Origin of the sequence: Pelomonas sp. CA6 (assembly GCF_022549225.1) — a bacterium.
GTDB lineage: Bacteria > Pseudomonadota > Gammaproteobacteria > Burkholderiales > Burkholderiaceae_C > Roseateles.
Genome location: NZ_JAKZFD010000008.1, coordinates 1 through 54,152 on the forward strand (window position 1 = coordinate 1; position 54,152 = coordinate 54,152).

The following is a 54,152-nucleotide window of genomic DNA, read 5'->3' on the forward strand; positions in this document are numbered from 1 at the left end:
CAGCGGAGTCAGCGGCGCCAGCGCTGCAACGCGATGGCGTGTTCGAGGTGCCGCAGTTCGTGCTCGCCCAGGCGGCACGCCGCGGCATGGATGGCCGCGGTCAGCTCGGCCAGCGTGCGCGCGGGCTCGGTGTTCAGCTCAGGCGATGGCGCGCCGTCGTCGGTCAGCAGGCGAACCGACGCGGCATCGGTGGTGTAGCGGTACCAGGCAGGCAAGGGGCATGGACGCATGCCCCTTGTAGCGACGAGCTATAGCTTATCCAGCGATGCGCTGGTAGAGCTCCGGCGCGTTGGCATCACGTTGCAGCTTGCCCCTCGCGTAGAGCCCAATCAGCAAGTCCTCACCTTGGCTCTTTGCAAGGAATGCTTCCCCGGGGAACATGAGTTCTTCGCGCCGCGCTTGCACCTCGTTTCTGACCGTGGCGAACTCATCGTCACCAACGAATACGGCCACAGCGTCATGGAAGGCGACAAGATGCCCGCCTTCCTTGAGGCGCACGACCTTGAAGTCGGTCAAGTACTTGGCCTCGGTCATCGCCTGCATGGCATCTGCCGCTGGGTCGTCGCTGCCCTTAATGAACAGCAGCGTGCCATTGCGCAAGATGGACACGCCACCCTTTCCCTTGGCGTACTGCCCGAACTGGGCCGCAAGCCGCTCCAGTGGGATACCGTTAACCGGCTCCCACGCAAGCCTCACTTCGGTCATCTGCTGCCTTTCACTGGAACTTGCTGGTAGATGTAGCGTGGGTTGATTGCTGGTCCGAACAGGAACTCAGCTTCAGGCAATCCAATGGCCGGATTGGGCTCGAAGAAGGACATCGGGTTCTCGGTGTTCTGCACCAACCGGCCTTGGTCCATTAGAGCAGCCGCCTCACGTGCTTCCACCCGGAAGGTCGTTAGCACCCCGTCTTGCGTTTGCGAAGGCCCTCTTGCGAAGTATTCGGCAACCCGCGGGTTTCGCGAAGTGCTGACGAACGGAGAGGTTGAGCTCGACACACCGTGCTCGGCCAAGATGTCACCAAACGCGCCGGTGCTGCGTGTACTGAGGAAGCTCTCTGCTGCGTGAACCCCATTCGATTGCGCCATGGATGAGAGGAATTCCGTACGCAGCGCGGAGTCGCCCCGATAGAAGTACTCCCATTGCACCGGCCCCACGAAGTCAGGCGAGTAGACATCGCCCACGGCCACGGTTCGGCGAAGCCCACTGAGCGACGCGCCTTGCAATCGACCCAGCACAACACCACCACCGACGCCCATCGCAATGCCGGTGCCTTGCGCCGTGGCTTGCCGGATAGCCACGGGGTCATCGCCAGTCAGGTGTCAGGCGACATCCAATACTGCCCCCCTGACGACATCCAGAACTGACCCCCTTCACTACAAGGAGGTCCGCATGACGGACGTTGTGACCGATCCTTCCCGCGTCATAGACGATGGAGGAAGGCAGACGATGTTGGCGCCGCAGGAGGTGCAAAGGATGCTGGCGCTACAGGCGCAGGGATGGGGAGCCAAGCGCATCTGCAAGGAGTTGGGCTGCAGCCGCAACACGGTGCGGGAGTACCTGCGCAGTGGCGGCTGGAAGCCGATGGACGTGTCAGGTCGGGTAAGCATGCTCGCGCCGCACCTGGCGTGGCTGGAGCAGCGCCTGCGCCATCACAAGGGCAATGCCGACGTGGTGCGCCAGGAACTGCAACGCGAGTTCGGCATCACTGTGAGCTTGCGCACCGTGCAGCGCGCCGTGGCGCCGATGCGAGTGGCACTGCGCGCCCAGGCGCTGGCCCACGTGCGCTTCGAGACCGCGCCCGGCCTGCAGTTGCAGGTGGACTTCGGCAGCACCCATGTGCAGATCGGGGAGGAGCTCACGCGCATCTTCCTGTTCGTCGCGACGCTGGGCTACAGCCGTCGCACCTACGTGCTGCTGAGCCTGCACGAGCGCCAGTCGGCCTGGCTGCTCGGCCTGGAGGGCGCATTCCGGCACTTCGGCGGCGTGACGCACGAGGTGCTTATCGACAATGCCAAGGCGCTCGTCGAGCAGCACAACCGCCAGACGTGCGAGGTCAAGCTCAATGACCGTTTCCGCGCCTTCTGCAGCTACTGGGGCGTGACGCCGCGGGCCTGCGCGCCGTACCGGGCACAAACCAAGGGCAAGGACGAGCGCGGGGTCGGCTACGTCAAGCGCAACGCCATCGCCGGGCACACCTTCCCCAGCCTGGACGCGCTGCAGGCCCATCTGGACCGCTGGATGCGCGAGGTGGCCGATGTGCGCGTGCACGGCACGACCGGCGAGTCACCCATCGCGCGGTTCGAGCGCGACGAACGCCAGGCCCTGCGCCCACTGCCGTCCAAGGCGCCGTTCCTGCAGGTGCGCGAGCTCGTGCGCCGCGTGCACACGGATGCCTGCATCGAACTCGACACCAACCGCTACTCCGTGCCCTGGAAGCTCATCGGCGAGCAGGTCAGCGTCGTCGTGGCCGACCGCGAGGTGCAGGTGCTGTACGCCGGTCAGGAAGTAGCCCGTCACGCCCAGAGCCCCTTGCGCCGCAGCAGCGTCATTGAGCGCAGCCACCTGGCCGGCATCGTGGGAAGCCAGTTCGTCGGCTCGACCCGGTTGGCGCCGCCGCCCGCTGCGGCACCGGCCGAGTTGCAACGCGACCTCGTCGAGTACGAGGCGCTGGTTGGGGGAGCTTGGTGATGGCCCGCGCCAAGAAGACCGAACAAGCCATGCCGGTGGACGAGCTTGAGGGCATGCTCACGCGGCTGAAGCTGACCGCCATCCGCGACCAACTCGACACGCTGCTGGACCAGGCCGCACGCGCAGACATGACGCTGCGTGAGGCGCTCACCATGCTGTGCGCCGCCGAGGTGGCCCGCAAGGACGAGCGCCGCATCCAGATGGGCATGTCCATCGCCAAGTTCCCCTGCGTGCGCATGCTGGAGGGCTTCGAGTTCGAGGCCCAGCCGTCCATCGATCCGAAGCTGGTACGCGAGCTGGCAACCTCACGCTGGGTGGCCAACGGCGACACCGTGTTGCTGCTGGGGCCCCCGGGCGTCGGCAAGACGCATCTGGCGGTCGCTCTCGGCCGTGAAGCCATCCTGCGTGGCTACTCGACCCTGTTGCGCGCTCACGCCGAAGGGCGCCTGGAGGAGAAGCTGACGCACCTGGCCAAGCCCAAGCTGCTGGTCATCGACGAGCTCGGCTACCTGCCGTTCGAGGCCAACGCAGCGCATCTGTTCTTCCAGCTCGTGAGCCGTCGCTATGAGCGCGGCGCCACGCTGCTGACGAGCAACCGATCCGTGGCGGAGTGGGGTGGCGTGTTCGGCGACGCCGTGGTCGCCACCGCCATCCTAGACCGGCTGCTGCACCACAGCCACGTCGTCACCATCCGCGGCGATAGCTACCGGCTCAAGGCCAAACGCAAGTCCGGTCTTGTGAGAGACAACACCGCGCTCGCCGCGGCAACCTGATCATCAACCCAGGGGGTCAATTCTGAATGTCGTCAGGGGGGCAGTTCTCGATGTCGCTTGACATCAGGTTGTCCCACCAGCCCGAGACAGTACCGCCAGGGTCGTTGATGAAGCGCCTGATGCCTTCCACACCGGCTTGGGCCGTCTGCACTGCCCAGGCCGCGCGGCTTTCCGGCGTGCCGACCACGCCGAAGCTGTAGCCAGCGCCTTCGACCGCCCCAGCGCCTGCGTCATAGACGCCCAGCGCATGCGCTTGCGCGCGCTGCATCCCGCTCAGCGACGTGGGAGCACCCAGCGACGGCGAACCACCACCAAGCGCTGCCAGTTCCGCGAAGCTCGTGCCATCACCACCGAACGACAGACCTTCACCCCATGCGAGCGACGGTGCCTGTGAACGCGCAGCCAGTGCCACCTGGTACTGCCGGTCCGCACTGCGAGCCAGCGTCAGGTTCTCGGGCGTGCTCGCATCAGGCACGTAGTAGCGCTGCCCCCTCTGCACACCATCGGCCAGCTCGGGGTTCAACGCCAGCAACTGGTTCTTGATGCGGTTCACATCGGCGTTGCTCGCGCCTTCTCCAGCCAACGATTGCGCAATGCCCCAGGCACCGCGAGCGCCATCCTTTCCGACCACGCCGACCTGGCGCGGAGTGCCCATCAAGTCGTAGTTGTCGGAGTCCACGAACGGCTCGCCTGCGGGCACAACGCTGCCCGTTCCAAGGCGCACCGAGCCGCCACTGGCCAAGCTGTAGTCGGTCGGTCCCATGTCCCAGTTGCCCGACGCGCCGCCACCGCTCGCCGAAGCGCTCGGCTGCGTCTGGCTCGGGCTGCTCGCGGCCTCTGCGATGCTGCTGCCCAACGCATTGCCAACAGTTACCGAACACCACCGAACAGGACCGAACACCAGGCCGGTGCGAGCGGCGATGCCAGGTGCCGATGGAGCCGAACCGCATGGAACACAAGCCCACCTCTGACGAGTCCGCAGCGCCGCGCCAGCGCTCCGTGGCCGAGCGCCGCATGCGCCTGGAGCAGGCCCTGGCCAGCACACGCATCGAGGGCCATCTGCCCAGTGCGGAGTTCCTGGCGGACATGCAGGCCATGGTCACCGGGCAGCTCGGCGCGAAGGAGGTGCGGCGGCGGATCATCGAGCGGGCGCAGGAGGCGGACCGGCTGGCGACAGCAAGTCATGCCGGGGGTCTCGGGGCGCAGCCCTGAGCATCTGCGACGGGCGCGCAGCGACCCAGCAGACCAGGTCCAGGTGGGTATCGAAGATACATACCTGGCATCCTGCCCTGAACGATTCCCTCGGCCCTGCGATGAATCGGCAGCGATCCTGAGGCAAGCGGGCAGCGTTCCCCTGCCGCTCTGGTTCCCCGGCAGCAGCACCCTACAGACGAGCAGAGGGCCACACGGCAACTCGTGCAGTTCCTGTGCACGGGATCTCGGCCTCGCTGCCGCCTGCCAGCGTCCGATCCACGCGCCAGCTATCTCAGCTTCTCTACCTTCAGGTTGTAGATGGCCAGGGCAGCCTTTCGGCCTTTTTCCTTCTCTCCAGCGTCGAAGGCCGCGAACATCTCCTGTAGCTTGGTGTCAATAAATTCAGCCTGCTCAAGATCGCGCGTGATTTGGGGACGAACCTCCGCCCATAGTTCCTTGATGTCGGCCATGTGCGTCTCATAAGTCCAATGACCCCATTCTGGATATTCGTCCGGCGCTCTAGTGGCTGCTGCAACAACAGAGCCAGCGAAGTCAGACAGTTGCTCCTTGACTGACATCAGATTCCCCTTCCAATCGGCTTGAACTGCGGAATTGCACCTCGCGGAATCGCATATGACCCGCCCATCTCTGTCGGACGGATGATCAGGAAGTTGCCGGGACGAATCTCGTTCCACTTCATGATCTGCGGCGTGTAGGCATTCTTCCGAGCCAGCGTGGTATCGGCATACAGGTTGTAGCCCAGACGGTTGTCCGGGATGCCGATCTCAAACTCGTTCTTGATGCGCCGGTTGATCGCCCACACGTTGGACATCGAGCTGTCATTAATGCCTTCCGCGCGAGCAAAGCCTCGAAGATCGAAGCGAACTTCCTTGTCAATGAAGTTGCCGAGTTCCTTTGCGTACTGCCCCGGTTGCACGTCGATTTCCTTCCTTGCGATCAAGTCGACGCCAACGGCATAGGCTCTGTCCGTAGCCGATTGATGGATATCCAGCACCCGCTTCTCAAACTCCATCACCGTCATCTGCGACTTGCCAATGCGCACGGTCTGGTAGTCATCCCCCCAGGTCTCACGCAAGCGCTGGTCCCGCACGTAGCTCTCATACGCACCCTGCAGCCGGTTGGCTGTAGCGCCATAGTCGCGCACGTTGCGACTCGTACCGTCAGCGCCCGTCACCCACGATTCCGTGTAGCCGCTCGGCACGTCCTTGACGCCCAGGTCGGTCATCGCCCGGCGCATGCCCTCGATGCGCTGCTCAGCCTGGCTTCGGTTGATGTGAGCCAGATCTGCTTGCAGGCCCACCACCTCGCCCAGCAGCCCAACGGGATCGGCCGCAATGTTCAGCGCCGCATCCCAGTTGCCATTGCGCACCATCTCAAAGTTGCCGATGCCACCGCGCGGGATGTTGCGCAGCGGCCCGCCCATGGCGAACATCTGAGCACCGCTTAGCGAAGCCTCCCGCGCCTCCTGGCCGCGAACATCCAGCCAGACCTGCTCCTCCACATCGCGGCGACGTGCAAGCAGCTCATCGGACGGCAGCGCATCAGCTGCCTTGGCAATGCCTTGGTCGACTTGCGTCGACCAGCTAGCGGCGATGTCGCCGCCTGCTTGACCCAGGCGAGCACCCATCCCGCCCAGGCCATACGTCTGCTGTCGCTCCATGACAGCATCGCTTTCGATGTCTGAGCCGTTGCGGTGGTCGGCCGCCGACCAAGGCCCTTGTCCCTGCGACGGGGTGACCAAGCTGTCGCCGATGGCATTGCCAATCCCCCCCGCCAATCCACTGATAAAGGCCTGCCCCATCCTGGCCCGCGTCTGCTCCCCGCTGTACCCCAGGATCTGGCTGCTCGCCCACCCGCCCGCGGCAGCGCCCAGCGCTTGCCCGGCGATCTTGCCCAGCGTCTCGTGTCCACCCGCGGCAAACGCGCTGCCAATGGCCTCCCCCGCCGCATGCCCCGCCGCTCCCGCCACCGTGGAGGCGGCCACTTCGCGCCAGCTCCAGCGCCCCTGCATCGCCTGCGAGACCGCCGACCCCAGCCCCGCCCGGATCGCCGCGCCGGCCCATCCCTTTTGATTGACAGCGCCTCCCAGCGTGCCGGCTGTGCTGCCTAAACTGTTAAGAACGTTCCCCATTCCCGCGGTAATGCCTCCGCTCAGGGCCGCTTGCCCCACATCCTTCCAGCTGAATTGATCGATAACACCCGTCGCCAGACCGGTAAGCTGGCTCGCAATGGAGCCCGCAGCAGCGCCAATGGCTGCCGACCCGATCGTAGCGCCCAGCACGGAGGCTCCGCTGGCTCCCACCAGTCCTCCGGACAAGGTCGCAAGCCCCGTGGAAAACGTAGAGGCCGAGCCCACAGTGGCCACGCCCGCAGAGGTTGAGAATGTCGCACCGCTCGCGAGGCTCGACGCCGCTGCCCCCGCCGTATAGATGGTCACCACCACAGCCACCACGATCATCAAGGCGGTGCCAATGCCTCCGCACCCGTCCCCCTTGGGCGGCGGCGGCGGGTCCGGCAGCATGGGGTCCACCCGCCCCATGGCCTCGCCAGGGTTGTAGGGTCGGAACGTGCTGGCGTTGTTATGGATGTTGGTGACCTTGTTGGGAATGGTCAGAACCAACTTTTCTTCCAGCAAGGTCGTGCCGTCGACCGTGAGCCCGTTCGTCTCGGCGATCAGGTAGCGATGACGCCTCTGCTGAGGCGTCTGAGCTGGCAGATGCTCGTGGCAGACGCCACCAGCACCCGCCAACTCCGGGCGGGCGACCCATCTGGCGATGCGTCTGGAGCCCCGGCACGCTCGCAGCAGACGCTGCCAGCTCAAGGCCGGAACTCCGGGCGGCTGAACGTGTGCTTTTCGGCGGCTAGGGCCGCACGCACACTCGCGCTGCTGGACGCAGCTTGTCCTCCGTCATCAATACAGCTGCGCTTTCGCTTCGTCAGCGGCGGGCTTCGTTCGCGCGGCTCTCTGCACCCCAACCCCATGCGTTCACGTAGGCGTGAACCCGGCGCTTGGACCGCGCCTTCAAGGGGTCGGCTCCCGCGAGCACTCCGGCAACCCGCTGGGGCGGGTGCGCCTGCGTGTCAGCCCCGGCGCCGGCCGGGACTGACCGCTGTCCTGCGGCAGCGGCTCCGAACAGCCGGACGGCTCAGCGCCGCCAGCGCTGCAGCGCGATGCACTGCTCCAGCGCCCGCAGCTCGGGCTCGCCCAGCCGCCAGGCCGTCGCATGGATGCCTGCCCTGCGCACCTCCTGCGTCGGCGCTCCACGCAGGAAGCCACCCCGGCTGTCGGGCGCCTGTGCAACGTGCCGTTGCGCTGGCTCTGCGCTGGACGCTTCGCCGCCATCCAGGGTGGCTTCCTGCGCTGCGCGCCGGCAGCGGCGGACCTCACGCCTGCGGCTGCGGTCCCGGCTCAAGTCGTGCGGCTGGGGCCGCACCGGCGCTTGGACCGCGCCTCGACTTGCCCGGCTCCCACGGCCCTGCGGCGGCCACGTTGGGACGTGGCGCACCTTCGGGTCAGCACCGGCGTCGGCCGGTGCTGACCGCTGTCCTGCGGCAGCGGCTCCCAACCCATCCCCCCGCCCTTCTCAGAAGGGAGCGAGTCGCCCTCTGCCGTCAGCGGTGCCAGCCACTTCGTCTGCAGGCACCGCACACGGCGAGCGTCGAGGGCGTGATGCCGCGTCAAGGCCGAGCCTTGCTAGGTGGCCTGCCGGCCAGCCTTGACCCGGATGCACGCCGCAAGCAACGCTAGGAGATAGGGCCGTCGGCGACGAGCTCTAGCACCCTCTGCTTCTCGACCTCCGCCAGGGCCTGCAACTCGCGCTCGTATGCCGTCTTTGCAACATCGGTTTGAAGCCAAGCCAACGTGGCAACAGAGAGAATTCTTTGGTTGACCGACCCCATCAATCTCACGTCGGAGTGCGCCGGAGCATGAGCAGCCTCTGCGACGGCCTTTGCAATTCGCTCCCCGTTCTGTGATGGGCGATTGACCAGCGCCATCAGAACGTTGGCACGAACCAGCGCCCGCGCATCAGTGAGCAGCTCAAGCAGTTCCTCATCACTCACCGACTTGGAGCGAATCCGGTCTATCGTCGATTGAACATCAGTAGCCAAGGATTTCCCCCCTTCGAGTGCGCATCTCGCCCACAATTTTCCGTCCCGCATCGAAGTTCCGTGTCTCGCGCGCCAACCTGATTTCCTCCATGTAACCACGGTATTCGAGCCGCCAGAAGGCGTCCGAGTCAGCCATAAGCCGGAACCCTGGGTGACCGAGGTCCGCGTTATCAACAGCGTGCTTCCATTCATGCCTCAGCGCTCCAATGGAGGCATCCGGGTCAAGAATCAGGGTGCCAGGGGTTCCGCTACGCAGTGCAGGCTCATATGCAAGACGACCAGCTTCATACCTGACCCCAATGCCCATCTCTTCGGCTCGGCTCAGTATGGAAGCCACCTCTTCGGGATGCGAGAGCGTAGCCGGTCCAAGTACTGGCCTTAGATGGTCACCATAGTTGTAGAGCGTACTCGCGGGACGATACGACAGCCCCGCAGCTACGAGCAGCGTCCCTGGACCCGACTCGCCCAATGCACCCCAGTCACGGCGGTTGATTGCATCAATCTGTGCGATGCCAGGCAGTGAGAGCACCGCCCCCTTCGTTGCCAGGCCGATGGTGCCCAGTACGCCGTTGGTTTCGAGCGACCGCCCCAGAGCGCTGTCATTTTGATAGCTCTGGTTGCCGCCGAAGGCCCAGTTCATCGCGGCATAGGTGCCATTGCCCACCGCGTCGCCGACCATGAACACGGCTTCCCTGCCCAGGGTGTACGGCGACTTCAGAATCTCCGTCGCCGAGTGGCCCCAGCCCTTCATGAAGCGGCCCACCGGGTTGAAGGTGAAGAAGCCCTCGGTGGCCGACATGGCACGAATCTCACCGATGCTGCCCGACGAGCCGCCATAGCTGAAGCTCGACGCTGCGCCCAGGTCGCTCAACTCCCGCGAGACGCGCGACTGGTAGCCGAAGCTCAGCCGAATGTCGCGTGCATCGCGCCCATCGCTGAAGTTGAACCGCTCGCGCGCCAGCGCGGCCAGACGGCGGTTGTCGCCGTTGAGCACCGCTTGGCCAAGCGCCGCAGCATCGCCGTAGGCACCTACGTCATCGGGGATGAAGTAGTTGCGCCCAGCTTCGATGCTGCTGCTGGTCAGGCCGTTGGCGCGCATGAAGTTGCCGATAGCCTGCGGGCTGCTCGTTCCCAGCATCCTCGAGATGTTGTCGCCGCTTCGCGCCACGTAGCCACTGCCGGCCACGCTGCGCTCGGTGGCACTGCGGTAGTCGCGTTCAGACTGACGGAAGGCCGCCTGCAGTTGCTCAGGCGTCGGACTGCTGTAGTACGCCGGGTCGGCCGCCACGTTCGCCGCGTTCAGCGCCGTGCGGTTGTTCGCGAGCATCTGCTGCTCGGCCTGGCGAGCAGCGGTGTAGTTGTCGCTCTCGATGTTCGAGCCGTTGCGGTAGTCGGCTGCCGAGTACGGCCCCACACCTTGAGTTTCAGGTCGCGAGGACTGCGCAATGCTGTCCCCCATGGCATTGCCAATCCCCCCCGCCAATCCACTGATAAAGGCCTGCCCCATCCTGGCCCGCGTCTGCTCCCCGCTGTACCCCAGGATCTGGCTGCTCGCCCACCCGCCCGCGGCAGCGCCCAGCGCTTGCCCGGCGATCTTGCCCAGCGTCTCGTGTCCACCCGCGGCAAACGCGCTGCCAATGGCCTCCCCCGCCGCATGCCCCGCTGCTCCCGCCACCGTGGAGGCGGCCACTTCGCGCCAGCTCCAGCGACCCTGCATCGCCTGCGAGACCGCCGCCCCCAGCCCCGCCCGGATCGCCGCGCCGGCCCATCCCTTTTGATTGACAGCGCCTCCCAGCGTGCCGGCTGTGCTGCCCAAACTGTTAAGAACGTTCCCCATTCCCGCGGTAATGCCTCCGCTCAGGGCCGCTTGCCCCACAGCCTTCCAGCTGAATTGATCGATAACACCCGTCGCCAGACCGGTAAGCTGGCTCGCAATGGAGCCCGCAGCAGCGCCAATGGCTGCCGACCCGATCGTAGCGCCCAGCACGGAGGCTCCGCCGGCTCCCACCAGTCCTCCGGACAAGGTCGCAAGCCCCGTGGAAAACGTAGAGGCCGAGCCCACAGTGGCCACGCCCGCAGAGGTTGAGAATGTCGCACCGCTCGCGAGGCTCGATGCCGCTGCCCCCGCCGTATAGATGGTCACCACCACAGCCACCACGATCATCAAGGCGGTGCCAATGCCTCCGCACCCGTCCCCCTTGGGCGGCGGCGGCGGGTCCGGCAGCATGGGGTCCACCCGCCCCATGGCCTCGCCGGGGTTGTAGGGTCGGAACGTGCTGGCGTTGTTATGGATCCACCGAGGCTAGGCGAGCAACGCTTCGCACGCCAAACGCACACGACAACCGGACCCCACTTAACTCCGCCCAGTCGGCGGTGAGTTCCTAATCTGATCTGATTGGTAGGCCGTGCAGGACTTGAACCTGCGACCAAAGGATTATGAGTCCTCTGCTCTAACCAACTGAGCTAACGGCCCGGGGGTGCGGTGCGCGGCCGGCGGGAGCCGCCGGCGCGGATGCGGGTTCCGGCAAGGACCGGAAGCCGCGCATTCTAGCCGCGGATCGGCGGCGCGCCGAAGGGCCGCTATTTCTGGCTCAGCGCGTTGGAGACCATGCGCGAGGTGATGTCGACGATCTGGATCATGCGCTCGTAGGCCATGCGCGTGGGGCCGATCACGCCCAGCGTGCCCACCACCTCGCCATCGACCTCGTAGGGGGCGGAGACGATGGAGAGTTCTTCGTAGGGCACGACCTGGCTTTCGCCGCCGATGTAGATGCGCACGCCCTCGGCGCGGGTGGAGACGTCCAGCAGGCGCATCAGCTGGGTCTTCTGTTCGAAGAGGTCGAACAGTCGGCGCAGGCTGCCCATGTCGTGGCTGAAGTCCTGCACAGTGAGCAGGTTGCGCTCGCCGGAGATCACCACATGTTCCTGCTGGCTCTGCATGGCCTCGGTGCCCACCTCGACGGCGGCGCTCATCAGCTGGGCGATCTCGCCGCGCAGCGCGTCCACTTCATGGCGCAGGCGGTCGCGCACCACATCCAGGCTCATGCCGGTGTAGTGGGCGTTGAGGCGGTTGCTGGCCTCGGCCAGTTCAGACTGGCTCAGGTCCTGCGCGGTGAATACCAGCCGGTTCTGCACGTCGCCATCCGGCGACACCATGATGACCAGCACACGCCGTTCGCCCAGGCGCAGGAATTCGATGTGGTGGAAAACGCTGCTCTTGCGCGGCGCGGTCACCACGCCGACGAAGCTGGACAGGCTGGACAGCAGCTGGGCCGCGTTGGCGATCACGCGCTGGGGCTGGTCGGGCTGCAGCTGGCCCTCCAGCGGGGACACGTCGCCACCCAGTTGCAGGGGCTTGGCAGTCAGCAGGGTGTCGACGAACAGTCGATAGCCGCGCGCGGTGGGCACGCGGCCGGCACTGGTGTGCGGGCTGGCGATCAGGCCCAGCTCTTCCAGGTCGGCCATCACATTGCGGATGGTGGCCGGGCTCAGCTCCAGCCCCGAAGCACGCGACAGCGTGCGCGAGCCCACCGGCTGACCGTCCGCGATATAGCGTTCGACCAGGGTTTTCAGCAGGGTTTTGGCGCGCTCGTCCAGCATGGTTGCCATTGTAGGGAAGCCCGGGAACTGCCCCGGATCGGTCATTCCCCTGTGGTGTAATTCTGCGCATGACCAAGCGCTTCCGTCACGTGGCGATCGTTGGAAAGCATCAGGCAGACGGAATACGCCCGGTGCTGGAGGAGATTGCCCAATTTGTCGCCGGCCAGGGATTGGATGTTTCCCTGGAACGCGACACGGCCATGAGCACCGGCATCACCGGGTTCGACGCCGTGTCCATCGAGGAACTGGGCCGGCATTGCGACCTGGGCATCGTCGTCGGCGGCGACGGCACCATGCTGGGCTTCGCCCGCGAGGTGGCGCGCTACGGCACGCCGCTGGTGGGCATCAACAAGGGCCGGCTGGGCTTCATCACCGACATCTCCATCGACCAGTACCGCGAGGCCCTGGCCCCCATCCTGGCCGGCGACTTCGAGATGGAGCAGCGCTCCATGCTGGAAGGCGGCGTGCAGCGCGACGGCCACCAGATCTTCGCCGGCGTGGCGCTGAACGACGTGGTGGTGAGCCGCGGGGCCACCGCCGCCATGGTGGAGCTGCGCGTGGACGTGGGCGAGCAGTTCGTCGCCAACATGCGCGCCGACGGCGTGATCGTCTCCACCCCCACCGGCTCCACGGCGTATGCGCTGTCGGCGGGCGGGCCCATCATGCACCCGGGCATCGCCGGCTGGCTGGTGCTGCCGATCGCGTCGCACACGCTGTCCAACCGGCCCATCGTGCTGCCGGACGACGCGGAGGTGCGCCTGACCATCGTCGCCGGCCGCGACGCCAGCGTGAACTTCGACATGCAAAGCCTGGCCAGCCTGCTGCACGGCGACTGCATCACGGTGCGCCGCTCCGCGCACAAGGTCTGCTTTCTGCATCCGCGCGGCTGGAGCTATTACGCCACGCTGCGGCGCAAGCTGCGCTGGTACGAAGGTTGAAGAACAACGCGAACGACGACAGCACACCGGAGGGACACGCATGCTGAAGGCTTTGAGCCTGCGCGATTTCGTCATCGTGCCGGCGCTGGAACTGGATTTCGCGCCGGGCTTCACCGCGCTGACCGGCGAGACCGGCGCGGGCAAGTCCATCCTGATCGACGCGCTGCAGCTGGCCCTGGGCAGCCGCGGCGACGCTGCAGTGGTGCGCGAGGGCGCGGCGCGCGCCGAGATCACCGCCCTGTTCGACTGCCCCGCCGCGCTGCAGGGCTGGCTGGACGAGGCCGGCTTCGACACCGAGACCGAGGCCGGCAGCAACACCCTGCTGCTGCGCCGCGTGATCGACGCGCAAGGCAAGAGCCGCGCCTGGATCAACGGCAGCGCCGCCACCGTCGCGCAGCTGCGCGAGATCGCCGAACATCTGCTGGACATTCACGGCCAGCACGCCTGGCAAGGCCTCACCCGCCCCGCCAGCGTGCGCGCGCTGCTGGACGAGTTCGGTCAGATCGACACCCGCGCGCTGGCCCAGGCCCATGGCCAGTGGCGCGCCGCCCATGAGGCGCTCGAAACCGCCCGCGGCCGCCAGGCCGAGCTGGCGCGCGAACACGAGCGCCTGGCCTGGCAGATCGGCGAGCTGGAGCGGCTGGCGCCCGGCGCCGACGAATGGGAGACGCTGAACGCCGAGCACCAGCGCCTGTCGCATGCGCAATCGCTGATGGACGCGGTGCGCGGCGCGCTGGAACGCATCAGCGAGGCCGACCTCAACGCCGAATCGCTGACCGACGAGGCGCTATCCAGCGTGCAGGAGGTGCTGGGCTATGACGCTCGGCTGCAGGACGCGGTCAGCGCGCTGCAGGGCGCGCAGGCGCAGCTGCAGGACGCCGCGCACAGCCTGGCCGGCTATCTGCACGGCGCGGAGCTGGACCCGCACCGCCTGGCCGAGCTGGACGAGCGCCTGTCGGCCTGGCTGACGCTGGCGCGCCGCTACCGTCGCCAGCCGGCCGAGCTGCCGGCGCTGCTGCAGGAGTGGCAGGACGAACGCGCGCGGCTGGACGCCGCCACCGACCTGGACACGCTGCAGAAGACGCTGGACCAGGCGCTGAAGAGCTACCAGCGCGAAGCCCGGTCCGTGAGCGCCGCGCGCGCCAAGGCGGCGCCGGCGCTGTCGCAGGCCGTGACCGCCGCGATGCAGCAGCTGGGCATGGCCGGCGGCGCCTTCGAGGTGGCGCTGCTGGCGCAGGAGCAGCCGCAGAGCTTCGGGCTGGAGTCCGCCGAATTTCTGGTCGCCGGCCATGCCGGCAGCACGCCGCGGCCGCTGTCCAAGGTCGCGTCGGGCGGCGAGCTGTCGCGCATCGCGCTGGCCATCGCCGTCACCACCAGCCAGCGCAGCGCGGGTGCCGGCACGCTGATCTTCGACGAGATTGATGCCGGGGTCGGCGGCGCGGTAGCCGAGACCGTGGGACGTCTAATGAAGCAGCTGGGGCAGAGCGTCCAGGTGCTGGCCGTGACCCATCTGCCGCAGGTCGCCGCCTGCGCCGACCAGCATTTCCTGGTGGCCAAGGCACTGCGCGACGGCGCCACCTGCTCCGACGTGCGCGCCATCACCGGCGAGGCCCGCGTGGCCGAGGTGGCGCGCATGCTGGGCGGCGAACGCCTCTCCTCCACCAGCCTGGCCCATGCCCAGGAGATGCTGGACCTCTCGTCCCGCGCGCCGGCCACCAGCCGGCCCGGCCGCAAGGTGAAGCCATGACGCAGGAGCCCGGCCCCATGCCCGCCGCCACCCCTTCCGCCGCCCCCGCGGCCACCGGCGCCGCCACGCCCTCGGACCTGGTGCTGGTCACCGGCATGTCCGGCGGCGGCAAGTCCATCGCCATGCATGCGTTGGAAGACGCCGGCTTCTTCTGCGTGGACAACCTGCCGCCCGAGCTGCTGCCCGAGTTCCTGCGCCTGGAGCGCGCGCGCGGCTCGCGCCGCGTGGCGATCGCGATGGACGTGCGCAGCCGCGGCGCGCTGCCGGAGATGATGGACCAGCTCAAGGCGCTGCGCGCCTCGGGCCTGCCGCTGCGTTCGATCTTCCTGGATGCCGACAACGACACGCTGCTGCGCCGCTTCTCCGAGACCCGCCGCCCGCATCCGCTGCGCGCCGGCGACGACGAGACCGACACCCATCGCGCGCTGCAGGACGCGATCCAGCTGGAGCGCGAGCTGCTGACGCCGCTGCGCATGGAATCCACCGTGATCGACAGCAGCCAGCTGCGCCCGGCCCAGCTGCGCGCCTGGGTGCGCGACCTGGTCATGGTCAGCGGGCACTCGCTGACGCTGGTGTTCGAGTCCTTCGCGTTCAAGCACGGCGTGCCCAGCGACGCCGACTTCGTCTTCGACGTGCGCGTGCTGCCCAACCCCTATTACGACCGCGAGCTGCGGCCGCTGACCGGCCGCGACGCCCCGGTGGCCGAATATCTGGAGCGCCAACCCGAGGTGCGGCTGATGCTGAGCCAGATCGGCGCCTTCATCGCGCAATGGCTGCCCAATTTCAGTGCCGACCAGCGCAGCTACCTGACGGTGGGCATCGGCTGCACCGGCGGGCAGCACCGCTCGGTCTATCTGGTGGAGACGCTGGTGCGCCAGTTCGCCTACCACGGCCAGGTGCTGAAGCGGCACCGCGAACTGGACGCGCGCTGACGGCGCAGCGCTCGAGGCTGCGGCCGGGGCGTCCCGGCCGACGACGAACGATCAGAGCCGCTGCGCGGGCGCGGCGGCCTGACGCTCGCCGTCCTGCTGCAGCACCACCCAGGCGGCGACGGAGCCCAGCGGCAGCAGCAGGAGCAGCGGCACCCAGCGCCACAGCGAGCGCCCGGCCTTGCGCAGCGCCAGGCACATATAGGCCCAGTGCGCGATCAGCCCCATGGCCAGCCCCAGCGCCAGCAGCACCACCTTGGCCGTGCTGGGTGCAAGCTCGGCGTCGCTGGTCGCCGAGACCAGCAGCCAGAAGCTGCCGACCGCCACCAGCGCGGCCACCAGAGAGGATTCCAGGGCGTTCTTGACGACGGCTTGCATGGTTTGTTGGGGGGAGCTCCTTGACGGACCGCAAGCATAGCTCGCGCCTCGCCCATGTCCATAGGCAATGCCCGGAGCGGCGGCGCGGGGAAGGCTCAGCCGATGAGTTTTTTCAGCGGCGCGGGCAGCGCGTAATCCGCCAGGCGCTCGCGCGCCACCCATTGGCCCGGCCCCGGAGGGGCCAGGTCGTGCGCGGCGGCCAACGCCAGGCGGCGCGGATGCAGCACCCAGTCCAGATGGGTCAGCGCGTGCTGGACCCGTGGCAGCGCCTCGGGCTCGCCGCCGCCCAGGCGGCGGGCCTGCGCCAGCAGCGCCGCCTCGTCATCGAACAGCGGCAGGGTCCACAGCCCGCCCCAGACGCCCTCGGAGGGGCGCTGCTGCAGCCAGATGCGGCCGCCCTGCTCCAGCCACAGCCACCAGTTCTCGCGCCGGCCGCGCTTGAGCTTGCGCGTCTTGATCGGGAAGCGCGTCGGGTCGCCCTGGGCGCGGCCGGCGCACAGCGCGGACACGGGGCACAGCAGGCATTGAGGCGAGCGCGGCGTGCACAGGCCGGCGCCCAGGTCCATCAGGCCCTGGGTGTAGGACGGCATGTCGGCGCCGGCGGGCGGCAGCAGCGCCTCGGCGGCGCGCCACAGCCGCTTCTCCTGCGCCGACGAGGCCAGGTCGCCCTCGAAGGCCAGCAGGCGGGAGAGCACCCGCTTGACGTTGCCATCCAGGATGGCGGTGCGTTCACCGAAGCAGAAGGACGCGATCGCCGCGGCGGTGGAGCGGCCGATGCCGGGCAGGGTCTGCAGCAGTTCGGCGCTGCGCGGGAACTCGCCGCCATGCTGCTCACAGACCTGCTGCGCGCAGCGATGGAGGTTGCGCGCGCGGCTGTAGTAGCCCAACCCGGCCCACAGCGCCATCACCTCGTCCGCCGGGGCCGCCCCCAGTTCTCGCACCGTGGGGAAGCGCGCCAGGAAACGCTGGTAGTAGCCCAGCACGGTGCTCACCTGGGTCTGCTGCAGCATGATCTCGGACAGCCACACGCGGTAGGGATCGCGCGTGTTCTGCCAGGGCAGGTGGTGGCGCCCCTCGGCCCGCTGCCAGGCCAGCAGCAGCGGCGCGAAATCGCCGCGCAGCGCGTCCAGGCGCGGCGACAGCTCGTCGGAATCGGTCATTTCTTCTGGCAACGGGGACAGTGGTAGGTGGCGCGCTGGCCCTGGACCAGGCGCCGTATCGGCGTGGCGCAGACCCGGCAGGGCTCGCCCGCACGGCCGTAGACCATGGCCTGCATCTGGAAGCTGCCGGCGATGCCATGCGCGTCCTTGAAGTCGCGCAACGTGCTGCCTCCCAGGCGCAGCGCATCGCCCAGCACGCGCCGCACGGCCTGGGCCAGGCGTTCGCTGCGCGGCCGGCTCAGGCGGCCGGCGGGCAGGCGCGGGTCGATGCCGGCCTGGAACAGGGCCTCGCAGGCGTAGATGTTGCCGGCGCCGACCACCACATCGCCAGCCATCAGCGCCGGCTTGATCGCGACCCGGCGGCCGCGCAGGCGTTCATGCAGATAGGCGCCGTCGAAGCGCGGATCAAAGGGCTCCAGCCCCAGGCCGGCCAGCAGCTTGGCGGCCGGGTCCAGGTCCAGCGCCGGCGACCACAGCACGGCGCCGAAGCGGCGCGGATCGGTCAGGCGCAGCACGCCCTGGTCGGTGCGCAGCTCGAAATGGTCGTGCGGCCCGAGCGGCGGCGGTTCGGGCTGAAAGCCCAGCGAGCCCGACATGCCCAGGTGCAGCAGCAGCCCGCCGGGTTCCAGCGGCAGCCACAGGTATTTGCCGCGCCTCTGCACCGCGCCGACGCGCCGCCCCACCAGGGACTGCGGCGCCACGCCCAGCGGCCAGCGCAGCGGCTTGCCCAGGCTCAGGCCCAGCACGCGCGCGCCGGCGATGGCATCGGCAAAGGACTGTCGCGTGACCTCGACTTCGGGCAATTCAGGCATGGCGCGCATGATACGGAAGCCGCTCCGGCCCTGCTGGCGGCGGCCTTGCCAGGCCTTCAGCCCCGCCTCAGTCAGGGAGGTGGACGCATTCCCTAGAATGGCCCGTCGACCCTGAACGGGGTCCGGGAGTTTGCATGCCTCAGTTTCTTCGCGGGCGCCACGCCCTTGCCGCGTCCGCCACCGCCGCGGCCGCCCTGTTCGCGCCTCTGGCCTGGTCCCAGACCGACAGCGCCGCCGCAGCCGCCGCGGCTCCCGCGCCGGCCGCCAGCGAGCCCGTGGCCAATTCCACGCTGGACGCGCCCATGTTCTATCAGCTGCTGATCGGCGAGCTGGAACTGCAGAGCGGCCAGCCCGGCGTGGCCTTCCAGGTGCTGCTGGACGCCGCGCGGCGCAGTGGCGACGAGCTGCTGTTCAAGCGCGTGGTGCAGATCGCGCTGCAGAACCGCGCCGGAGAACAGGCGCTGACCGCCGCCAAGGCCTGGCGCGACACCCGGCCCGAATCGCTGGAGGCGCAGCGCACCGTGATCCAGCTGCTGGGCCTGCTTAACCGCCCCGGCGAGGTGGCCGCGCCGCTGCGCTCGATGCTGGCGCTGACGCCGCTGGAGCAGCGTGGCGCACTGCTGATGTCGCTGCCTGGGTTGTTCCAGCGCAGCCCGGATGCGCGCCAGGTGCTGACCAGCCTGCAGCCGGTGCTGCAGGACGCCGCCGACAAGCCCGAGACCCGCCTGGCCGCGCTGCTGACCCAGGCCCAGCTGGCGCTGCGCGCGAACGTGCTGGACCAGGCCATGGCGCTGACGCGCAGCGCCGCGACCGAGTACCCCCAGCGCGACGAACCGCTGCAACTGGCGCTGGAGCTGCTGGCGCAGCGCGCCGAGGCCGAGCCACTGATCCAGCAGGCGCTGAAGACCGAACCCGAGCGCCCCGGACTGCGCATGGCCTATGCCCGCGCGCTGGCGCGCGCTCAGCGCAGCGCCGACGCGGCGCGCGAGTTCCGCCTGCTCACCGAACGCGAGCCCGAACAGCCTGGCGCCTGGCTGGGCCTGGGCACGCTGGAGCTGGAGCTGCGCCATGTGGATGCCGCCGAGGCCGCGCTGCAGCGCTTCCTCGGCGTGCTGGCCCAGCCCGCCGCCACGCAGAAGCTGGACGAGGCCGCGGTCCAGGACTCGCGCCGCCAGGCCCAGTTGCTGCTGGCCCAGGCCGCCGAGATGCGCGGCGACCTGAAGACCGCCGAGGCCCGGCTGGCCGAGGTGGACGGCGGCGAACGCGCCGCCGACATTCGCTACCGCCGCGCCTCGCTGCTGGCGCGTCAAGGCAAGCTGGACCAGGGCCTGAAGCTGATCCGCGAGCTGCCCGCGACGACCGACCAGGAGCTGCGCACCCGCGTCGCCGCCGAGGCGCAGCTGCTGCGCGAACAGGGCCGCTGGCAGCAGGCTTATGACCTGCTGGCCGAGGCCACGCAAAAGATGGGTGCAGACAGCCCCGACGTGGATCTCATCTACGAGCAGGCCATGATGGCCGAGAAACTGGAGCGCCTGGACGACATGGAGACCCTGCTGCGCCGGGTCATCGCGCTCAAGCCCGACCACCACCATGCCTACAACGCGCTGGGCTATTCACTGGCCGAGCGCGGCCTGCGCCTGCCCGAGGCGCGCGAGTTGATCGTCAAGGCACTGAGCCTGGCACCCAACGAGCCCTTCATCGTCGACAGCATGGGCTGGGTGGAGTTCCGCCTGGGCCGTCTGGAGGAGGCCGAAAAGCTGCTGCGCCAGGCCTATGCCTCGCGTCCCGACGCCGAGATCGCCGCCCATTTGGGTGAGGTGCTGTGGGCGCGCGGGCGCAAGGACGAAGCGCAACAAGTCTGGAGCGAAGGCCTGCGGCGCGACGCGAAGAACGAGGCGCTGCTGGCCACGATGAAGCGACTGAAGGGTCAGCCATGAGCACGCCGGGCCACGCCCCAGTGCGAATCACGGAGCACTGCATCTGGAGGGTGGTCCGATGAGCTTGCCGATACAGCGCCGCGGGCTGCTGGGCGCCGTCGTCGCGGTGGCGCTGCTGGCGGGCTGCGCCCAGCGCGGCGGCCCTCAGCCTGCGGGGATGTCCGCCTCGACGGGAAGACTGTCCGGCCGCTTCAGCCTGCAGCTCGCCGGCACCCAGGCCGGCGAGCGTGCACAGGGCGCCAATGCCGGCTTCGAGCTGCAGGGCGACGCGCGCGCCGGCGAGCTGGAGCTGACCAGCCCGCTGGGCAGCACCGTGGCCCTGGTGCGCTGGAGCCCGGGTCGCGCCTGGCTGCAGACCGCCGAGCAGCAGCGCGACTTCCCCGACCTGGGCAGCCTCACCCGCGAGCTGATGGGCGAGGACATCCCGGTCCAGGCCCTCTTCGACTGGCTGCAGGGTCGGCCCTACGAGCTCGCCCCCTATCAGCGCTATGCCGACGGCTTCGAGCAATTGGGCTGGCAGGTGGAGCTGCGCCGCTTCGCCGGCGGACTGCTGGTGGCGCGACGCCTGAACCCCGCGGGCGCCGAGCCGCTGGCGGTGCTGCGCCTCGCGCTGGACCGCCCCTGACGGCACGCCCCTCCATCGCCGCCGCCCTTTTCTCCAGGCAAGACCTGCCCCTCTCCGCGATCGCCCATGCAAGCGCTTTACGACGTCCCCGCCCCGGCCAAGCTCAACCTCTTCCTGCACGTGGTGGGCAAGAGGCCGGACGGCTACCACCTGCTGCAATCGCTGTTCGTGCTGATCGACTGGGCCGACACCCTGCATTTCGAGCGCCGCGCCGACGGCCAGTTGCGCCGCCACGACCGAGGCGACGCGCTGCCCGCCGATGACCTCTGCCTGCGCGCCGCGCGCGCGCTGCAGCAGGCCAGCGGCTGCGCGCTGGGCGTGGACATCCACATCGACAAACGCCTGCCCTCCGGCGCCGGCATGGGCGGCGGCTCGTCGGACGCCGCCAGCACCCTGCTCGCGCTGAACCAGCTGTGGGGGCTGAACTGGCCGCGCAGCCGGCTGCTGCCGCTGGGCCTGAGCCTGGGCGCCGACGTGCCCTTCTTCATCGGTGGGCACAACGCCTTCGTCGAAGGCATCGGCGAGCGGCTGCATCCGCTGGCATTGCCCCCCCTGGATTTCATGGTCGTGAAGCCGCAGGCCAGCATCGCGACCAAGGACATTTTTTCCAGCCCGCTGTTGCAAAGATCCGAGAGCGTGGCTATAGTCGCGGGCTTTCCTGCAGTGAGTGGCTTGCCTCAGCGAACCGCTCATCAAGCGCAGGCAGAGCCTTGGGACTGCGCCGGTTCGGCACCTTGTGGGTCGGATCGGTTCGTGGAGCAGCTTTGTCAGGGATGGGGCAGAAATGATCTGCAGCCGCCCGCCGAAGCCGCCAGCCACGAAGTGAGCGAAGCCCTGGCCCTGCTGCAGGCCCGATTCGGCAACAGCCGCATGACAGGCTCCGGAAGTGCAGTTTTTGCAAGAGTGCTTGAAACCTCGCAAAAACATGCTAGGATGACAGGCTCTGTTGGACAACTAGGGAGCAATCCCAAGGCGACACAGCAGGAAGGTCAGGTCAAGCCCATCGCCGATGGAATTGATTGGCCCTCAGGTTGGGTTGTTCGGCAGTGCCACAGTCTGGATGTTCACCCGCTGCGCGGATGGGCAGACGACTGAAACGGTTCGAGGGTGTTGCGTTTCATGCGCAGCGTCCTGTGTAGGGGAGTCGCCAAGTTGGTCAAGGCATCGGATTTTGATTCCGACATGCGAGGGTTCGAGTCCTTCCTCCCCTGCCAAATTCTTCTGTAATACCTCCGGGACCCGCTGGGTTGGCCACCGGGCCACTGACGACAAGGATGGCCCGCTGTGCTGCTCAATACCGTCCTCTTCACGGGTAACGCAAACCCCTCCCTCTCTCAAGAAATCGCCACCCACCTGGGCCTGGAACTGGGCAAGGCGGTGGTTGGTCGCTTTTCCGACGGCGAAGTCACCGTCGAGATCCAGCAGAACGTGCGCGCTCGCGACGTCTTCGTGATCCAGCCCACCTGCGCGCCGACCAACGAGAACGTGATGGAGCTGCTCATCATGGTCGATGCGTTGAAGCGCGCCAGCGCGCGCCGCATCACCGCGGTGATGCCCTACTTCGGCTACGCCCGCCAGGACCGCCGTCCGCGCTCCACCCGTGTGCCGATCTCGGCCAAGGTCGTCGCCAACCTGCTGGAAACCGTGGGCGTCGAGCGTGTGCTGACCATGGACCTGCACGCCGACCAGATCCAGGGCTTCTTCGACATCCCGGTCGACAACATCTACGCCAGCCCGGTGCTGCTGTCCGACCTGAAGGCACGCAACTACACCGACCTGGTGGTGGTCAGCCCCGACGTCGGCGGCGTGGTCCGCGCCCGCGCGCTGGCCAAGCAGCTGGGCTGCGACCTGGCCATCATCGACAAGCGCCGCCCCGCCGCCAACGTCTCCGAAGTGATGCACGTGATCGGCGAGATCGACGGCCGCAACTGCGTGATCATGGACGACATGATCGACACCGCCGGCACGCTGGTGAAGGCGGCCGAGGTGCTGAAGGACCGCGGCGCCAAGCGCGTGTTCGCCTACTGCACCCATCCCATCCTGTCCGGCCCGGCGATCGAGCGCATCTCCGGTTCGCACCTGGACGAGGTCGTGATCACCAACACCATTCCGCTCAGCGAGGCCGCCAAGGCCTGCGGCAAGATCCGCCAGCTGTCGGTCGCCTTCCTGTTCGCCGAAACCATCCGCCGCATTTCCGACGGCGAGTCGGTGACCTCGTTGTTCTCGGAGCAGAACAACAACTTCTGATTTTTTCGGGCCCGCCTGGTCGCGGGATGGGTCCACCGGAACGCCATGGGGGCGTTTCGTCTTTCTGGAGAGTGTCATGAAATTCGTCGCTTTTGAGCGCAAGCTGCAGGGGACCGGAGCGAGCCGCCGCCTGCGTAACGCCGGCAAGGTGCCCGGCATCGTTTACGGTGCCGGCGAGCCCGCGATGATCGAGCTGGATCACAACGCGCTGTTCCACGCCATGAAGAAGGAAGCCTTCCACAGCTCCCTGCTCGACATGGAACTGAACGGCACCACCACCAAGGTGCTGCTGCGTGACTACCAGATGCACCCGTACAAGCCGCAAGTGCTGCACGTGGACTTCCAGCGCATCGACGCCACGACCAAGATCACCAAGAAGGTGCCGCTGCACTTCATCGGTGAAGCCGAGTCGCCGGCCGTCAAGACCGACAAGTGCACCGTCAACCACGTGGCCACCGAGCTGGAAATCACCTGCCTGGCCGAGCAGCTGCCCGAGTTCATCGAAGTGGACCTGAGCAAGCTGACCATGGGCCACTCGGTGCATGTGAACGATCTGGTGCTGGCCGCCCACATCAAGGTCGTGACCCACGGCAAGCCCAACCCCGTGATCGCCACGCCGGTGCCGCCGGTGGTGGAAGAGATCGTCGTGGCCGCCGCTCCGGCCGCCGACGACAAGAAGGGCAAGAAGGGCAAGAAGTAATTCGGCGCCCGGCGTACTGCCTACGAAAGGCCCTGCCCCGCAGGGCCTTTTCTTTTGTCCGGCCCCTGAGGGCTGCCTCATCAAGCCGAGGCTTTGCGGGCCTGCGGCTGTGCCGATAATCCGCGGACCATGATTCGACTCTTTGTGGGCCTGGGCAATCCCGGGCCGGAATACGAGGACACCCGCCACAACGCCGGGTTCTGGTGGGTGGACCAGTTGGCGCGCCGCCTGGGCGCGAGCCTGGCGCCGGACAAGGCCTACCATGGCCTGGTCGCGCGCGTGAACAACGCGCCCGGCGCCGCAGGCCCGGTCTGGCTGCTGCAGCCCATGACCTACATGAACCTCTCGGGCAAGTCGGTCGGGGCGCTGGCGCGCTTCTTCAAGATCGCGCCCGAGGAAATCCTGGCGGTCCACGACGAGCTGGACCTGCCGCCCGGCGAGATGAAGATGAAGCAGGGTGGCGGCACCGGCGGCCACAACGGGCTCAAGGACATGCAGGCCCAGTTGGGGTCGCCGGCCTTCTGGCGCCTGCGCCTGGGCATCGGCCATCCGGGCCACAAGGCCGAGGTCGCGAACTACGTGCTGCGCAAGCCGCCGCTGGCCGAGCGCCAGGCGGTGGACGACTGCATCGCCAAGTCGCTCGACGCGGTCGAGCTGATGCTCAAGGGCGAGATGGACCGCGCGCTGATGAAGGTGCACGCCAAGCCGCCGCGCCCCAAGCCCCCCAAGCCCGCGCCGGCTCCCACGCCCTCGGCGCCGGCCGGCGCCGCGCCGCCCGCCCCCGCGGCCGAGCCACCCTCGCCCCGCTGAGGCCGGCATGAGAACGGTGCTGCCCCTGCTGCTGCTGGCCCTGGCCGGCGCGGCGCTGGGACAGACCGAAACGCGCTCGGCCACGCTCTACCGCTGCGGCGAGCAGGGGCGCGATCTGCGCGACCAGCCCTGTCCCGCCGGCAGCGCCGCCTCCACCCAACACCTGCCCTACGACCAGCCCTCCGCCGCCCAGACCGCCGAGGCGCAGCACCGCGCCGCGCGCGAAGCCCGGCTGGCCCGCGAGATGACGCAGGCGCGCGAGAAGGCCGAGCGCGAGGCGCTGGCCGCCAACCGCAAGGCCACGGCGCTGCAGGCGCCCCGCGCCGCCGCCCCACGCGGCAAGGCCGCGTCCTCGCCGCAGGGCAAGAAGCCCAAAGCCGGGCACACCCCGGCGCGTGAGAAGCGCAAGATCCACGGCCCCACCGCCCCGCCCCAGCGCGGCGCCAAGACCACAGCGCCGGACGCCGCGCGCGACCGCGAGCCCGCCAGCCGCTAGAATCGCGGCCGTTGGTGCTCGCACGGGTTTTCCGCCCGCGCAGTTAAACGGGAATCAGGAGGGCTCGCCTCGACGAGGCACACCCAACCTGAGCTGTCCCCGCAACGGTAAGCGGACCAGGCACACGCCTGGGCCCTCTGCCCCACAGTCCACTGGCGCCCCGCGCGCTGGGAAGGATGCAGAGGTTTGTTCCGCCAGCCCGGATACCGGCCAACAGGTGGCCCAAGGCAATGCCCTGGGCCGTTTTCACAGGGGCCTGCGGGGAAGCTGGCACCTGGACGATCTCTGCTGTCCTCTCTCATGTCCGCATCCTCCCGGCGTTTCGCACGCCAGTCGCTGGCCGCCTCCCGCGTGGCCCGTCCCTGCCTGTCCGCCCTCGCGCTGGCCCTGCTCGCCACGCCCGTCATGGCGCAGTCCCAGACCGACACCAACAAACTCGGCCAGGTCCTTGTGACCGCCACGCGCAGCAAGCTGGACCTGGCCCATGTGCTGGCCGATGTCACCGTGCTGACGCGCGCCGACATCGAACGCCAGGGCTTCGGCAACCTGGCCGACCTGCTGCGCAGCCAGTCCTGCTTCGAGTTCGGCCGCAACGGCGGCCCCGGCACCAGCACCTCGATGTTCCTGCGCGGCGCCAACACCCAGCACACCCTGGTGCTGGTGGACGGCGTGCGCATGGACACCCAGTCCGGCTCCGGCGGCGCCACCTGGCAGGCCATCCCGCTGGCGCGGATCGAGCGCGTCGAGGTCGTGCGCGGCGCGGCCAGCGCCGTCTATGGCTCCGACGCCGTGGCCGGCGTGGTGCAGATCTTCACGCGCAAGAGCGGCGGCGCGCCGGTGCTGGAGATCGGCGGCGGCATCGGCAGCCTGGGCACGGTGAAGGGCGACTTCAACGCCAGCGGCGTGCTGGGCGCCTTCGATTATTCGCTGGGCCTGGCCACCGAGGTGTCCGACGGCTTCAACTCGCGCAAGGTCAACGACCCCACCTACACGCCCGACCTGGACGGCTGGCGCAGCCATGCCGTCAACGGCCGCCTGGGCTGGCAGCTCAACAAGGAGCACCGCTTCGAGCTGGTCAACACCAGCAGCCATGTGGACAGCGCCTACGACGCCACCGCCAAGCCGGCGCCCGGCGTGGACGACCGCAACCTGCACGACCTGCGCGCCAGCCGTGCGCTGTGGAGCGCGCAGTGGAGCAAGGACTGGAGCAGCGAGCTTTCGCTGGAGGACGCGGCCGACCGCTACGAGACCCAGACCAACCAGGCCTCCACCTACCTGACCGAAACGCGCGTGCGCAACTACCTGCTGCACAACAGCCTGAAGGTCTTCGGCGGCCAGCTCAACCTGGTGCTGGAGCGCCGCGAGGACCGGCTGGCCAACAGCAGCCTGCTCCCCGCGCTGGGCGGCAACGCCAAGCGCCACCAGAACGCCGTCGCGGCGGGCTATCTGTACAGCGCCGGCTCGCTGGACGCGCAGATCCACCTGCGCCATGACCGCGACAGCGAGTTCGGCGGCGTCAACACCGGCACCGTAGCCGCCGGCTGGCGCTTCGATCCCGCCTGGCGCGTCTGGGCCAGCGGCGGCAACGCCTTCCGCGCGCCCACGCTGTATCAGAGCTTCAGCGAGTACGGCCCCAAGCCCGGCGTCGCCAAGCTCAACCCCGAGCGCGGCCAGAACGCCGAGCTGGGCCTGAGCTGGACCGGCGCCGACAGCGAGCTGAGCCTGACGGTCTACAACAACCGCGTGCGCAACATGATCAGCTGGGATCCGTCCTTCGCCGGCAACTGCGTCTCCACCTGGGGCGGCTGCTACGGCAACCTGGCCAAGGTGCGCCTGCGCGGCATCAGCCTGAAGGGCGAGACCCAGATCGCCGGCTTCAAGCTGCAGGGCTCCATCGACCGCCAGGACCCGCGCGACGTGCTCACCGACAAGATGCTGGGCCGCCGCTCGCGCCTGAAGGGCTCGCTGCGCGTCGAGAAGAGCGTGGACGACTGGACCGGCGGCGTGCAGCTGATCGCCGCGGGCAAGCGCTTCGACGACAACGCCAACAAGAACCGCCTGGGTGGCTACACCCTGGTGAACCTGGACCTGGGCTACCGCGTCAACAAGCAGCTGCGCCTGCAGCTCAACCTGGACAACCTGCTGGACAAGGACTACGAGACCGCCAAGGGCTATGCCCAGGCGCCGCGTACCGTGTTCTTCGGCGTCCGCTTCACGCCCTCGCTCTGACGAACGGGCGGCCGCCGCGCAAGACCTGACCCTTGAGGACGAACCGACGATGACTCTGCCCCATCAGCTGATCGTCGGTGGTCAGCGCAGCGGCAAATCGCGCGAGGCCGAGCGGCTCGCGCTCGCCTGGGCGCAGCGCCCGGGCCATGCGGTCGCCGTGGTCGCGACCGCGCAGGCGCTGGACGACGAGATGCGCACGCGCATCGCGCGCCATCGCGCCGAGCGGCCGGCCGGCTTCGCCACCCTTGAGGCCCCGCGGGCGCTGACCCAGGCCCTGAGCGAAGCGGCCGCCCCCGGGCGGCTGCTGGTCGTGGATTGCCTGACGCTGTGGCTCACCAACTGGCTGATGCCCATGGACGGCGCGCCCGACCCCGCCGGCTGGGCCGCCGAGCGGGCGGCCCTGCTGGACGCGCTGCCCCGGCTGCCCTCGCCGGTGGTCTTCGTGTCCAACGAGGTCGGCTGGGGCGTGATGCCGCTGGGCCGCGAGGTGCGTCACTATGTCGACGAACTGGGCCGGCTCAACCAGGACATCGCGCGGCGCTGCGAGCGCCTGACCCTGATGGTGGCCGGCCAGGCCTGGACCCGTGCCGTGGAGAACCGTGCATGAAACAAACGCTGTTGAACACCTGGCGCGCCCTGCTGCTGGGCGCGCTGCTCGGCGCCGCGGCCGCCGCGCCGGCCCAGACCCTGAAGATCCGTGACGACCGTGGACGCGAGGTCACGCTGCCGGGCATGCCCAAGCGCATCGTCAGCCTGCTGCCCTCGCTGACCGAGACGGTCTGCGAGCTGGGCGAATGCGCGCGCCTGGTCGGCGTGGACCGTTTCTCCAACCATCCGGCCTCGGTGCAGGCCCTGCCCCACCTGGGCGGACTGGACGACACCGCGGTGGAGTCCCTGGTCGCGCTCAAGCCCGACGTGGTGCTGCTGGCCATCTCCTCGCGCCTGACCGACCGGCTGGAGGCGCTGGGCCTGCGCGTGGTCGCACTGGAGCCCAAGACCCATGCCGACGTGCAGCGCGTGATGAACGCCATCGCGCTGCTGCTGAACAAGCCCGACGAGGCGCGCCGCATCTGGAACCGCATCGACGGCGCGATCAAGCACGCCGCCGCCAGCCTGCCGCCGGCCGCGCGCGGCCTGAGCGTCTACTACGAAGTCGACAGCGCGCCCTATGGCGCCGGCACCAGCTCCTTCATCGGCGAGACGCTGGCCCGGCTGGGCGCGCGCAACATCATCCCGGCCGAGCTGGGCCCCTTCCCCAAGCTCAACCCCGAGTTCGTCGTGCGCGCCGATCCGCAGCTGATCATGGTGGGCCAGCGCAGCGCGCCGGGCCTGCCCCAGCGCCCGGGCTGGAACCAGATTCGCGCGGTGCGCGAGCGCAAGATCTGCATCTGGGTGCCCGCCGAATCGGACGTGATGGTGCGCCCCGGGCCGCGCATGGCCGAGGCCGCGCAGCTGATGGCGCGCTGCCTGCGCGAGGCCGCCGCCGGCCCCGTGGCCGTGCCGACCGCCGCCTTCACCGCGCCGCCCGGAGGCATGCGTTGAGCCAGGCCCTGTCGCTGCACGACAGCCCGCGCCCGGCGCCGCTGGCGCGCTGGGTCGCCACGCTGCTGCTGCTCAGCGCGCTGCTGATGGGGCTGGGGTTGTCGGTGGGCAGCACGGGCTTTTCGCCCTGGTTCTCGGCGGACGACGCCATGGCCCAGATCCTCTGGGACATCCGCGCCCCGCGCTCGGCCGGCGCCTGGCTGGCCGGCGCGCTGCTGGCCCTGGCCGGCGCCGTCGCGCAGGGCCTGTTCCGCAACCCGCTGGCCGATCCCTACCTGCTGGGCTGCTCGGCCGGCGCCGCGCTGGGCGTGGCGGCCCTGCTGTTCATGCTCGGGCTCACGCCCGCCACCACCGCACTGGCGCTGCGCATCGGCATGACGGGCGCGGCCTTCACCGGCGCGGTGCTCGCCGTGCTGCTGACGCTGGCGCTGGCGCGCGGCGTCGAGCACAGCCTGCGCCTGCTGCTGGCCGGCGTGATCGTCGGCGTGGTGCTGGGCTCGGGCTCGGCGCTGCTGACGCTGATGAACCCCGACCTGCTGCGCGCGATGCAGGCCTTCATGCTGGGCAGCACCGGCTTCGTCGGCTGGAACGGCGTGGGCGTGATGGCCCTGGCCTTCGCCGCCACGCTGCTTCTGGCGCTGGGCTGCAGCCGCACGCTGGACGCGCTAACGCTGGGCGAGGCCACCGCGCGCTCGCTCGGCGTGCGCCTGACCCTGGTGCGGCTGCTGTTGATCGCCGCGCTGTCGCTGGCCACCGGGGCCGCGGTGGCGCAGTGCGGGCTGATCGCCTTCGTCGGCCTGGTCGCGCCCCACCTGGTGCGCAGTTGGGCGCCCATGACCCACCGCAGCCTGCTGATGCTCTCGCCGCTGGCCGGCGGTGCGCTGCTGCTGGCGGCCGACATCGTCGCGCGCTGGATCATCGCGCCGCAGGAACTGCCGGTGGGCATCATCACCGCGCTGCTGGGCGGCAGCTATCTGCTGTGGCTGATGCACCGCCGGCCCCAGGGCCTGGGGAGCCGTCGATGAGGGCGCCCGCTTTCCCGTCGCTGAGCCTGGCACTGCGGGGGCTGGCCCTGTCCGGCAAGCCCGTGCTGCGCCCGCTGGCGCTGCAGGTGCAGCAGCCGGGCTGGACCGCCATCGTCGGCCCCAACGGCGCCGGCAAGTCCACGCTGCTGCGCGCGCTGTGCGGGCTGCTGCCCTTCGACGGCGAGCTGGCGCTGCAGGGGCGCCCCTGGGCGCAGTGGCGCGCCCGTGAACGCGCGCGGCTGATCTCCTGGCTGGGCCAGAACGAATCCAGCGCCGACGAGCTCAGCGCCGCCGAAGTCGTGATGCTGGGCCGCCTGCCCCACCAGGCCTGGCTGGCCCCCGCCAGCGCCGCCGACCACGCGGCGGTGGAGCAAGCCATGCGCCAGACGCAGAGCTGGGACTGGCGCGACCGGCCGCTGGGCTCGCTGTCCGGCGGCGAACGCCAGCGCGTGCTGCTGGCGCGCGCGCTGTCCGTGCAGTCGCTGCTGCTGCTGATGGACGAGCCGCTGGCCCATCTGGACCCGCCGCACCAGAGCGACTGGGTGGACATCGTGCGCGGCCGCGCCGCCTGCGGCGCCGCGGTGATCAGCGTGCTGCACGAACTCAACATCGCGCTGCAGGCCGACCGCCTGATCGTGATGGAGGCCGGCCGCATCGTGCATGAAGGCGCGCCCGGCGACGCGGCGACGCATGCCGCGCTGCGCCAGGTCTTCCAGCAACGGCTGCGCCTCCTGCAGGTCGACGAACGATGGATCGCACTGAACTGCTGAACCCGGCCTGCCAGGCCCTGATGGTCAGCGCGCCGGCCTCGGGCCAGGGCAAGACCAGCGTCACCGCGGCGATCGCGCGCGCCGCGCGCCAGGCCGGGCAGCGGGTGCGCGTGTTCAAGACCGGGCCGGACTATCTGGACCCCATGATCCTGGCCCGCGCCAGCGGCGCGCCGGTCTACCAGCTGGACCTCTTCATGGGCGGGCTCGCGCATTGCCAGCGCCTGCTGGCCGAGGCCGCGGCGGCATCCGACCTGGTGCTGGTCGAAGGCGTGATGGGGCTGTTCGACGGCGAACCGAGCAGCGCCGACCTGGCCGCCGCCTTCGGGCTGCCGGTGCTGGTGGTGCTGGACGCGTCGGCGATGGCGCAGACCTTCGCCGCGCTCGCGCTGGGGCTGGCGCGCTACCGCAGCGATGTGCGCGTGGCCGGCGTGGTCGCCAACCGCGTGGGCAGCGAGGGCCATGCGCGCCTGCTGGGCGCCGGGCTGCCGGCCGATCTGCCGCTGGTGGCGGCGCTGAAGCGCCAGCCCGAGCTGGCCCTGCCCGAACGTCATCTGGGCCTGGTCCAGGCCCTGGAGCTGCCGGCGCTGGACGCCCAGCTGGACGCCTGGGCCCAGGCCTGGCGCGACGGCGAGGCGCTGGGCAGCGGCGGCGGGCTGGCCGCGGCGCGCCTGCCGCTGCGGCTGGCGCCGCCCGCCCCCGAGCCCCTGCCGCGCACGCTCGCCGGGCGGCGCATCGCGATCGCGCGGGACGCCTGCTTCTCCTTCATCTACCCGGCCAACGTGGACCTGCTGCGGGCGCTGGGCGCCGAGACCCTGTTCTTCTCGCCGCTGGCCGGCGATGCGCTGCCCGACTGCGACGCGCTGTGGCTCCCGGGCGGTTACCCCGAGCTGCACGCGCAGAGCCTGGCGGCCCGGCCCGGCTTCTTCGCCGCGCTGCGCGCCCACCACGCCGCGGGCAAGCCGCTGCTGGCCGAATGCGGTGGCATGCTGGCGCTGCTGGAATCCCTCACCGACGCCGAAGGCAAGACCTGGCCCCTGGCCGGCCTGCTGCCAGGCAGCGGCCGCATGCAGGCGCGACTTTCGGCGCTGGGCCTGCAGGCCGTCGCCTGGCCGGAGAGCGCGCCCGGCACCGAGCTGCGCGGCCACAGCTTCCATTACTCCACGCTGCAGACCCCGCTGGCACCGCTGGCGCAGGCGCGCAACCCCAATGGCGGCGCCACCCGCGAGGCGCTGTACGGCCAGGGCCGGCTGCGCGCCAGCTACATCCATCACTACTTCCCGTCCGACCCGGCGGCGGTGGCGGCCTTCTTCGCCGCCGGGCATGCCGGTCCCGCCGCCTAGGCCCCCACTCCCCGAGAGCCCCCATGGAGATCGAACAACCCCCGGTCAACCGCGAGCGCATCGTCCCCAGCGGCGAGCGGCGCGGCCTGATCCTCGTGCACACCGGCGACGGCAAGGGCAAGAGCACCGCCGCCTTCGGGCTGGCGCTGCGTGCCCACGGACGCGGCAAGGCGGTGAAGATCTACCAGTTCATGAAGGTGCCCAGCGCGCGCTTCGGCGAGCACCGTCTGTTCGAGCAGCTGGGCGTGCCCATCGAAGGCCTGGGCGACGGCTTCTCCTGGAAGAGCAAGGACCTGGAGCATTCCGCCCAGCTCGCGCGCGACGGCTGGGCACGCGCGGAGGCGACGATACGCGCCGGCGAGCATTTCCTCGTCGTGCTGGACGAGATCATGTACCCGCTGCGCTACGGCTGGCTGCCGCTGGAGCCGGTGCTGGCCTGCCTGCGCGAGCGCCCGGCCCAGGTACACGTGGTGCTGACCGGCCGCAACGCGCCGCAGGAGCTGGTGGAGCTGGCCGACACGGTGACCGAAATGACGCTGGTGAAGCACCACTTCAAGGCTGGCGTGCCCGCCCAGCGCGGCATCGAGGACTGAGCGGGCGTGAGCCGGATCGCGCTGCTGCTGCCCGCCGCGATCGGGGTCGCGCTGCTGGTGGACCGCCTGTTCGGCGAGCCGCCCGCGCGGCTGCACCCGGTGGTCGCGATGGGGCGCTACCTGGGCGCCTTCTCCGCGCGGCTGACCGCCCTGCCCGCACGGGCGGCGCTGGTGGCCGGCGGCCTGGCCTGGCTGCTGGGCGCGCTGCTGTGCGCGGCGATCGCTCTGGCGCTGGAGACGCTGCTGTGGCAAGTCCTGACCCCGTGGCGCGGCGCCGCCGGCTGGCTGGGCACGGCGCTGCTGCTGGGCCTGCTGCTCAAGCCGCTGCTGGCCTGGCGCATGCTGGCCGATGAGGTGGCCGAGGTGGAGGCGGCGCTGCAGCGCTCGCTGGACGAGGGCCGGCAGCGGCTGGCGCGCCTGGTCAGCCGCGACACCGCGTCACTGCAGGCCCACGAGGTGCGCGAGGCGGCGATCGAGACCCTGGCCGAAAACCTCAACGATTCGGTCGTGGCCCCGCTGTTCTGGTTCGCGCTCGCCGGGCTGCCCGGCGCCGCGTTCTACCGCTTCGCCAACACGGCCGACGCGATGTGGGGCTACCGCGGGCGCTGGGAATGGGCCGGCAAGGTGGCGGCGCGCGCCGACGATGCGCTGTCCTGGCTGCCGGCCCGCCTCACCGGGCTGCTGATGATCGCGCCGTGGCGCTGGAGGGCCCTGGCCCGCGAGGCCGCGCGCACGCCCTCGCCCAACGGCGGTTGGCCCATGGGCGCGATGGCGCTGCGCCTGGGGCTGAGCCTGGGCAAGCCGGGCGTCTACCGGCTGAACGAGCCCGGCCGGCCGCCGCGCCCCGGCGACGCCGCCGCGGCGCGGCGCATCGCGGCGGCCACGCTGCTGCGCGCCGCGCTCTTGCTGGCGCTGCTGGCCGCGCTGGCGCGGGGCGGGCTGGCATGAGCGCCGCCCCGCTGCCCCTGCACGGCGGCCCCGACGGCGGGCCGCCGGTTCGCCACGATTTTTCCAGCAACGCCAGCCCCTGGCCCGCGCCGGCGGCGCTGGCCGCGCTGCGCCGCGCCGACCGGCGCCACTACCCCGACCCCGGCTACCAGGCGCTGCGCGAGCACTTGGGCGCTGCGCTGGGCCGCGCGCCGCAGCAGCTGCTGGTGGCCTCCGGCGGCGCCGAGGCGATACGCCGGCTCACGCTGCTGGCACGCCTGCGCGGCGTGCCCGAGGTCTGGGTGCCGACGCCGGGCTTCGGCGACTACGCGGCGGCCGCCCAGGCTCTGGCGCTGCCCTTGCGCCGCTATGCCGCGGTCGACGAGGTCGCCGAAGGAGCCGCGGCCGGCGCCTGGGTCTGGATCTGCGACCCCTGCAATCCCACCGGCCGCGGCCTGAGCGCCGCCGACTGGGCCACGCTGGACGCGCTGCAGCGCCAGCGCGGACTGCAGTTGGCGCTGGACCTGGCCTACGCGCCCCTGCGCCTGGACGGCGAGCCCGCCTGCCCCACGGCCCTGCGCGGGCGGCTGTGGCATCTGCATTGCCCCAACAAGGCGCTGGGGCTGACCGGCGTGCGCGCCGCGCTGATCGAGGCTCCGCAGGAGATCGCCGCGGCGCGCGAATGGCGCGATCAAGCGCTGGCGCTGGCGCCCAGCTGGGTGCTGTCGGCGGAGGGCGTGGCCCTGCTCTCGGCATGGGTGGAGGCGGATGTCACGGAGTATCTGGCACAGTTGCGCACCCGGCTGCGCGCGCTGCGGCAGCGCCAGCACCGGGGCCTGCTGCGCCGCGGCTGGCGCGTGGAACCGAGCGACTGCGGCTTCGCGCTGTGGCAGCCGCCGCAGACCGCGCTGGCGCCGCTGCTGCAGGCCCTGCGTGGCGTCGGCATCAAGCTGCGCGATGCCGAGTCGCTGGGCGCGCCGGGCCGGGTACGGATCTCGGTCCAGCCCGTGGCCGCGCAACGCGCGTTGTGGGCCGCGCTGGACGCTTTCAAGGAGCAAGCACGATGACGGTCTCTTCCCCCCGCAGCCGCGCCCGCGCGGTGATGGTGCTGGGCACCACCAGCGGCGCCGGAAAGAGCTTTCTGACCGCCGCGCTGTGCCGCTGGTATGCCCGCCAGGGCTTCAAGGTGGCGCCCTTCAAGGCACAGAACATGAGCAACAACGCGCGCGTGGTGCCGGGTCTTGCGCCGGATATGCCGGGCGCGCTGCCGCGCATGGGCGAGATCGGCTCGGCGCAGTACTTCCAGGCGCTGGCGGCGCGCTGCCGGCCCGACGTGCGCATGAACCCCGTGCTGCTCAAGCCGGAAGCCGACACCGCCTCGCAGGTCGTCGTGATGGGCGAGGTGCACGAAGAGCTCAACCGCGTCCCCTGGCGCGAACGCAGTGAACGGCTGTGGCCCCATGCGCGCGCCGGGCTGGAAGCACTGATGGCCGAGAACGAGGTCGTCGTCATCGAGGGCGCCGGATCGCCGGCCGAGATCAACCTGCACGCCAGCGACTACGTCAACATGCGCACCGCGCGGGCCGCCGACGCCGCCTGCCTGCTGGTGACCGACATCGACCGCGGCGGCGCCTTCGCCCATCTCTACGGCACCCACCAGCTGCTGCCGCCCGAGGAGCGCGCGCTGCTGCGCGGCTTTGTGCTGAACCGTTTCCGCGGCGACGCCGCGCTGCTGGCGCCGGGGCCGCAGCAATTGCGGCAACTGACCGGCGTGCCCACGCTGGCGGTGCTGCCGATGTGGCGCGGCCACGGCCTGCCCGAGGAGGACGGGCTCTACGACGGTGCCGGCGGCTGGAGCGCCCCCGCGGACGCCGGCGCGCTGCGCATCGCCATCGTGGCCTATCCGCGCATCTCCAACCTGGACGAGTTCCAGCCCCTGCAGAACCTGGCCGGCACGGGCCGCGTCCGGCTGCGCTGGGCGCGCACGCCGGCCGAACTGGAGGGCGCGGACTGGATCGTGCTGCCCGGCTCCAAGGCGGTGGCCGCCGACCTGGCCTGGCTGCGCGCGCAGCGCCTGGACCAGCCCGTCGCCCGCCATGCCGCGGCCGGCGGCGCGGTGCTGGGCATCTGCGGCGGGCTGCAGATGCTGGGCGAGACCCTGGTCGACCCGCACGGGCTGGACGGCAACGCGCCGGGGCTGGGGCTGCTGCCGCTGGCCACCCAGTTCGAGCGCGACAAGCTGCTGCGCCCCGCGCGGCTGCGCTTCGCGGCCCCGCTGGCCGCCCCCTGGCAGGCGCTGGGCGGGCTGGCGCTGGAAGGCTACGAGATCCACCACGGCCGCACCGTGCAGCACCCGTCGCTGGCACCGGCCGAGGTGGTGCTGCGCGAGGCCGACGGCAGCGTGGTCGGCTGGCAGCAGGGCTCGGTGCTGGGCGTCTATGCCCATGGCCTGTTCGAGCAGCCGGCTTTGATGCAGGCACTGTTCGGCACCGGCCGCCATGGGCTGGAGACCGTCTTCGAGGGCCTGGCCGACTATGTGGACACGCATTTCGAGCCGGGCTCGCTGATGCGGCTGCTGCAGCCGCGTGAGCACCAGGGAGGAGGAGTGGGAGGATGAACACCGTACCGACGCGCATCGCCTGCCTGTCCACCGAGGCGGTGGAGGTGCTCTACCGCCTGGGCGCCCAGGACCATGTGGCCGGCATCTCCGGCTATACCGTGCACCCGCCCGAGGCGCGCGCCGAGAAGCCCAAGATCAGCGGCTTCTCCAGCATGAAGCTAGAGCGCATCCTGGCGGTCAAGCCGGACCTGGTGATCGGCTTCTCGGACCTGCAGCAGCCCTTGCTGGCGCAGTGCGAGGCCGCGGGCCTGCGCACGCTGTGGTTCGACCAGCGCGACATCGCCGGCATCCTGGACATGGTGCGCCGCCTGGGCGCGCTGGTGAGCCGCGAGTCCCAGGCGCGCATGCTGTGCGCCGAGCTGGGCCGGCGCATCGACGCGCTGGCCACCGCCGCCGCCGCGCTGCCGCGCCGCCCGCGCGTGTACTTCGAGGAGTGGGACGAGCCGCAGATCTGCGGCATCGGCTGGGTCAGCGAGATCATCCACCTGTGCGGCGGCGAGGACATCTTCGCCGACCGCGCGCGCGACGGCTTCGCCAAGCACCGCATCGTCACCCCCGCCGAAGTGCTGGAACGCCGGCCGGAGCTGATCCTGGGCTCCTGGTGCGGCAAGCGCTTCGTACCCGACAAAGTGCTGGCCCGCCCCGGCTTCGCCGAACTGGGCGCACAGCTGCAGGAAATCAAGTCGGCCGACATCCTGGCCCCCGGCCTTAGCGCCATCGAGCGCGGCGCAGCCCAGGTGCTGGCCGCCATCACCACCGTTGCTGGAGCATCCCGATGACCGATCTGGTACCCCTGATCCCGGACCTGAACAGCGCCTCGCTGCGCGCCCGACTGCAACACCGCATCGACCACAAGACCAAGCCGCTGGGCGCGCTCGGCCAGCTGGAGCCGCTGATGATGCAGCTGGGCCTGATCCTCGGCACCGAAACCCCGGCGCTGCGCAGCCCGCAGATGATGGTGTTCGCCGGCGACCACGGGCTGGCGCAGCAGGGCGTGTCGGCCTACCCGCCGGACGTGACCTGGCAGATGGTGGAGAACTTCCTCGCCGGTGGCGCGGCGGTCAGTGTGCTGGCGCGCCAGCACGGACTGGCGTTGACGGTGGTGGATGCCGGCGTGCGCCACGACTTCCGCGCCCGCGAGGGCCTGGTGATCGCCAAGATCGCGCCCGGCACCGCCGACGCCTCGCAGGGCCCGGCGATGAGCCTGGACCAGTGCGCCACCGCGGTGGCCGCCGGCAAGGCTCTGGTGCAGCAGCGCCCCGGCAACACCCTGCTGCTGGGCGAGATGGGCATAGGCAACACCTCCATCGCGTCGCTGCTGCTGGCCCAGCTCTGCGGGCTGCCGCTGGCCGACTGCGTGGGCCGCGGCACCGGCATGGACGACGCCGGCATGACGCGCAAGCTGAGCGTGCTGGAGGCCACGTTGCAGCGCCATGCGGCCGCCACCGAGCCGATGGCGGCGCTCGCCGCGCTGGGCGGCTTCGAGGTGGCGATGATGGTGGGCGCGGTGCTGCAGGCCGCGCTGGAGCGCCGCGTGATCGTCGTCGACGGCTTCATCACCGGCGCCGCAGTGCTGGTCGCAGCGCGGCTGCAGCCGCTGGTGCTGCAGCGCTGCGTGTTCTCGCACCGCTCGGAGGAAAAGGGGCACCGGCTGATGCTGCAGGCCCTGCAGGCCCAACCGCTGCTGGACCTGGGCCTGCGCCTGGGCGAGGGCTCGGGCGCCGCGCTGGCCTGGCCGCTGCTGGAGTCGGCCTGCCGGCTGCTCGGCGAGATGGCCAGCTTCGCGTCCGCCGGCGTCAGCGAGCGCAGCTGAACCGGCGCCGCCATGCCAGGGCAAAAACGCTCTGGCAACCATGGTTTTACATCGAACGAAGCTCACCCATAATGGGCCATCCGCCGGGACAGGCGAGGAGGGTGAGGCATGACCGATCTGGTGTTCGCGGACGAGCTGCCGGAGGCTGAAGAACCGTCGCGCAGGCGCGCCATCGATCCCTGGGTGGTGATGATCGTCGACGACGATCCGGCCGTCCATCAGGTCACCCAGCTGGTGATGGCGGACTTCGAGTTCGCCGGCCGCCGGCTGCTCTTCCTGGATGCCTACAGCGGCGCCGAGGCGCGCCGCCTGCTGCAGACGCGCAACGACATCGCGCTGGTGCTGCTGGACGTCGTCATGGAGTCGGAGCACGCGGGGCTGGACCTGGTGCGCTTCATCCGCGAGGACATCGGCAACCACCACGTGCGCATCGTGCTGCGTACCGGCCAGCCGGGCCAGGCGCCGGAAGAGCACGTGATCAAGACCTATGACATCAACGACTACAAGGAAAAGACCGAGCTCACCAAGCGCAAGCTGATCACCGTCTTCTACTCGGCGCTGCGCTCCTACCGCGACATCCTCATCATCGAGCAGTCGCGCCAGGCGCTGCGCCGCTCCATCGACGCGATCACGCGCATCTACGACTCACAGACGCTGCGCCAGTTCGCGTCGGCGGTGCTGGAGCAGGTGGCCCACCTGCTGGGCTACGAGGCGCAGGGGCTCTGCGCCAACCATGTGGCCGCCTACGCGGCCTCGCATGTGGAAGGTCGCTACAAGGTGCTGGCCGCCACCTCCGAGTACCAGCGCCTGCTGGTCGACGAGGAGGTCGCATCGCTGCCCGACGAGGTGCGCCAGGCGCTGGACCAGGCGCTGGAGAAGCAGCAGAGCAGCTTCGAGAGCGATCGCTACGTGGGCTACTACCGCACCAGCAGCGGCAGCGAGAACCTGCTGTACATGCTGTTCTCCGAGCCGGTGGAGGCCGAGGTGCGCGAGCTGCTGGAGATCTTCTGCGCCAATGTCGCGATCACCTACGAAAGCCTGCTGCTGCGCGAGGAGATCCAGGACACCCAGCGCTCGACCGTCTACATCATCGGCGAGGCGGTCGAGCGCCGCTCCAAGGAGACCGGCGCCCATGTGCGACGCGTCGGCGAGCTGGCCGCGATGCTGGCCGACGCGGTGGGCATGAAGGGCGCGGACGTGGAGTTCATGCGCCAGGCCGCGCCGCTGCACGACGTCGGCAAGATCGGCATCCCCGACCGCGTGCTGAACAAGCCCGGCAAGCTCGACGAGGAGGAGTGGGCGGTGATGCAGACCCATGCCCGCATCGGCTTCGAGCTGCTGAGCAAGTCCGACAAACGCATCCTGCAGCTGGGCGCCATCATCGCGCACGAACACCACGAGCGCTGGGACGGCCTGGGCTACCCGCGTGGCCTGGCCGGCGAGCAGATCCACATCGCCGGCCGCATCGCGGCGCTGGCCGACGTGTTCGACGCGCTGATGAGCCGGCGCTGCTACAAGGATGCCTGGAGCCTGGAGGACACCCTGGCCTATGTGCGGGACCAGGCCGGCACGCAGTTCGACCCGCAGCTGGTGCAGCTGCTGCGCGCCCGCGAGGCTGAGGTGCGCGAGCTCTACCAGCGCATGCCCGACCCCGTGCCATGAGCGCCACGACTCCGCCTCCGCCGGTGCCACCCGGCGACGCGCAGCGGCAGGCCGACACGCCGGGTTGGATCGAGCAGGAGAAGCTCGCCGCGCTGGGACGGCTGGTGCCCAGCGTGGTCCACGAGGTCAACGGCCCGCTGTCGGTGGCCATGACCGCGACCTCGGGACTCACCGATTTCGCGCGCGAGCTGCTCGCCACGCTGGGCGCCGAGCGCGTGAGCCGCGCCGAGCTGCAGAGTCTGGCGCGGCGCATGCTGGAAGCGGCCGAGATGGTGGGCGGCAATCTGGCGCGCGCCAGCGAGCTGATGGGGCATTTCAAGACCCTGTCGGTGGACCAGGTCCACGAGGAGCTCAGCCGCGTCGATCTCTGCGCCTATCTGCAGACGGTGCTGCGCACCCATGCCGCGGTGCTGCGCCACGCCCAGATCCAGGTGGAGCTGGACCTGCCGCCGCGCTGCATGGCCACGCTGGTGCCGGGCCTGCTGGCCCAGGTGTTGTCCAACCTGCTGCTGAACGCGGTCCACCATGCCTTCGAGGGCCGCGACGAGCGCCGGCTGCGCATCGCGCTGCGCCCGCTGGGCGCGGAGCGCGTGGAGCTGCGGCTGCGCGACAACGGCCGCGGCGTCGCGCCGGAGCTGCGCCCGCGGCTGTTCCAGCCCTTCTACACGACGCGGCGCGAGCAGGGCGGATCGGGCCTGGGCCTGTACATCGTGCAGCAGCTGTGCCAGCAGATGGGCGGCACGGTGCGACTGGACGAGGCGCCGGGGCCGGGGCTGGGCTTTATCATCGAGCTGCCCCTGACACCCCCTGCCCCGCCCGCCACCAGCCCCCCGGGCTAGCGCCGTTCGCGCGCGCCGGCGGTGGCGCCGCACCATGCATCAGATCCGCCTCTTCTTCACCGCGCTGCAGTTCTTCACCCGTCTTCCCGTGCCCCGCTGGGTGGGCTACGAGCCGCAGTGGCTGCAGCAGTGCGCGCGCTACTTCCCGCTCGTGGGCCTGGTGGTCGGCGGCCTCAGTGCCGCCGTGCTGTGGGCGGCGCTGCAGGCCTTCCCGGCCACGGTGGCGGTGGGCCTGAGCATGGCGGCGAGCATCTGGATCACCGGCGGCTTCCACGAAGACGGCCTGGCCGACAGCGCCGACGGGCTGGGCGGCGGGCTCACGCGCGAGAAGGCGCTGCTCATCATGAAGGACTCGCGCATCGGCAGCTACGGCGCGCTGGCGCTGATCTTGGTGCTGGGGCTGAAGGCCTGCACGCTGGTGAGCCTCGCGGATACCGACCCGCAGCTGGCGTTGCTGGCCTTGGTCTGGTCGCACATGGCCTCGCGCGCCGCGCCGGTCTGGCTGATGCAGAGCCTGCCCTATGCCGGCGATGCCGAGCACGCCAAGGCCAAGCCGCTGGCCACGCAGATCAGCGGCCCGGGGCTGCTGCTGGCGCTGGGCTGGGTGCTGGGCGCCGCGCTGCTGGGCGGCTGGCTGATGCCGGAGAACGTGCCGCTGCTGATCGGCGCCGCGATCGTCGCCGCGGGGCTCACCTTCTACATGCAGGCGCTGCTGGAGCGCCGCCTGGGCGGCTACACGGGCGACAACCTGGGCGCCACGCAGCAGGTGGTGGAGCTGGGCGCGCTGCTGGCCTTCCTGGGTCTGGCCGCCTTCTTCTGATGACGGCCCCGGACCACTCCGCCCCGCTGCGGGTCTGGCGCCATCCGCGGCCCGAGGGCGCGGCCGGGCGGTGCGTGGGCGCCCGCTGCGACCTGGCGGTGGCCGCGCGGCGCGCCAAGCGCCTGGCACGGCGCATCCAGGCTCTGGCGCGGCGCGAACGCCTGCCGCATGTGGTGTGGACCTCGCCGCTGGCGCGCTGCGCCGACGTCGGCCGCTGGCTGCGCCGCTGGGGCTGGACCCACCATGTCGACGCGGCACTGGCCGAGCTGGACTTCGGCGCCTGGGACGGCCGCGCCTGGTCCGAGATCCCGCGCGCGCAGGTCGACGCCTGGGTGGCCGACTTCGCCGACCACGCGCCGGCGGGCGGCGAATCGCTGCGCGCGCTGCTGCGGCGCGCCGCCGCCTGGAACGGCGGCGGTCTGGTGGTGAGCCATGGCGGCTGGATGCTGGCGCGGCGCTGGCACACCGAACGGGGCCAGGTCTTGCCGCAGGCGCACGAGTGGCCGGCGCCGCCGCGCTACGGCGAGTGCTGGCGCCTGTGAGCGCCGCGCGGGCTCAGGCCTTGGCGGCGGTCAGCCGCAGGTACTTCTGCATCAGCGTCTCGCGCGACTCCACATGCGCCGGGTTGACCGGAATGCAGGCCACCGGGCACAGCTGCACGCACTGCGGCTCGTCGTGGTGGCCGACGCATTCGGTGCATTTGTCCGGGTCGATCTGGTAGTACTCCGGCCCCATCGAGATCGCCTCGTTGGGGCATTCGGGTTCGCAGACGTCGCAGTTGATGCATTCGTCGGTGATCATCAGCGCCATCGCTTCATTCTCCTTTGGCCGGGCCGCGCGCGATGCGCTCCTCCAGCCGCTCGCGCACCCAGGGTGACACGAACTGGCCGACATCGCCGCCCAGGCTGGCGATTTCCCGCACGAAGGTGGAGGAGATGAACTGGTACTGGTCCGAGGGGGTCAGGAAGACCGTCTCCACCTCGGGCATCAGCTGGCGGTTCATGCCGGCCATCTGGAATTCGTATTCGAAGTCCGAGACCGCGCGCAGGCCGCGCACCACCACCTTGCCGCCCACCTGGACGACGAAGTCGCGCAGCAGGCCGCGGAAGGCCACCACCTCCACGTTGGGATAGTCGCTGACCAGCCGGCGCGCCATGTCCAGCCGCTCGTCCACGGTGAACATGGTGCGCTTGTGGTGGCCGGCGGCCACCGCGATGACCAGGCGTTCGAACAGGCAGCTGGCGCGGCGCACCAGGTCTTCGTGCCCCAGGGTCATGGGGTCGAAGGTGCCGGGGTAGATGGCGGTGATCAGGGTCTGGGAGGTCAAGGCGGCACTCCTTCGCACCGGGTCGGCGCGACAAAGCAGGCGGTAGCCGTTGCGGGGCCTCGATTATCCGCTGCGCCGCAGCAGGGCATAGTGCACCGCGCCCGCCCGGCCCTCGCGCCAACGCGTCAGCCCCCAGTCCTCGGGCAGCGCCACCGGCTCGGGCGACTCCAGGTAGATCAGGCCCTGCGGCGACAGCAGCGGCAGCGCCGCCTTCACCGAGGCCAGGAAGAGGTCTTGCGCGAAGGGCGGATCCAGCAGCACCAGATCCAGCCGGCCCGGCGCCGCGCGGCCCATCCAGGCCAGCGCGTCCGCGCACTCGACCTGCAGGTTCGTGGCCTTGAGCCGGCGCGCGCTGTCCTTCAGGCTGGCGGCGAGCTGGGCGTCGCGCTCCAACAGCGTGACCTGCAGCGCGCCGCGCGAGCCGGCCTCGAAGCCCAGCGCCCCGCTGCCCGCGTAGGCGTCCAGCACGGTCCAGCCGGCCAGGTCCTGGCCCAGCCAGTTGAACAGGGTTTCGCGCACGCGGTCCGGCGTGGGACGCAGGCCCGGCTTGTCGGCCACCGGCAGCTTGGAGCGCTTCCACTGGCCGCCGACGATGCGCACCTCGCGCGGCGCGCGGCGCGCGACGGCCGGCGCCGCCGGCGAACGACCATGCGCCGTCATTGCCGCACCGGGATGCCCTGGGCCGCCATCAAGGCCTTGGCCTCGCCCACCGTGTGCTGCCCATAGTGGAAGATGGAGGCGGCCAGCACCGCGTCGGCGCCGCCACGGGTGATGCCGTCGGCCAGGTCCTGCAGTGAGCCGACGCCGCCGGAGGCGATCACCGGCACGTTCAGCGCGTCGGACACGGCGCGCGTGAGCGCCAGGTCAAAGCCGCTGCGCGTGCCGTCGCGGTCCATGCTGGTCAGCAGGATCTCGCCGGCGCCCAGCTCGGCCATGCGCGTGGCCCAGGCCACCGCATCCAGCCCGGTGTTCTTGCGCCCGCCATGGGTGTAGACGTCCCAGCCCTCGCCGCGCGCGGCCAGGTCCTCGCCGACGCGGCGCTTGGCGTCGATCGCGACGACGATGCATTGCGCACCGTATTTGTCGGACGCGGCGCGGATCAGCTCCGGCTCGGCCACCGCGGCGGAGTTGAAGCTGACCTTGTCGGCGCCCGCGTTGAGCAGGCGCCGCACATCGGCCACCGAGCGCACGCCGCCGCCCACGGTCAGCGGAATGAAGACCTGGGAGGCCACGGCCTCGATGATGGGCAGGATCAGGTCGCGTCCGTCGCTGGTGGCGGTGATGTCCAGGAAGGTCAGCTCGTCGGCGCCCTGCTCGTTGTAGCGCGCGGCGATTTCCACCGGGTCGCCCGCATCGCGCAGCTCGACGAAGTTGACGCCCTTGACGACGCGGCCACCGGTCACGTCCAGGCAGGGAATGATGCGTTTGGCGAGCAAGTTCTCAGGCCTCGGCAAGCTCGTCGGCGCGCTTTTGCGCGACGGCGAAGTCCAGGTCGCCGGTGTAGATGGCGCGGCCGCAGATCACACCCGTGACGCCCTCGCCCTCCACCGCGCAGAGCGCCTCGATGTCCTGCAGATTGGACAAGCCGCCGGAGGCGATCACCGGCACCGTCAGCGCCTGCGCCAGCTTGACCGTGGCCTCGATGTTGACGCCGGAGAGCATGCCGTCGCGACCGATGTCGGTGTAGATCACGCCTTCGATGCCGTAGTCCTCGAACTTGCGCGCCAGGTCCACCACCTCGTGGCCGGTGAGCTTGCTCCAGCCGTCGGTCGCGACCTTGCCGTCCTTGGCGTCCAGGCCCACGATGATGTGGCCGCCGAAGGCCGAACAGGCGTCCTTCAGGAAGCCCGGGCTCTTCACCGCGGCGGTGCCGATGATCACGTAGGACAACCCGTCGTCGAGGTAGCGCTCGATGGTGTCCAGGTCCCGGATGCCGCCGCCCAGTTGCACGGGGATGCGGTCGCCCACCTCGCGGATGATGGACTTGATGGCCGCTTCGTTGACGGGCTTGCCGGCAAAAGCGCCGTTCAGGTCCACCAGGTGCAGGCGACGGGCGCCGGCCTCCAGCCAGCGCCTGGCCATCGCGGCGGGATCCTCGCCGAAGGTGGTGGAGTCGTTCATATCGCCTTGTTTCAGGCGGACGCACTTGCCGTCTTTCAGGTCAATCGCGGGGATCAGCAGCATGGCCGAATCAGGGGGTGGAAGAAGTCGGTGGGGGCCAGCGCCCGAGAAGCGTTGTGGAAAGCCTCAGGGCTTCCAGTGCAGGAAGTTGCGATACAGCGCAAGCCCGAACGCAGCACTTTTCTCGGGGTGGAATTGGGTGGCAAAAATATTATCCCGGGCCACTGCGCAGGTAAAGCGCAGCCCGTAGTCGCTTTCGCCGGCGCTGTCGCGCGGGTCCGACGGGGTGGCATAGAAGCTGTGCACGAAATAGAACCAGCTCTGGTCCGGCACCTCGCCCCAGACCGGATGGGCACGCTGCTGGTGCACGCGGTTCCAGCCCATCTGCGGCACCTTGTAGCGGCTGCCGTCGGGCTGCCGCTGGCCCTCGAGCCGGAAGCGGCGAACGTCGCCGGGGATGAGGTCCAGGCCCGGGGTGTCCTGTTCCTCGCTGTGGGTCAGCAACATCTGCATGCCCACGCAGACGCCCATCAGCGGCTTGTTCGCCGCCGCATGCAGCACCGCCTCCTTCATGCCGGAGGCGGCCAGTTCCTGCATGCAGTCGCGCATCGCGCCCTGGCCGGGCAGCACGACGCGCTCGGCGGCCAGGACCTCCTCGGGACGGTGGGTGATGACCACCTCCACGCCCTGGTCCTGCGCGGCATGCAGCACCGCCTGCGACACCGAGCGCAGATTGCCCATGCCGTAGTCGACGACGGCGACGCTGCGCTTCATCTCACAAGCTCCCCTTGGTGGACGGGATCATGCCGGCCGAGCGCGGGTCCGGCGTCATCGCCATGCGCAGCGCGCGTCCGAAGGCCTTGAAGATGGTTTCGCACTGGTGATGGGCGTTGTGGCCCTTGAGATTGTCCACGTGCAGCGACACCAGCGCATGGTTGACGAAGCCCTGGAAGAACTCGAACGCGAGCTGGGTGTCGAAGGCGCCGATGCTGCCGGCCGTGAAGCGGACGTCCATCGCCAGCCCCGGACGGCCCGAGAAGTCCACCACCACGCGCGACAGCGCCTCGTCCAGCGGCACATAGCTGTGGCCGTAGCGGGTGATGCCCTTCTTGTCGCCGATGGCCTGGGCCACCGCCATGCCCAGCGTGATGCCCACGTCCTCCACCGTGTGGTGGCCGTCGATGTGCAGGTCGCCGCGCGCCTCGATCTCCAGGTCGATCAGGCCATGGCGCGCGATCTGGTCCAGCATGTGGTCGAAGAAGCCGATGCCGGTGTTGAGCTGGGCCTGCCCCGTGCCGTCCAGGTTCACGCGCACGCGGATCTGGGTTTCCTTGGTGTCGCGGCGGACTTCGGCGATGCGGCCGGCCTGATCTTGTTCGGTGCTCATGCGGTGCATTCCTTCAGCGCGGCGGCAAAGGCCGCCAGCATCTGCGTATTTTCATCGGGCGTGCCTATCGTGATGCGCAGGCACTGCGCCAGCAAGGGGTGCAGCGCCGACACATTCTTGATCAGCACGCCGCGCGCCTTCATGCCGGCGAAGATGGCCGCCGCGTCGGGCACGCGCGCGAGGATCATGTTGGCCTCGCTGGGGAAGGGGCGCACGCCGGGCAGGGCCTGCAGCGCGGCGAAGACCCGCTCGCGCTCGGCGCGGATCACCGCGGCCTGGCGCGCGTACTCGTCCTCGTGCTCGAGCGCGAACAGGGCCGCTTCGCAGTTCAGCACGCTGATGTTGAAGGGCGGGCGCAGCTTGTCCAGCTCGCGGATCAGCGGCTTGCGGCCCATGAGATAGCCGATGCGCACGCCGGCGAGGCCGAACTTGCTCATCGTGCGCATCAGCAGCACATGCTCGTGGCGGGCCAGCCGGGCCATGGAGTCGCGCGCGGCGAAGGGCTGGTAGGCCTCGTCCATCACCACCAGTCCCGGCGCGGCCTCGATGATGGCGTCGATGACGGCGTCGTCCCACAGGTTGGCCGTGGGGTTGTTCGGATAGGCCAGCCAGACGATGGCCGGCCGGTGCTCGCGGATCGCCGCCAGCATGGCCGGCCCGTCGAGCTGGAAGTCGGCGTCGGTCGGCACGCCGACGAAGCGCAGGCCCTGCAGCTTGGCGCTCATCTCGTACATCACGAAGCCCGGCAGCGGCGCCAGGACCACGTTGCCCGGCACGTCGGCGGCCAGCGTGATCAGGCTGATCAGCTCGTCCGAGCCATTGCCCAGCATGAGGTCGCAGCCCTCGGGCATGCCCGCGTGGCGCGCCAGCGCGGCGCGCAGCAGCTCGCCGCGTTCGGCCGGGTAGCGGTTCAGCGCCACCTGGCCCAGGCGCGCACCCAGCGCAGCGCGCAGCTCGGGCGGCAGCGGGAAGGGGTTCTCCATCGTGTCCAGCTTGACCAAGCCGGCGCTGGGCTGCACCGCATAGCCGTGCATGCCCTGGACATCGGCGCGCAGCACGCGCTGCATGCGCTCGGGAAGAGTCGTGCTCATGGTTGGGACGCGTCCTCCGGGGCCTGGTCCAGCAGCTCGGGCCCGACCAGGAAGGGGTTGATGATCTGTACGTGGTCGAACTGCTGGCCCTGCGGCAGCTCTTCGGACAGCAGGTAGCGGCAGCCCTGGTGGATGGCGGCGGCCACGGTCAGCGCGTCGCTCCAGCCAAGCTGGAAGCGGGCCTCCATGGCCCAGGCCGTCTCCACCGTCTGGTGGTCCACCTGCCAGGGTTTCCAGTGCTGGTAGCGGCGCACCTCGGCGCGCGCGTCGCCCTGCTTCATCGGCGGATGCAGGCGCTGCGTGGCCTGCAGGTAATAGCTGCTCAGCACCGGCGTGCTGACACGCCCGCAGCGGCGCAGCCACAGCTGGCGCAGCCAGTCGCGCGCCTGCCGGTACTTGTCGGGAAAGGCGGCGTCGTCCGCATAGAGCAGGACCTGGGTGTCGACAAAGACCTTAGGAGCGTTCGCCATGGACCTCGTCCCGCCGCGGATAGGCACTGCCGTCTGAGCTGAACAGCGCCGGCCGCGCCAGCCACTCGTTCATCGCGCGCTCGTAGGCATCGTCGTGCCGCATCTTCTCGGCCAGCATCTCGCCGATCAGGCGCGAAACGCTGGTGTTGCGCCGCGCGGCTTCCAGCCGGGCCCATTCGGCCACGCTGTCTTCCATGGTCACGGTCACGTTCTTCATGCGCCCAGAATAACACGAAGTTCGTGTTACACGAACTTCGTGTAGTTAATCCGACTCGGAGCGCGGCAGGGCCGAGGGCCGGTCGCCCATCAGATAGCGCGGGCCGGCGCCCAGCGCGGCGGCGCGATCCTCGGGGTTGTACAGCGCGCAGTGCTGCATGGACAGACAGCCGCAGCCGATGCAGCTGTCCAGCTGGTCGCGCAGCCGGGTCAGCGCGGCGATGCGCGCGTCCAGCAGGGGCCGCCAATGGGCGGCGAGCTGGGCCCAGTCCTGGGGGCTGGGCGCGTGCCCGCCGGGCAGGCCGGCCAGCGCGGCGCGGATGTCTTCCAGCGACAGCCCCAGCGACTGCGCCACGCGGATGAACGCCACGCGGCGCAGCACCTGCCGGGGGTAGCGCCGCCGCCCCGCCGGGCTGCGTCCGCCTTCGATCAGGCCTTGCTGTTCGTAGAAACGCAGCGCGCTCGCGGCCACGCCGGAACGCCGGGCCAATTCGCCGATTTCGATCCAGCTGCGCGTTGCAGGTCCATGGCCCATGCCTCAACCCTCCTTCGTTCAGGTCCGACGGGCGGCGCCTTGTCCATTCCAGCCGCCGCGCTTGACTTAAAGCTTACTTTAACTTTCACAGTAGCACCCAAGATCCTTTCACCCGGAGTCCCTCGTGCTGCTCAGAACCGCCTCCCCCGAACTGCAATCCCGGCTCGCCTCGCTGCACCGTCTCTCGCCCGAATACGGCCAGCAACTCGGCAGCCACCTGCCCATGGCGCTGGCCGCGCTGGACGCGATGGGCGCCTCGCCCAACCAGCTGGACCGCTTCGCGAACGGCTACCGCGCCAGCCACACGCTGACACCGCAGCGCGACGAGGGCCGCCGCCTGCGCGACTGGCCGGCGCTGCTGGGCAGTTTCGACTTCCACGCCGACCTGCGCCAGAGCCTGGCGCAGCAGCTGCGTCAACAGGGACGGCCGCTGCTGCTGACGCAGGCCCTGCCGCTGCTGCTGGAAAGCCCGGGCGCCGCGGCCTTCCACGGCCTGATCCGCACGGCCCATGCGCTGGAGTCGGGCGTCGACGCCGAGCTGGTCGAAGCCCTCGCCTACTGGGGCAGCCGCTGGCTGCCGCTGCCCGAAACGCCGGCCGCGGCGCCCGAGATCGGCGACCCCGCGCTGTGGCTGGATCGGCTGGACGCGGTCCAGCGCCACGACGCGCCGACCTGGCAATCGGACGCCCCGCTGATCGCGCAGCGCATGCAGACCGCCGCGCGCGGCCGTGCCTGGCGGCGCTGGGCGGGCAGCTTGGCGACCGAGCCACTGCCGCCGCAAGACCTGCTGATGGCGCTGGCGCGCGCGGCCGCGGCGCGCTATCTGCGCAGCGGCAACTTCACGGTGCTGCACATGGTCACCGGGCTGCGCGCGGCCGCCGTGCTGGACCAGGTCCAGCCGCTGACACCGGCTGCACGGACCCGGCTGCTGGGCGCCGTGGCCGCGGCCAGCCTGGCCTCACGCCTGTGGCAGGACGACGCCGCGCATCCGCCCGCCGCGTCCGACTGGCCCGCGCCCAGCGACTGGCCGCAGCTGCTGGCCCAGGCCTGCACCCAGTCGGACGACCATGCGATCAAGCTGGTCCATGCGCTGGCCTGGTGGCAGGACCGCCACCCCGACCCGCTGTGGGGCCGGGCCGCGCAGCGCGCGCTGCAGCGTTGAGCGCCGCGCTCAGCTGGACGCCGCGATCCGGAACTGGCCGACCACCTGCTGCAGGCTGGCGGCCTGCTCGCGCAGCGACTCGGACGCGGCGCTGGACTCTTCCACCAGCGCGGCGTTCTGCTGCGTCACCTCGTCCAGCCGCATCACCGCCTGCCCCACCTCGCTGAGGCTGACGCTCTGCTCCTGCGTGGCGCTGGAGATCTCCTGGATGATGTCGGTGACGCGCTGCACCGCGGTCACCAGCTCGCGCATGGTGCTGCCGGCCTCGTCGACCAGCCGCGACCCGGCGTCCACGCGGTCGACCGAGGTGCCGATCAGGCCCTTGATTTCCTTGGCCGCCTCGGCCGAGCGCTGCGCCAGCAGGCGCACCTCGCCGGCCACGACCGCGAAGCCGCGCCCCTGTTCGCCGGCGCGCGCCGCTTCCACCGCCGCGTTCAGCGCCAGGATGTTGGTCTGGAAGGCGATGCCGTCGATCACGCCGATGATGTCGGCGATGCGGCGCGAGGCGTTGTTGATCTCGTCCATGGTCGTCACGACCTGGTCGACCACCGAGCCGCCACGGCCGGCCACCTGGCTGGCGTTCTGCGCCAGCTGGCTGGCCTGGCGGGTGGCATCGGCGTTCTGCTTCACCGTGTCGGTCAGCGCGTGCATGGTGGCCGAGGTCTCCTCCAGGCTGGAGGCCATCTGCTCGGTGCGCGCGGACAGGTCGCTGCTGCCGGCCGCCACCTCGGCGCTGGACATCGCGATCATCTCCGCGCTGTGGCGCACCGTGCCCAGCGAGCGGTTCAGCGCGCCCTTCATGTCGTCCAGCGCCCGGGCCAGCTGGCCCAGCTCGTCCTTGCCCGAGGCGTCCACGCGCACGGTCAGGTCGCCGTCGGCCACCTTGCGCGCCAGATCCACCATGCTCACCAGCGGCTGCACCGTGCTGCGCGTCAGCATCCAGGCCAGCGCCGCGCCGGCGGCCAGCGAGATGGCGATCAGCACCACCATGGAGATCACGACATTGTCGTAGGTCTTCTTGGCGTCTTCGTAGGCCTTGCGTCCGCCGTCGATGTTGAACTGAACCAGCTTGTCCAGCGCGGCGCCAATCGCATCGGCCTTGGCCTTGGACTCGCCCACCACCAGCGGGATGTACTCGTACTTGATGCCCTGCTTGCGGAAGCTAATCAGCTTGTCCTGGACCACCAGATAGTCCTTGATCTTGGTGTCCACATCCTTCCACAGCGCCTCTTCGGCGGGCCCGGTGATCTCGGCGACATAGGCCTTGATCACCGCCGGCATGGTCTTCTCGCGCAGGGTCTTGATGCGCTCCTGCTCCTTCTCGACCTCGACGACCACCTCCTGCAGGCACATGGCCATCTCGGCGCGGCGCAGTTGGCTGACCTGATCGCGCAATTCACCGATGTTGCTGATCGACGGCAGCCAGTTCGTCGCCAGGTCGGCGACGTTGGCCTGGATCACCGCGATACGGCTGAGCGCCACCGCGCCCACCAGCAAGGTTGCCGCGAGTACCGCGGCAAAACCCAGGGAAATGCGAATGCCGACGCGCAGGTCCGAAAACTTCATGGGCCACCACCTTTATGGTTTGGCCGCCTTTGTTGGGTCCGGGTCGCCCGGCGGCCGTTCGGGCCATGCTAGGACAAGGGGGACGGCTCTGCCATGGGTGGACGGATCGCCGAAGGGCCCGAATGCCAAGGATTTGTGGCTCGGCCGAAAAAGTTTCGCAATTCGCACAACGGCAGCGTCGCGGCCTAGCGACGCAGGCGCAACTCCGCGGCCCGCGCATGGGCCTGCAAGCCTTCGCCATAGGCCAGGGTCGCGGCGATCGGACCCAGCTGCTGGGCGCCGGACTCGCTGACCTCGATCAGGCTGGAGCGCTTCTGGAAGTCGTACACACCCAGCGGCGACGAGAAGCGCGCGGTGCCCGAGGTGGGCAGCACATGGTTGGGGCCGGCGCAGTAGTCGCCCAGCGATTCGCTGGTGTAGGCGCCCAGGAAGATCGCGCCGGCATGGCGCAGCAGCGGCTCCCAGCGCTGCGGCTCGCGGCTGGAGACCTCCAGGTGCTCCGGCGCGATGCGGTTGCTGAGCTCGCAGGCCTCGTCCATCGAGCGCGTCAGGATCAGCGCGCCGCGCCCCTCCAGCGACGCGCGGATCACGGCCTGGCGCGGCATGGTGGGCAGCAGACGCTCGATCGCCTCGCGCACCTGTTCGATGTAGGCCGCATCCGGGCACAGCAAAAGGCTCTGCGCCAGCTCGTCGTGCTCGGCCTGGCTGAACAGGTCCATCGCCACCCAGTCCGGCGGCGTCGTGCCGTCGGCCAGCACCAGGATCTCGCTGGGGCCGGCGATCATGTCGATGCCCACCTGGCCGAACACATGCTTCTTCGCGCTGGCCACGTAGGCGTTGCCCGGGCCGGTGATCTTGTCCACGCGCGGCACGGTGGCGGTGCCATAGGCCAGCGCCGCCACGGCCTGCGCGCCACCTATCGTGAAGGCGCGATGCACGCCGGCCACATAGGCGGCGGCCAGCACCAGTGGGTTCTTTTCGCCGCGCGGGGTGGGCACCACCATCACGATTTCGGGCACGCCGGCCACCTGGGCCGGGATGGCATTCATCAGCACGCTGGACGGATAGGCGGCCTTGCCGCCGGGCACATAGATGCCGACGCGGTCCAGCGGGGTCACTTTCTGCCCCAGCAGCGTGCCGTCCTCGTCGCGATAGCTCCAGCTCTCGCCGCAGGCCTTCTTCTGGCGCTCGTGGTAGCGGCGCACCCGCGCGGCGGCCTGCTCCAGCGCGTCGCGCTGCTGCGCCGGCAGGCCGTCGAAGGCCTGACGCAGTTCCTCGCGCGTCAATTCCAGCGCCGTCAGCGAGGCCGCCTGCACGCCATCGAAGCGGGCGCTGTAGTCCAGCACCGCGGCATCGCCGCGCGCGCGCACGTCGGCCAGGATCTCGGCGACGCGCTGCTCGATCGCGGCGTCGGTGTCTGCCGACCAGTGCAGCACCTGCTGGAAACGCGCCTCGAAGTCGGCGTCGGCGGTGCTGAGGCGGCGCAGGGCCAAGGGGGTGGAGGCGGGATTGCTCATGGCGATGGCTTCTTGAACGGCGGGCGGGGGATGGGCGGCGGTAGGCGGGCTCAGGCGGGAATGGCGGCGGCGATGGCGTCGATCAGCGGCCGCAGTCGCTCGCGCTTGAGCTTGAGCGCCGCCTGGTTGACCACCAGGCGCGAGGAGATGTCCATGATCCGTTCGACCTCGATCAACCGGTTGGCCTTCAGCGTGCTGCCGGTGGAGACCAGGTCCACGATGGCGTCGGCCAGGCCGGTCAGCGGCGCCAGCTCCATGGAGCCGTACAGCTTGATCAGGTCCACGTGCACGCCCTTCTCGGCGAAATGCTGGCGCGCGATCTCGGTGTACTTGGTCGCCACGCGGATGCGCGAGCCCTGCTTCACGGCGCTGGCGTAGTCGAAGTCGTCGCGCGTGGCCACGCTCATGCGGCAGCGCGCGATGCGCAGGTCCAGCGGCTGGTAGAGGCCGTCGCCGCCATGCTCGATCAGCACGTCGCGCCCGGCCACGCCCAGGTCGGCGCCGCCGTATTGCACATAGGTGGGCACGTCGGTGGCGCGCACCAGCACCACGCGGACCTCGTCCTGGTTGGTGGGCAGGATGAGCTTGCGCGAGGTCTCGGGGTTCTCCAGCACCTCGATGCCGGCCGCCTTCAGCAGCGGCAGGGTCTCTTCGAAGATGCGGCCCTTGGAAAGCGCCAGGGTGATCATGCGGGGGTCCTTGTTGAGATCGTGGGATCGACTCTCAGCGGGACGGCAGCGGGATCACCTCGTGCGGCAACTCGCCGCCACCCGCTTCAGCAGCCGGGTGGCGTTCAGGAATGGTGATGCTCGGCCGAGCCCTGCTGGGCCCATTCGGCGGGGGTCAGGGTTTTCATCGACAGCGCGTGGATCTGCTCGCGCATGCGCTCGCCCAGGGCCTGGTAGACCCGCTGGTGGCGGCGCACCCGGTTGAGCCCTTCGAATTCGGCCGACACGATGGTCGCGAAGAAATGCCGGCCGTCGCCGTCCACCTGCAACTCGGTGCAGGAGAGGCCATCGGCGATATAGCGTTGGACTTCGGCGGGGGTGGGATCGGCCATGATGGGCGGCATTCTAACTGGGCCTCGCCCAGCGCGCGGGCCGGCCCGTCGCCCCGCCGGGTCAGCCGCGGCCGCGTTCGGCACCCCGCGCGCGCCAGGGCAGGCACTGATCCAGCGACCAGCGTCCCGGGCCGCGCCCAAGGAGATAGAGCATGGGCGCGGCCCAGCTCAGGTGCGTGGGCCAGGCCGAGGGATAGACGAACAGCTGGATCACCGCCGTCATGCCCAGCACGCCGAGCGCGGCCAGGCGCGTGCCCAGCCCCAGCACCAGCAGCACCGGCAGCAGGTGCTCGGCGGTGGTCGCCAGATAGGCGGCCCAATCCGGCGGGATCAGCGGCAGGGCGTAGTCCTGCCG

At 70.0% G+C, this 54,152-nt stretch carries 58 protein-coding genes, 2 tRNA genes and 1 riboswitch (1 of these 61 running past the window's edge); of the genes, 31 read left to right on the plus strand and 29 right to left on the minus strand.

The features are described 5' to 3' along the window. Positions 1 to 8: 8 nt before the first annotated feature. The 3 genes from LZ017_RS13900 to LZ017_RS13910 are packed head-to-tail and all read right to left on the minus strand — an operon-like array spanning position 9 to position 1,298. Positions 9 to 215, minus strand: a complete 207-nt coding sequence (locus LZ017_RS13900) for a hypothetical protein (RefSeq protein WP_241397453.1) — start codon at positions 213 to 215, stop codon at positions 9 to 11. Between the two features lie 40 nt (positions 216 to 255). Continuing rightward, positions 256 to 705: a hypothetical protein gene (locus LZ017_RS13905; protein WP_241397454.1), complete on the minus strand. Its 450-nt coding sequence runs from the start codon at positions 703 to 705 to the stop codon at positions 256 to 258. Next, entirely contained in the window at positions 702 to 1,298 is a 597-nt protein-coding gene (locus LZ017_RS13910) for a hypothetical protein (protein WP_241397455.1), read from the minus strand. Before LZ017_RS13910 ends, LZ017_RS13905 begins: the two co-directional genes overlap by 4 nt. 91 nt (positions 1,299 to 1,389) lie before the next feature. Here LZ017_RS13910 and istA point away from each other — a divergent pair, with 91 nt between their 5' ends. Together istA and istB are read left to right on the plus strand one after the other, a co-directional pair. Beyond that, positions 1,390 to 2,688: an IS21 family transposase gene (gene istA / locus LZ017_RS13915; protein WP_241397456.1), complete on the plus strand. Its 1,299-nt coding sequence runs from the start codon at positions 1,390 to 1,392 to the stop codon at positions 2,686 to 2,688. Continuing rightward, positions 2,688 to 3,461: an IS21-like element helper ATPase IstB gene (gene istB / locus LZ017_RS13920; protein ID WP_277604708.1), complete on the plus strand. Its 774-nt coding sequence runs from the start codon at positions 2,688 to 2,690 to the stop codon at positions 3,459 to 3,461. Before istA ends, istB begins: the two co-directional genes overlap by 1 nt. A gap of 16 nt (positions 3,462 to 3,477) precedes the next feature. On the opposite strand, the gene LZ017_RS13925 is transcribed toward istB, so the two are convergent. Continuing rightward, positions 3,478 to 4,317, minus strand: a complete 840-nt coding sequence (locus LZ017_RS13925) for a hypothetical protein (protein ID WP_241397457.1) — start codon at positions 4,315 to 4,317, stop codon at positions 3,478 to 3,480. A gap of 92 nt (positions 4,318 to 4,409) precedes the next feature. Between LZ017_RS13925 and LZ017_RS13930 the strand changes: the two genes are divergently transcribed. Then, positions 4,410 to 4,673, plus strand: a complete 264-nt coding sequence (locus tag LZ017_RS13930) for an antitoxin VbhA family protein (RefSeq protein ID WP_241397458.1) — start codon at positions 4,410 to 4,412, stop codon at positions 4,671 to 4,673. 269 nt (positions 4,674 to 4,942) lie between these two features. On the opposite strand, the gene LZ017_RS13935 is transcribed toward LZ017_RS13930, so the two are convergent. From LZ017_RS13935 to hrcA, 6 genes are all read right to left on the minus strand, one after another. Then, positions 4,943 to 5,125, minus strand: coding sequence for a hypothetical protein (locus LZ017_RS13935; protein ID WP_241397459.1), 183 nt, complete (start codon positions 5,123 to 5,125; stop codon positions 4,943 to 4,945). Between the two features lie 107 nt (positions 5,126 to 5,232). After that, entirely contained in the window at positions 5,233 to 7,497 is a 2,265-nt protein-coding gene (locus LZ017_RS13940) for a hypothetical protein (RefSeq protein ID WP_241397460.1), read from the minus strand. Positions 7,498 to 8,420: 923 nt separating this feature from the next. Next, positions 8,421 to 8,786, minus strand: a complete 366-nt coding sequence (locus LZ017_RS13945) for a hypothetical protein (RefSeq protein WP_241397461.1) — start codon at positions 8,784 to 8,786, stop codon at positions 8,421 to 8,423. Continuing rightward, a complete protein-coding gene (locus LZ017_RS13950; protein ID WP_241397462.1) occupies positions 8,776 to 11,013 on the minus strand; it encodes a hypothetical protein in 2,238 nt (745 codons plus the stop codon). The genes LZ017_RS13945 and LZ017_RS13950 overlap by 11 nt, the downstream gene beginning before the upstream one ends. A 169-nt stretch (positions 11,014 to 11,182) precedes the next feature. Next, positions 11,183 to 11,259, minus strand: a tRNA-Ile gene (locus LZ017_RS13955). Positions 11,260 to 11,366: 107 nt separating this feature from the next. Continuing rightward, complete coding sequence (gene hrcA, locus LZ017_RS13960) at positions 11,367 to 12,386, minus strand: heat-inducible transcriptional repressor HrcA (protein ID WP_241397720.1); 1,020 nt, start codon at positions 12,384 to 12,386, stop codon at positions 11,367 to 11,369. A 68-nt stretch (positions 12,387 to 12,454) separates the two neighbouring features. Between hrcA and LZ017_RS13965 the strand changes: the two genes are divergently transcribed. Genes LZ017_RS13965 through rapZ form a run of 3 tightly spaced genes read left to right on the plus strand, consistent with a single transcriptional unit; the run spans position 12,455 to position 16,003 of the window. Next, positions 12,455 to 13,324, plus strand: a complete 870-nt coding sequence (locus tag LZ017_RS13965; protein WP_241397463.1) for an NAD kinase — start codon at positions 12,455 to 12,457, stop codon at positions 13,322 to 13,324. 40 nt (positions 13,325 to 13,364) lie between these two features. After that, positions 13,365 to 15,071 (plus strand): DNA repair protein RecN, encoded by a 1,707-nt coding sequence (gene recN / locus LZ017_RS13970; protein ID WP_241397464.1) that lies wholly within the window; start codon positions 13,365 to 13,367, stop codon positions 15,069 to 15,071. 17 nt (positions 15,072 to 15,088) lie between these two features. Then, positions 15,089 to 16,003: an RNase adapter RapZ gene (gene rapZ, locus LZ017_RS13975; protein WP_241397465.1), complete on the plus strand. Its 915-nt coding sequence runs from the start codon at positions 15,089 to 15,091 to the stop codon at positions 16,001 to 16,003. A 51-nt stretch (positions 16,004 to 16,054) separates the two neighbouring features. On the opposite strand, the gene LZ017_RS13980 is transcribed toward rapZ, so the two are convergent. From LZ017_RS13980 to mutM, 3 genes are all read right to left on the minus strand, one after another. After that, a complete protein-coding gene (locus LZ017_RS13980; RefSeq protein ID WP_241397466.1) occupies positions 16,055 to 16,378 on the minus strand; it encodes a hypothetical protein in 324 nt (107 codons plus the stop codon). 95 nt (positions 16,379 to 16,473) lie between these two features. Further along, the gene (mutY, locus tag LZ017_RS13985) at positions 16,474 to 17,538 is read right to left on the minus strand and encodes an A/G-specific adenine glycosylase (RefSeq protein ID WP_241397467.1); all 1,065 of its coding nucleotides are present in this window, start codon (positions 17,536 to 17,538) and stop codon (positions 16,474 to 16,476) included. Further along, positions 17,535 to 18,350 carry a bifunctional DNA-formamidopyrimidine glycosylase/DNA-(apurinic or apyrimidinic site) lyase gene (gene mutM, locus LZ017_RS13990; protein ID WP_241397468.1) on the minus strand — a complete coding sequence of 272 codons (816 nt, stop codon included), beginning with the start codon at positions 18,348 to 18,350 and terminating at the stop codon, positions 17,535 to 17,537. Before mutM ends, mutY begins: the two co-directional genes overlap by 4 nt. Before the next feature lie 134 nt (positions 18,351 to 18,484). Between mutM and LZ017_RS13995 the strand changes: the two genes are divergently transcribed. The 24 genes from LZ017_RS13995 (at position 18,485) to LZ017_RS14110 (ending at position 41,887) form a co-directional block, all read left to right on the plus strand. Beyond that, entirely contained in the window at positions 18,485 to 20,287 is a 1,803-nt protein-coding gene (locus tag LZ017_RS13995; RefSeq protein WP_241397469.1) for a tetratricopeptide repeat protein, read from the plus strand. 58 nt (positions 20,288 to 20,345) lie between these two features. Then, complete coding sequence (locus LZ017_RS14000) at positions 20,346 to 20,912, plus strand: outer membrane lipoprotein LolB (RefSeq protein ID WP_241397470.1); 567 nt, start codon at positions 20,346 to 20,348, stop codon at positions 20,910 to 20,912. A 66-nt stretch (positions 20,913 to 20,978) separates the two neighbouring features. Further along, a complete protein-coding gene (gene ispE, locus LZ017_RS14005; RefSeq protein WP_241397471.1) occupies positions 20,979 to 22,007 on the plus strand; it encodes a 4-(cytidine 5'-diphospho)-2-C-methyl-D-erythritol kinase in 1,029 nt (342 codons plus the stop codon). A 42-nt stretch (positions 22,008 to 22,049) separates the two neighbouring features. After that, a tRNA-Gln gene (locus tag LZ017_RS14010) sits at positions 22,050 to 22,126 on the plus strand. A gap of 70 nt (positions 22,127 to 22,196) precedes the next feature. Next, positions 22,197 to 23,159, plus strand: coding sequence for a ribose-phosphate pyrophosphokinase (locus LZ017_RS14015; RefSeq protein ID WP_308194076.1), 963 nt, complete (start codon positions 22,197 to 22,199; stop codon positions 23,157 to 23,159). A 76-nt stretch (positions 23,160 to 23,235) separates the two neighbouring features. After that, positions 23,236 to 23,859: a 50S ribosomal protein L25/general stress protein Ctc gene (locus LZ017_RS14020; protein ID WP_241397472.1), complete on the plus strand. Its 624-nt coding sequence runs from the start codon at positions 23,236 to 23,238 to the stop codon at positions 23,857 to 23,859. 129 nt (positions 23,860 to 23,988) lie between these two features. After that, entirely contained in the window at positions 23,989 to 24,669 is a 681-nt protein-coding gene (gene pth / locus LZ017_RS14025) for an aminoacyl-tRNA hydrolase (protein ID WP_241397473.1), read from the plus strand. A 7-nt stretch (positions 24,670 to 24,676) separates the two neighbouring features. Beyond that, a complete protein-coding gene (locus LZ017_RS14030) occupies positions 24,677 to 25,165 on the plus strand; it encodes a hypothetical protein (RefSeq protein ID WP_241397740.1) in 489 nt (162 codons plus the stop codon). Further along, positions 25,161 to 25,395: riboswitch (cobalamin riboswitch) on the plus strand. Its footprint overlaps the gene before it by 5 nt. A gap of 70 nt (positions 25,396 to 25,465) precedes the next feature. Continuing rightward, positions 25,466 to 27,394, plus strand: a complete 1,929-nt coding sequence (locus LZ017_RS14035; RefSeq protein WP_241397474.1) for a TonB-dependent siderophore receptor — start codon at positions 25,466 to 25,468, stop codon at positions 27,392 to 27,394. A 49-nt stretch (positions 27,395 to 27,443) separates the two neighbouring features. Beyond that, the gene (cobU, locus tag LZ017_RS14040; RefSeq protein WP_241397475.1) at positions 27,444 to 28,001 is read left to right on the plus strand and encodes a bifunctional adenosylcobinamide kinase/adenosylcobinamide-phosphate guanylyltransferase; all 558 of its coding nucleotides are present in this window, start codon (positions 27,444 to 27,446) and stop codon (positions 27,999 to 28,001) included. After that, positions 27,998 to 28,936 (plus strand): helical backbone metal receptor, encoded by a 939-nt coding sequence (locus LZ017_RS14045; RefSeq protein ID WP_241397476.1) that lies wholly within the window; start codon positions 27,998 to 28,000, stop codon positions 28,934 to 28,936. The genes cobU and LZ017_RS14045 overlap by 4 nt, the downstream gene beginning before the upstream one ends. Before the next feature lie 86 nt (positions 28,937 to 29,022). Beyond that, positions 29,023 to 29,961 (plus strand): iron ABC transporter permease, encoded by a 939-nt coding sequence (locus LZ017_RS14050; protein ID WP_241397722.1) that lies wholly within the window; start codon positions 29,023 to 29,025, stop codon positions 29,959 to 29,961. Next, on the plus strand, positions 29,958 to 30,731 hold the full coding sequence (locus LZ017_RS14055) for an ABC transporter ATP-binding protein (RefSeq protein ID WP_241397477.1): 774 nt from the start codon (positions 29,958 to 29,960) through the stop codon (positions 30,729 to 30,731). The genes LZ017_RS14050 and LZ017_RS14055 overlap by 4 nt, the downstream gene beginning before the upstream one ends. Continuing rightward, positions 30,710 to 32,071 carry a cobyrinate a,c-diamide synthase gene (locus LZ017_RS14060; protein WP_241397478.1) on the plus strand — a complete coding sequence of 454 codons (1,362 nt, stop codon included), beginning with the start codon at positions 30,710 to 30,712 and terminating at the stop codon, positions 32,069 to 32,071. The genes LZ017_RS14055 and LZ017_RS14060 overlap by 22 nt, the downstream gene beginning before the upstream one ends. A gap of 23 nt (positions 32,072 to 32,094) precedes the next feature. Next, the gene (cobO, locus tag LZ017_RS14065) at positions 32,095 to 32,664 is read left to right on the plus strand and encodes a cob(I)yrinic acid a,c-diamide adenosyltransferase (RefSeq protein ID WP_241397479.1); all 570 of its coding nucleotides are present in this window, start codon (positions 32,095 to 32,097) and stop codon (positions 32,662 to 32,664) included. Between the two features lie 6 nt (positions 32,665 to 32,670). Beyond that, positions 32,671 to 33,612 (plus strand): adenosylcobinamide-phosphate synthase CbiB, encoded by a 942-nt coding sequence (gene cbiB, locus LZ017_RS14070; RefSeq protein WP_374109925.1) that lies wholly within the window; start codon positions 32,671 to 32,673, stop codon positions 33,610 to 33,612. Continuing rightward, positions 33,609 to 34,658, plus strand: a complete 1,050-nt coding sequence (locus tag LZ017_RS14075) for an aminotransferase class I/II-fold pyridoxal phosphate-dependent enzyme (RefSeq protein WP_241397480.1) — start codon at positions 33,609 to 33,611, stop codon at positions 34,656 to 34,658. The genes cbiB and LZ017_RS14075 overlap by 4 nt, the downstream gene beginning before the upstream one ends. Further along, a complete protein-coding gene (locus LZ017_RS14080; protein WP_241397481.1) occupies positions 34,655 to 36,208 on the plus strand; it encodes a cobyric acid synthase in 1,554 nt (517 codons plus the stop codon). Before LZ017_RS14075 ends, LZ017_RS14080 begins: the two co-directional genes overlap by 4 nt. Further along, positions 36,205 to 36,990, plus strand: coding sequence for an ABC transporter substrate-binding protein (locus LZ017_RS14085; protein WP_241397482.1), 786 nt, complete (start codon positions 36,205 to 36,207; stop codon positions 36,988 to 36,990). Before LZ017_RS14080 ends, LZ017_RS14085 begins: the two co-directional genes overlap by 4 nt. After that, positions 36,987 to 38,024, plus strand: a complete 1,038-nt coding sequence (cobT, locus tag LZ017_RS14090; RefSeq protein ID WP_241397483.1) for a nicotinate-nucleotide--dimethylbenzimidazole phosphoribosyltransferase — start codon at positions 36,987 to 36,989, stop codon at positions 38,022 to 38,024. The genes LZ017_RS14085 and cobT overlap by 4 nt, the downstream gene beginning before the upstream one ends. A 108-nt stretch (positions 38,025 to 38,132) precedes the next feature. Further along, positions 38,133 to 39,686: a DUF3369 domain-containing protein gene (locus tag LZ017_RS14095; protein ID WP_241397484.1), complete on the plus strand. Its 1,554-nt coding sequence runs from the start codon at positions 38,133 to 38,135 to the stop codon at positions 39,684 to 39,686. Beyond that, positions 39,683 to 40,525, plus strand: coding sequence for a sensor histidine kinase (locus LZ017_RS14100; RefSeq protein ID WP_241397485.1), 843 nt, complete (start codon positions 39,683 to 39,685; stop codon positions 40,523 to 40,525). Before LZ017_RS14095 ends, LZ017_RS14100 begins: the two co-directional genes overlap by 4 nt. 34 nt (positions 40,526 to 40,559) lie before the next feature. Continuing rightward, on the plus strand, positions 40,560 to 41,345 hold the full coding sequence (locus LZ017_RS14105; protein WP_241397486.1) for an adenosylcobinamide-GDP ribazoletransferase: 786 nt from the start codon (positions 40,560 to 40,562) through the stop codon (positions 41,343 to 41,345). Next, positions 41,345 to 41,887: a histidine phosphatase family protein gene (locus tag LZ017_RS14110; RefSeq protein WP_241397487.1), complete on the plus strand. Its 543-nt coding sequence runs from the start codon at positions 41,345 to 41,347 to the stop codon at positions 41,885 to 41,887. The genes LZ017_RS14105 and LZ017_RS14110 overlap by 1 nt, the downstream gene beginning before the upstream one ends. 13 nt (positions 41,888 to 41,900) lie before the next feature. Here LZ017_RS14110 and LZ017_RS14115 read toward each other — a convergent pair whose 3' ends face one another. The 11 genes from LZ017_RS14115 to soxR all read right to left on the minus strand — a co-directional run bounded on the left by LZ017_RS14115 (position 41,901) and on the right by soxR (position 48,492). Continuing rightward, positions 41,901 to 42,155 carry a YfhL family 4Fe-4S dicluster ferredoxin gene (locus LZ017_RS14115; protein ID WP_241397488.1) on the minus strand — a complete coding sequence of 85 codons (255 nt, stop codon included), beginning with the start codon at positions 42,153 to 42,155 and terminating at the stop codon, positions 41,901 to 41,903. 4 nt (positions 42,156 to 42,159) lie between these two features. Beyond that, positions 42,160 to 42,672, minus strand: coding sequence for a pantetheine-phosphate adenylyltransferase (coaD, locus tag LZ017_RS14120; RefSeq protein ID WP_277604709.1), 513 nt, complete (start codon positions 42,670 to 42,672; stop codon positions 42,160 to 42,162). Positions 42,673 to 42,735: 63 nt separating this feature from the next. Then, positions 42,736 to 43,332, minus strand: coding sequence for a 16S rRNA (guanine(966)-N(2))-methyltransferase RsmD (gene rsmD, locus LZ017_RS14125; RefSeq protein ID WP_241397490.1), 597 nt, complete (start codon positions 43,330 to 43,332; stop codon positions 42,736 to 42,738). Next, positions 43,329 to 44,108, minus strand: a complete 780-nt coding sequence (gene hisF, locus LZ017_RS14130) for an imidazole glycerol phosphate synthase subunit HisF (RefSeq protein WP_241397493.1) — start codon at positions 44,106 to 44,108, stop codon at positions 43,329 to 43,331. Before hisF ends, rsmD begins: the two co-directional genes overlap by 4 nt. A 4-nt stretch (positions 44,109 to 44,112) precedes the next feature. Then, positions 44,113 to 44,856: a 1-(5-phosphoribosyl)-5-[(5-phosphoribosylamino)methylideneamino]imidazole-4-carboxamide isomerase gene (hisA, locus tag LZ017_RS14135; protein WP_241397495.1), complete on the minus strand. Its 744-nt coding sequence runs from the start codon at positions 44,854 to 44,856 to the stop codon at positions 44,113 to 44,115. Positions 44,857 to 44,919: 63 nt separating this feature from the next. After that, positions 44,920 to 45,567, minus strand: a complete 648-nt coding sequence (gene hisH / locus LZ017_RS14140) for an imidazole glycerol phosphate synthase subunit HisH (RefSeq protein ID WP_241397497.1) — start codon at positions 45,565 to 45,567, stop codon at positions 44,920 to 44,922. Between the two features lies 1 nt (position 45,568). Further along, positions 45,569 to 46,180 carry an imidazoleglycerol-phosphate dehydratase HisB gene (gene hisB / locus LZ017_RS14145; protein ID WP_241397498.1) on the minus strand — a complete coding sequence of 204 codons (612 nt, stop codon included), beginning with the start codon at positions 46,178 to 46,180 and terminating at the stop codon, positions 45,569 to 45,571. Continuing rightward, on the minus strand, positions 46,177 to 47,271 hold the full coding sequence (gene hisC / locus LZ017_RS14150) for a histidinol-phosphate transaminase (RefSeq protein WP_241397499.1): 1,095 nt from the start codon (positions 47,269 to 47,271) through the stop codon (positions 46,177 to 46,179). The genes hisB and hisC overlap by 4 nt, the downstream gene beginning before the upstream one ends. Continuing rightward, a complete protein-coding gene (locus LZ017_RS14155; protein ID WP_241397501.1) occupies positions 47,268 to 47,741 on the minus strand; it encodes a PIN domain-containing protein in 474 nt (157 codons plus the stop codon). Before LZ017_RS14155 ends, hisC begins: the two co-directional genes overlap by 4 nt. Further along, complete coding sequence (locus tag LZ017_RS14160) at positions 47,725 to 47,958, minus strand: CopG family transcriptional regulator (RefSeq protein WP_241397504.1); 234 nt, start codon at positions 47,956 to 47,958, stop codon at positions 47,725 to 47,727. Before LZ017_RS14160 ends, LZ017_RS14155 begins: the two co-directional genes overlap by 17 nt. A gap of 45 nt (positions 47,959 to 48,003) precedes the next feature. Beyond that, a complete protein-coding gene (gene soxR / locus LZ017_RS14165) occupies positions 48,004 to 48,492 on the minus strand; it encodes a redox-sensitive transcriptional activator SoxR (protein ID WP_241397505.1) in 489 nt (162 codons plus the stop codon). Between the two features lie 124 nt (positions 48,493 to 48,616). Between soxR and LZ017_RS14170 the strand changes: the two genes are divergently transcribed. Beyond that, positions 48,617 to 49,654: a questin oxidase family protein gene (locus LZ017_RS14170; RefSeq protein ID WP_241397507.1), complete on the plus strand. Its 1,038-nt coding sequence runs from the start codon at positions 48,617 to 48,619 to the stop codon at positions 49,652 to 49,654. A gap of 9 nt (positions 49,655 to 49,663) precedes the next feature. Here the strand turns inward: LZ017_RS14170 and LZ017_RS14175 are convergent, their stop codons facing one another. The 5 genes from LZ017_RS14175 to LZ017_RS14195 all read right to left on the minus strand — a co-directional run. Next, positions 49,664 to 51,220, minus strand: coding sequence for a methyl-accepting chemotaxis protein (locus LZ017_RS14175; RefSeq protein WP_241397508.1), 1,557 nt, complete (start codon positions 51,218 to 51,220; stop codon positions 49,664 to 49,666). Between the two features lie 185 nt (positions 51,221 to 51,405). After that, the gene (hisD, locus tag LZ017_RS14180; RefSeq protein WP_241397509.1) at positions 51,406 to 52,737 is read right to left on the minus strand and encodes a histidinol dehydrogenase; all 1,332 of its coding nucleotides are present in this window, start codon (positions 52,735 to 52,737) and stop codon (positions 51,406 to 51,408) included. Between the two features lie 50 nt (positions 52,738 to 52,787). Then, complete coding sequence (gene hisG / locus LZ017_RS14185) at positions 52,788 to 53,426, minus strand: ATP phosphoribosyltransferase (protein ID WP_241397510.1); 639 nt, start codon at positions 53,424 to 53,426, stop codon at positions 52,788 to 52,790. A gap of 104 nt (positions 53,427 to 53,530) precedes the next feature. Further along, entirely contained in the window at positions 53,531 to 53,797 is a 267-nt protein-coding gene (locus LZ017_RS14190) for a BolA family protein (RefSeq protein WP_241397512.1), read from the minus strand. Positions 53,798 to 53,858: 61 nt separating this feature from the next. After that, positions 53,859 to 54,152, minus strand: the 3' portion of a protein-coding gene (locus tag LZ017_RS14195; RefSeq protein WP_241397514.1) for a DoxX family protein. The gene runs 198 nt beyond the window's last position; only the last 294 of its 492 coding nucleotides appear in the window; the start codon falls outside the window, past its right edge — the gene reads right to left on this strand; it ends in the stop codon at positions 53,859 to 53,861.

Coding starts and splice junctions, on each gene's coding strand:
- LZ017_RS13905 (WP_241397454.1), bottom strand. CDS start 705: ATGACCGAAGTGAGGCTTGCGTGGGAGCCGGTTAACGGTATCCCACTG.
- istA (WP_241397456.1), top strand. CDS start 1,390: ATGACGGACGTTGTGACCGATCCTTCCCGCGTCATAGACGATGGAGGA.
- istB (WP_277604708.1), top strand. CDS start 2,688: ATGGCCCGCGCCAAGAAGACCGAACAAGCCATGCCGGTGGACGAGCTT.
- LZ017_RS13930 (WP_241397458.1), top strand. CDS start 4,410: ATGGAACACAAGCCCACCTCTGACGAGTCCGCAGCGCCGCGCCAGCGC.
- LZ017_RS13935 (WP_241397459.1), bottom strand. CDS start 5,125: ATGGCCGACATCAAGGAACTATGGGCGGAGGTTCGTCCCCAAATCACG.
- LZ017_RS13950 (WP_241397462.1), bottom strand. CDS start 11,013: ATGCTGCCGGACCCGCCGCCGCCGCCCAAGGGGGACGGGTGCGGAGGC.
- hrcA (WP_241397720.1), bottom strand. CDS start 12,386: ATGCTGGACGAGCGCGCCAAAACCCTGCTGAAAACCCTGGTCGAACGC.
- LZ017_RS13965 (WP_241397463.1), top strand. CDS start 12,455: ATGACCAAGCGCTTCCGTCACGTGGCGATCGTTGGAAAGCATCAGGCA.
- recN (WP_241397464.1), top strand. CDS start 13,365: ATGCTGAAGGCTTTGAGCCTGCGCGATTTCGTCATCGTGCCGGCGCTG.
- rapZ (WP_241397465.1), top strand. CDS start 15,089: ATGCCCGCCGCCACCCCTTCCGCCGCCCCCGCGGCCACCGGCGCCGCC.
- LZ017_RS13980 (WP_241397466.1), bottom strand. CDS start 16,378: ATGCAAGCCGTCGTCAAGAACGCCCTGGAATCCTCTCTGGTGGCCGCG.
- mutY (WP_241397467.1), bottom strand. CDS start 17,538: ATGACCGATTCCGACGAGCTGTCGCCGCGCCTGGACGCGCTGCGCGGC.
- mutM (WP_241397468.1), bottom strand. CDS start 18,350: ATGCCTGAATTGCCCGAAGTCGAGGTCACGCGACAGTCCTTTGCCGAT.
- LZ017_RS13995 (WP_241397469.1), top strand. CDS start 18,485: ATGCCTCAGTTTCTTCGCGGGCGCCACGCCCTTGCCGCGTCCGCCACC.
- LZ017_RS14000 (WP_241397470.1), top strand. CDS start 20,346: ATGAGCTTGCCGATACAGCGCCGCGGGCTGCTGGGCGCCGTCGTCGCG.
- ispE (WP_241397471.1), top strand. CDS start 20,979: ATGCAAGCGCTTTACGACGTCCCCGCCCCGGCCAAGCTCAACCTCTTC.
- LZ017_RS14020 (WP_241397472.1), top strand. CDS start 23,236: ATGAAATTCGTCGCTTTTGAGCGCAAGCTGCAGGGGACCGGAGCGAGC.
- pth (WP_241397473.1), top strand. CDS start 23,989: ATGATTCGACTCTTTGTGGGCCTGGGCAATCCCGGGCCGGAATACGAG.
- LZ017_RS14030 (WP_241397740.1), top strand. CDS start 24,677: ATGAGAACGGTGCTGCCCCTGCTGCTGCTGGCCCTGGCCGGCGCGGCG.
- LZ017_RS14035 (WP_241397474.1), top strand. CDS start 25,466: ATGTCCGCATCCTCCCGGCGTTTCGCACGCCAGTCGCTGGCCGCCTCC.
- cobU (WP_241397475.1), top strand. CDS start 27,444: ATGACTCTGCCCCATCAGCTGATCGTCGGTGGTCAGCGCAGCGGCAAA.
- LZ017_RS14045 (WP_241397476.1), top strand. CDS start 27,998: ATGAAACAAACGCTGTTGAACACCTGGCGCGCCCTGCTGCTGGGCGCG.
- LZ017_RS14050 (WP_241397722.1), top strand. CDS start 29,023: ATGGGGCTGGGGTTGTCGGTGGGCAGCACGGGCTTTTCGCCCTGGTTC.
- LZ017_RS14055 (WP_241397477.1), top strand. CDS start 29,958: ATGAGGGCGCCCGCTTTCCCGTCGCTGAGCCTGGCACTGCGGGGGCTG.
- LZ017_RS14060 (WP_241397478.1), top strand. CDS start 30,710: ATGGATCGCACTGAACTGCTGAACCCGGCCTGCCAGGCCCTGATGGTC.
- cobO (WP_241397479.1), top strand. CDS start 32,095: ATGGAGATCGAACAACCCCCGGTCAACCGCGAGCGCATCGTCCCCAGC.
- LZ017_RS14075 (WP_241397480.1), top strand. CDS start 33,609: ATGAGCGCCGCCCCGCTGCCCCTGCACGGCGGCCCCGACGGCGGGCCG.
- LZ017_RS14080 (WP_241397481.1), top strand. CDS start 34,655: ATGACGGTCTCTTCCCCCCGCAGCCGCGCCCGCGCGGTGATGGTGCTG.
- LZ017_RS14085 (WP_241397482.1), top strand. CDS start 36,205: ATGAACACCGTACCGACGCGCATCGCCTGCCTGTCCACCGAGGCGGTG.
- cobT (WP_241397483.1), top strand. CDS start 36,987: ATGACCGATCTGGTACCCCTGATCCCGGACCTGAACAGCGCCTCGCTG.
- LZ017_RS14095 (WP_241397484.1), top strand. CDS start 38,133: ATGACCGATCTGGTGTTCGCGGACGAGCTGCCGGAGGCTGAAGAACCG.
- LZ017_RS14100 (WP_241397485.1), top strand. CDS start 39,683: ATGAGCGCCACGACTCCGCCTCCGCCGGTGCCACCCGGCGACGCGCAG.
- LZ017_RS14105 (WP_241397486.1), top strand. CDS start 40,560: ATGCATCAGATCCGCCTCTTCTTCACCGCGCTGCAGTTCTTCACCCGT.
- LZ017_RS14110 (WP_241397487.1), top strand. CDS start 41,345: ATGACGGCCCCGGACCACTCCGCCCCGCTGCGGGTCTGGCGCCATCCG.
- LZ017_RS14115 (WP_241397488.1), bottom strand. CDS start 42,155: ATGGCGCTGATGATCACCGACGAATGCATCAACTGCGACGTCTGCGAA.
- rsmD (WP_241397490.1), bottom strand. CDS start 43,332: ATGACGGCGCATGGTCGTTCGCCGGCGGCGCCGGCCGTCGCGCGCCGC.
- hisA (WP_241397495.1), bottom strand. CDS start 44,856: ATGCTGCTGATCCCCGCGATTGACCTGAAAGACGGCAAGTGCGTCCGC.
- hisH (WP_241397497.1), bottom strand. CDS start 45,567: ATGAAGCGCAGCGTCGCCGTCGTCGACTACGGCATGGGCAATCTGCGC.
- hisB (WP_241397498.1), bottom strand. CDS start 46,180: ATGAGCACCGAACAAGATCAGGCCGGCCGCATCGCCGAAGTCCGCCGC.
- hisC (WP_241397499.1), bottom strand. CDS start 47,271: ATGAGCACGACTCTTCCCGAGCGCATGCAGCGCGTGCTGCGCGCCGAT.
- LZ017_RS14155 (WP_241397501.1), bottom strand. CDS start 47,741: ATGGCGAACGCTCCTAAGGTCTTTGTCGACACCCAGGTCCTGCTCTAT.
- LZ017_RS14160 (WP_241397504.1), bottom strand. CDS start 47,958: ATGAAGAACGTGACCGTGACCATGGAAGACAGCGTGGCCGAATGGGCC.
- soxR (WP_241397505.1), bottom strand. CDS start 48,492: ATGGGCCATGGACCTGCAACGCGCAGCTGGATCGAAATCGGCGAATTG.
- LZ017_RS14175 (WP_241397508.1), bottom strand. CDS start 51,220: ATGAAGTTTTCGGACCTGCGCGTCGGCATTCGCATTTCCCTGGGTTTT.
- hisD (WP_241397509.1), bottom strand. CDS start 52,737: ATGAGCAATCCCGCCTCCACCCCCTTGGCCCTGCGCCGCCTCAGCACC.
- hisG (WP_241397510.1), bottom strand. CDS start 53,426: ATGATCACCCTGGCGCTTTCCAAGGGCCGCATCTTCGAAGAGACCCTG.
- LZ017_RS14190 (WP_241397512.1), bottom strand. CDS start 53,797: ATGGCCGATCCCACCCCCGCCGAAGTCCAACGCTATATCGCCGATGGC.